Raw genomic sequence first — 57,043 nt, 5'->3', positions numbered from 1 at the left:
GGTGAAGAACGATGAGGCGTCCGAGGCGGCCCGCCTCGAACTTCAGGCCGCGCTGGAGAAGAAGCGGCTGACCAGCCGTCCGCGGTCCCGGGGCCGACGAGCCGCATGAGAGCGCCGGCCCGCACCCTGCCGATCCGGATGCCGCCACTGCCCGGCGAGGCCCTGGACTCCTGGCTGGAAGCGATGGCCAGACGGATGGACACCATGCTCGGTGATGTCCTGCTGCACTTCGGTTTCCCGGTCCGGCAACGCGCCGGAAACCAGTTCCGGGGCATCCCGACGGACTGGACGATCACCCTCGACGAGCGGTTGACCGCTGCCGTCGCGCACGCCACCGGCACGGCCCCGGAGGCGATCACTGCCCTGACTCTGGCGCACTATGACGGACGAGCCCTGCAGCTGAGTCCCGGAGGCCGGGCCGTGTCACGGCATGTCCTATGGGGACGCGGACGGGGATCCCGGTTCTGCCCCGACTGCCTCCACTCCAGCGGTGGACGCTGGCAATTGTCCTGGAGGCTCGGTTTTTCCTTCGCCTGCACCCGGCACCGCCGACTGCTGGGGGACCGTTGCCCGCACTGCGGGCGGGTTCCACGGCAGCGGCCCTGCTCCGGCCGGTCTGTCCCCCGACCTGAACTCTGCGGCAATCCGCCGATCCGCCCCGGCGGTCCGGTTTCGGCGGGCTGCGGCGCCGATCTGCCCCGCGCGTCGACGCTTCTCCTGCCTCTTGGCCATCCGGTTCTCGCAGCGCAAGACCGGGTGATGGAGATCATCGAAATGGAAGCGGCTGCCTTCGGTCCCTACCGGGCCGATCCTCAGCCGGCAATGGCGGTGCTGGCCGACATCCGGGCCCTGGGCATCCGTGTCCTGAGCGACCTTCCCGCCGCCGTCCTGCGGGAACAGATACCGGCCGACATCGCAGAAGCGCACCTCGCCACCGAGCAGGTCTCTCCGAACACCGAACAGGCGGCGGACCGTCCGGGGTTCATGGCCCCACCCCGAGCCGCGGATGCCGCCGTCGCGGTCACTATGGCCCTGGGCATCTTGGAACAGCCAGGAATCCATCCGGCCGGTGAGGCCCTGCGCGGTCTTCTGGAAGAAGTACGCGAGGAACTAAGGCAGGTCTCGGCGACCAGCATCGACGACTGGGGCCGCGGCATCAGCCCAGTGCTGCAGTCCATGCACCTGGCCGCCCTCGCCGCTTCCCTCCGCCCCAGCGAGCACCTCCGCTACCGCACCACGACCGAGACTCCCCGCCGACCGGCAAGGACCACCCGGGACATCGAGCAGAGAGCCAGGAAGATCCCCACGATGTTCTGGCCGTCCTGGACGGTCCGGCTCACACCGCCCGAAGGAATCCATGCACGGACCCTGACCCCCGTCCTCGCCGCCCTGCTGCTGATCCCCGACAGCCGCACCTCCCTGGACCAGGCCCCCGGGCTGGTTGGCGACGTCGTCGACGGCATTGAGATCTCACGCCTCCTCCAGGAACTCGACGACCTTCCGCAATGGCCGGACATCGTTACCGCCCTGGACCGGCTCGCCGACCACCTCGACGCCGACGACACACCCATCGACTACGGCCGGCGCCGACTCCTGGACTACACCGGCCTGTTTCCCCGCGACCGCTGGCTGGAGATCTGCCGCCGCACCGGAACACCGCCGGGGACAGGCCGACGCGAACGCATCGCCCGCAGCCAACTCTCCCGGCGCCTCAGCGGCTTGCCCGCTGAGTCCGTCCCCGACGATCTGGGCGGACTCGACAGCGCAGAGTTCCGGGCGACGTCCTTGTGCTTCACCGCGCTTCAGACCCCCGAACTCGCACACGCCCTCCAGCAGGAAGCCCTCAACTTCCTGGCTTCACACCACATCCACGACGAGCCCGTGACCTGGCAACCTCCCACCGCCCTGTTGGCCGGACTCTCCCTTCCCGGACCCGACCCGGCGCACGTCGACCTACCCCGCCTGCACCAGATCGTCCGAGGACGCAAGCACCCCGTTCAGCACGCCGCCCAGGCCCTGGGCACGACCGTCGAGGCCATCCGGCATGTCCTCGACGAACACCCAGCCCCCGCATCCCCGCTGACGAAGAACACCGCCAGAGCCACTGGCCGCATCCGGCAGCAAGCCCGGCAAGCCGTCCCGGCAGAGCGCTTCACTCAGCTCTACCTCGACGAACACCGGTCCCTCCAGCAGATCACCAGCCTCACGGGCTTTTCTCGCAGAGTGCTGACCGATCTCGTCCATGAGTACGGCATCCCGCTCTGCGACGGCCCGCAGGACTACAAGCGTCGCGGCGCCATCGAACGGCACTGGCTCATCGAGCAGTACGTCCACCGCCGCCGAACTCTGCCTGACCTCGCCCGCGAAACCGGCATGAGCACCGCGAACATGGCCCGCTGGGCCCACACCCACAACATCCCCCTCCGGCCACGCGGCGGAGCCAGCCACCACACCGCCCTCCGCACCGCCGACGAAGCCGACGCTCTCCCCGCCATCCTCCGCAAAGCCCTCACCGGTTCATTCGCACGGCAGCGGCTTTCGCGGTTCCTGGCAGCCCGGTCCTATCCCACCCTCACCGAAGCAGCCCGAGACCTCGGCATCCACCAATCCACCCTAGTGATCCAGATCAACCGCCTCGAAGCGGACCTCGGACAACCCCTCTTCGGACGAGCCGAACGCGGCACGGCCATGAAACTGACCCGATTCGGGAAACGCGTTGCCGCAGCCGCCCAGAAGATCCCGGCTGAAGGCAAGCGCAGGGCCAGGAGATGATCGCTTCATGACTGAGATCGTTCTGATGTCCGACCCGAAGGTCGCAGCCGTGCCTGTCCAGGAGTGCGGTGAACGGCTCGTGGATGTGCGACGAGGCAGCCCCCTGCTGGTCGACGAGCGCAAGTGGCAGGACTCCGCTGGCGCCTTCGCACACCTGCGGGAAGGAGTGCTCGATCGGCTCCTCAAAGCACAGGCACAGCTGCCTCAAGGGATGCGGTTGCTGTTCGTCGAGGGGTATCGCCCGCCGTCCCTTCAACGTCACTACTTCGACGAGTACGCAGCCCAACTGCGAGCCGGGCACCCGGAGTGGGCTGCTGAGCAAGTCCGGTCAGCAGCCAGCCGCTACGTGTCCCCGCCCGAGATTGCACCGCACAGCGCCGGGGCAGCTGTCGACCTGACGCTCGCTGACGACGATGGGCGCGAGCTTGACATGGGCACTCGCATGAACGCCTCCCCGGAGGAGAGCGCGGGCGCTTGTTACACGCAGGCCGACAACATCAGCGACGAGGCTCGCTCCTATCGGGACATCCTGAGTACTGCGCTAACCGCTGCTGGCCTGGTCAACTACCCCACAGAGTGGTGGCACTGGTCATACGGAGACCGCTACTGGGCCTTGCAGACAGGAGCGGCAGTCGCCCACTACGGACCCAGGGAACTCGACTGACCGCAGACCTCACGAAGGCCCCGAACCATAAGTAGTCGCCCTGGGTGCAGGCCAAAGACCTCGGCCTGCACCCGAGGAAATGACACGTTTCCTGAGACGAACTCGCCATGACATGACGTGAGACAGCTTCAAGAGCCGCAGGTCATAGCGATGCTCTATGACGCGAATCGCGAGATCCTACAGGCCCTCTCGGGTCTCCTCTCGTGCGCTCTGCCCTTCTGGCTGTTTCCGCGTCCGTTCCGTACGGAAAACCCATTGCCCCCGCCGTGGCGGGTTGTTGGCGTCACGCCGCTACCGTCACACCGCGCGGGATGCGTGTGCTCACGGAACAGGGAGGTTGACGAATACGGCCGCCGTCGGCCCGCTTCAGGAGGATGGATCCGGACCGCCGCCAGCGGTGACCCGTGGGGGCCGGTGAGACCACCGGCGGACGTCTCCTCCCGGACTCTCCGCGGTGCACGATCCCCTGATATCGGTTGTTCCTCGGGCAGCGCACTGGCGCGCTGGGGACGCCGGCCCGCTACCGGCCTGCGGGACAGGAGAGAGGCGAGGCGGGTCCCGGGTGGCTGTGACCGGCGCCGGGCCGGGGCGGCATGCGGTTTGACCTTCATGTTGCCTGAAGCTCGACAATCGCGGTCATGGATGACACCGGGGAACTGTTGAGCATCGGCGCGTTCGGCCGGCGGGTGGGGCTGGCGCCGAGCGCGCTGCGGTTCTACGACGACTGCGGGGTGCTGCGCCCGGCACGAGTGGATGCGGCGACGGGGTACCGGCGCTACGCCGGCGGGCAGATCGCCCGGGCGGTGCGGCTGCGGCAACTGCGTGCGGCGGGGCTGCCGTTGACGGACGTCGAGGTCGTGCTGGACGGACCCGACGATGCGGCCCGGGGCGTACTGTGGGCTCACCTGGAGCGCACCCGGCGGGCGGCGGACGAGGCGCGGGCGGTGGTCGAGAGGTTCCTCCAGGAGGCGCCCGGGGAGCCGGTGGATCGCGGTGACCGGGTGCGGGCCCGGGTCGGCGGTCCCGAACTCGCCAGTGCGGTGCGGCAGGTGGTGCCCGCGGCGGCGGCCGGCGCAGCGCGGGAGCAGTTCCCGGTGCTGGGCTGCCTGCTGCTCGAACTCGCCGATGGTGAGGCGCGGTTGGTGGCCACGGATCGCTACCGGATGGCGGTGCGGGTGCTGCGGCCGGAGGTCTTCGAAGGGGGCGCGCGGCGGGTACTGATCACCGCGGAGGCGGCACAGAGGCTGGCCGAGTGGGCCGTGCGTCAGGTGGCCGTCGAGATGGAGTGCGGCCCCGGGGCGGACACGCGGGCTGCGGTGTCGCTCCGGATGCGGAGCGGCGGGGAGCGCGGGGACATCGCGCAGTGGGCCCATGGCTGCGGGACGAACGGGGTGGCGGATCCCGGGGAGTTTCCGGACTACCGGCTGATGGTGGCAGGACTTGAGGCCGGACGGCACCGGCTCGTCGTGGACCGGGCCGGGCTGCGGGACGCGGTGGCCGGTCGGAGCGGAGTGGTGTCGCTGACATCCGGCATGGGCGCGGCGGACACCGACGTTGGCGTGCAGTCCGAGGGGGCACAGGTGCTGGAGGTGGCGGGCGGCGACCGGGAGCCCGTGCGGCTGCGAGTGGTCCGCACGGGGCCGGGGATGCGGATTGCCTTCGATTCGGCGATGTTCGTGCCGGTCCTGGAGGCCGGAGTGGGGCCCGATGTGCTGCTGGAGATCGCTGCGGCGGACCGGCCCGTCGTGGTCCGTTCCGCGGATCAGGGGAGTTTCACGACGTTGGTGATGCCGGTACGTGCAGGTACCCGTGGCTGATGGCCGGTGGGAACGGCGGCAGGCGGGGCGGGATGGCTGATGGGCGATGAGGGGAGTGGGCGCATGGATCCGGAGCTGCAGGTGGTGCGGTTGTGCGTAGCGGGTATGCAGGCCGAGGCGGAGGGGCGTCCCGAGGCGGCGCTCGGACTGTTCCAGCGAGCCTGGGGCAGCGCCCGCGACGACTATGAGGCGTGCATCGCGGCGCACTATCTCGCGCGGCATCAGAACTCGCCCGAGGAGACGCTCCGCTGGAACCAGGAGTGTCTGGACCGCGCCGATCTGGTGGGGGACGAGCGGGTGCGGGGCTTCTACCCGTCGCTGTACGTGAACATGGGGGAGGCGCACCGAGAACTCGGTCAACTGGCCTCGGCTCATGCGTATTTCGCCCGTGCCGCGGAGCGGGTGGCCGATGCGCCGCAGGGGGAGTACGGCGACTGGAACCGATTCGCGATCGCGGACGGCTTGCGGGAGACGTCGGCTGCGGCGGCAGCCGACGGGGACCGGGAGGCCGCAGGGCGGTGGGGCCTCGACGACGGCGTCGAGGAGCCGGTCCGGGAGCTGTTCTCACGGTGGTGTGCGCGCGGCGATCTCAAGGCACTGGGGCTGACGCTCCCGGCGTACCTGGGCTATCTCGGGACCGACGAGGACCGGGTGCGACTGCGGAGCGCGCTGCACATGGTGCATGCGGCACGCTGGCTCCCCGAGGAGGAACAGACCGCGCTTGGAGAGGTGATCGGGGCGGTCGCGCTGGGGTGTTGAGACCGGGGCGACTGTCTCGCGTGACACAGTCACGTGGTGATCAGGCTCCGGTTTCACGTGAAACGGCGGCTGTTCCGCCAACCCGCGGTTTCACGTGAAACATGGGAGCGCCGGCTGAGGTGGCGCTTCATGTGACACACAGGCGCCAGTGGCTGGGCCTTCGTTTCACGCGAAACCCGGAGGCGCGGGGCCTGGTGGTCGGGGCAGGATGGCCGCGCGGTGAGCAGTGGCTCACCGGTGAACAGGGCCGACTAGCCGGTTCGGCAGGTGGATCGTCTCGTTGAGGAGCGTCATGACCGTCGTGGAGTCCGCGGAGCCCAAGGAGCCCAAGGAGCCCAAGGAGCCCAAGGAGCCCAAGGAGCCCGAGGCGGGTGAGGACGGGGTGCGGGAGGCGGTGCCGCGTGCGGCGCTGTCCGTCGATTCGGCCGATGCGTATGGGGAGTTGATGCCGCAGACCCGACGGGCGTTGGTGCGCAGGCTGGCGGTGGCGCAGGCCGAGGGGCGGGCGCCGTCGATGATGGGCGCGGTAGTGCGGGGCGGGCGAGCGGTATGGGTGGGGGCCCGGAGCTCGGTGGACGGTGAGGTGCCGCACGGCGATGTGCAGTACCGGATCGGTTCGCTGACCAAGACCTTTGTGGCTGTGATGGTCCTCCGGCTACGGGACGAGGGCCTGCTCCGACTGGAGGACCCGATCGGTACGTACTTGTCGGACGTCCCCGTGCCGGAGGTGACGATCGCCCAACTGCTCGCGCACAGCTCGGGGTTGGCGGCGGAGGCGCGTGGCCCGTGGTGGGAGCGGACCTCGGGGGAGCTGCGGCCCGAACGGGCCGATCTCTTCGGTGAACGACCGCAGCGGCTGGTCGCCGGGCGGCGGCACCACTACTCCAACCTCGGCTATGCGCTGCTCGGCGCGCTTGTCGAGCAGCTGCGGGACGGGCGGTCATGGGGCGAGGTGCTACGGCGCGAGGTGCTGGAGCCGCTGGGCATGGCCCGTACGACGCTACGGCCGGAGACGCCGCATGCGGGCGGCTGGGCGGTGCATCCGTGGGCCGATGTGATGCTGCCGGAGCCCGCGGAGGAGACGGGACTGATGGGGCCGGCAGGGCAGTTGTGGTCCACCATGGAGGATCTGTGCCGATGGGCGGCCTTCCTGCTGCGGGGCGACGACCGGGTGCTGAGTGAGTCCGGTGTCGCCGAGATGCGGATCCCGGCGGTGCCGCCGGAGGGGGCGGGCTGGGAGGCGGGCTACGGTCTGGGGCTGCAACTGGTGCGGGTGAGCGGGCAGCCGACGGGAGGCGGACGCCGACTGGCCGGGCACACCGGGTCGATGCCGGGGTTCCTGGCGGCGCTGTGGATCGACCCCGAGGAGGACGTGGCGGGGATCGTCCTGGCGAACTGCACCTCGGGGGTCGCGATCAGTGCGGTAGCGGCCGACCTTATGGAGATCACGGCGGAGCACGAGCCGCGGATCCCGGAGCCATGGCGCCCGCTGTCCGGCCCGGTGGACGAGGAGCTGCTGGCGGTGACCGGCCCCTGGTACTGGGGCGCGAACCCGTTCGCCCTGCGGCTGAGGGAAGGGCGCGGACTGGAGCTGGTGACGCTGTCCGGGGCCGGGCGCACGTCGCGCTTCCGGCCGGAGCCGGACGGAACCTGGACTGGCCTGGATGGCTACTACGCGGGCGAGACGCTGCGGGTGGTGCGCGCGGAGGACGGTTCGGTCAGCCATCTCGATCTGGGGACCTTCGTCTTCACCCGAGGTCCGTACGCGCCTGCGGAACCGGTTCCGGGTGGGGTGGACCCGGAGGGCTGGCGAGGGCTCTGAGCGGCCGGGGACGAGCGGGGCGGGCGCTGCGGTGCGTCGGCCCGCGGGCCGACGCAGGTCCGTAGACCAACGGGGGGCGCCCGGGGCCCGTACGGCGGGGTCGTCCGGGCCGGACGTACAGTCGAGCGAGATGCCAGGAGTCGCGGCACCGCGCGGCTCGCTACCGCTGGAAGGCCACTGTGACTGCCGTGACTGCCACCTCCGACGCACCGGTTCTGCTCGACCTGCCGCCGCTCGATGCGGCCCGCTTCGCGCGGATCGAGGACAAGGTTGCCGCGCTGATGCGAACCCGCTGCGATGTCGTGGCGACGCAGGGCGAGGCGCTGCTGCCCCTGGAGGCATGCATCCGCTCGGCGGTCCGGCCCGGCAGCACCGCGCTCAACATCATCACCGGCCCCTACGGCGAGACGTTCGGAGGTTGGCTGCGCTCCTGCGGCGCCGAGGTGGTCACCATCACCGCGCCCTTCAGCGGTGCGGTAGCGCCTGAGCAGGTGGCGGAGGCGCTGCGGGCGCACCCCGAGATCGACTTTGTGAGCCTGGTGCACGCCGAGGCGGCGACCGGCAACACCAACCCCGTTGCCGAGATCGGTGCGGTGGTGCGGGAGCACGGGGCGCTGCTGATGCTCGATGCGGTTGCGTCGGTGGGCGCCGAGCCGCTGCTCACCGACGAGTGGGGTGTGGATCTGTGTGTCATCGGTGGGCAGAAGGCGCTCGCCGGTCCGGCCGGTGTCTCGGTGGTGTCGGTCAGCGCCCGTGCCTGGGAGCGCATCGCGGCCAATGAGCAGGCCCCCCGGCGTTCGTATCTCTCCCTGCTGGACTGGAAGGAGCGTTGGATCGACGGCGGGCGCACCGCCCTTCCACATGCCCCGGCGCAGCTGGAGATGCTCGCGCTGGAACAGGCCGTGGACCGTATCGAGGCCGAGGGGCTGGACGCAGTCATCACCCGGCACCGTGCGGCAGCGGCGGCGGTCCGTGCGGGTGTGGCGGTGCTGGGTGGTCCGGTGCCGTATGTGATCCGGCACGAGGACGCGGCGCCGGCCGCCACGACGCTCCGCGCGCCGGCGGGTGTGGACGCCCGTGAGGTGGTGTCCGCGGCGCTTGCCGCCGACGGCTCGGTTCCGGTGCAGGCCGCAGCGGGTGCACTGGCCGAAGAGATGATCCGGGTGAACCACTACGGCCGTGCCGCGGACCGCGCGGTGGTGCTCGCCTCGCTGTCGGCGCTGGCCACCGGTCTGCGCGCGCTGGGTGTCGACGTCGACGAGCACGCGGCTGATGCTGCGGCCGGTGCGGCGTGGGATGAGGCCCTCGTAGCGTCCTGATACGCGCCCGCCAGGCGGCCGGCCTGGAGAGCGCATGAGCCGGGAGCGCAGGAGCCACACCACAGAGCTCATTTCACAAGGCTCGGGGTGGGGTCGTGTTTCACGTGAAACACGACCCCACCCCTTTGCCGTAGCGCTTTTCTCCGGCCTTGGATTCGTCACCCATTCGGGCCTCAACTTCCCTATTCTGGCTGCCTGTTGGTGTTGGTGTTGGCGAGGGGGGAGGGGGTGGAGCACCCGCCGTCTGCCGGACGTGCTTCGCGTCCTGTCGCGGACTGTTCTCGTGAGGCGCCGGACGGCCCCATGCGCCACGCCGCAGCCGTCTTCGTATCGCGCTGTACGCGCGCCGGATTCGACGCCGGCTCCTCAAGGCCACCACTGCTCCGGCATATCCGACGCCGCCTCATCTAGCCCGATGCGTCTCCGCGTCGCGTTCCGGCTCGTGAGTCACGGTCTCCACCCTCCGCGCCGCCGGCATCGGCCACACCCGCAAGTGTGGCGATGCGCACGCATGTTTTAAGGCTCTCGTAGAATCGGAACGATCAGCCCGGTTAAATACCGGGTCTGGAACGCGGTGGAGTCGGACGGTTTCGGGAGACGTGCGGATGTCGGACGGCGGGGCGGTGCCCTCGCGTGCGGATGCCCGGCGCAATCGGGCGCTGGTCCTTCAGGCGGCGCGATCGGCGTTCGAGGAGCGGGGGTTGCGGGTTCCGCTGGGGGAGATCGCGCGTCGTGCCGGAGTCGGAGCGGGGACCGTGTACCGCCATTTCCCGTCCAAGGAAGCCCTGTTCAGGGCGTCGGTCAGGGACCGGATGCGGCTTTTTGCCGATACCGCAACGGACTTGGCCGAGGTCGACGATCCCGGCGGGGTGTTCTTCCGCTTCCTGGCGTCGGTCGTCCGGCTGGCGGCCCGCAACCGGGCGCTGTGCGATGCGCTGGAGGCGGCCGGCGAGGACGGGCCGGAGCCGTTGGGCGAGGCGTCGCGGGGGCCCGAGCGGGACTTCGTGGCGGCGCTGGGCGTCCTGCTGGTCAGGGCCCAAGAGGCGGGCGCCGTAAGGGCCGATGTGCAGCTGGAGGACGTCCGCGTCTTGCTGGTCGGGTGTACGGCGATGGAGCGACGGCGGGCCGGGGTGAGGGGCCCGGCGGACGGCGGAGCGGGTTCGGGAGCGGCGTCGGCGGGCCGGATGACGGCGCTGGTGCTCGACGGCCTGCGCGCCGTCCCGACCGTAACGGAACTGCCGCCTGCGCCGACGGTGCGTAACGAAACCGGAGGCGGGGCCGGGAGCGCGACGGGGAGAGGGAACGGGGACAGGGACAAAGCGCGGAACGCCTCCCGGGGTACGGCTCGGTGTCAGGTGTGCGGCGAGGCGATCGCGGCAGCGCGTACCGGCCGGCCTGCGCGGTACTGCGGAGGTGCCTGCCGGCAGAAGGCCCACCGTGCGCGTGGGCGGGCGCGGGGCGGTACCTCGTAGGAGGAGCACCGCACAACGGCCGAGCCGGCCCGTTCCCGCTGCGCCGGCCCCGCTCCCGCGCGGTGCCCGGCCCGGGTCAGAGCTGGAGCTTGAAGCCCAGGTGGGACGCCTCGAAGCCGAGGCGCTCGTAGAAGCGGTGGGCGTCGACGCGTGTGGCGTCGGAGGTGAGCTGGACGAGCAGGCAGCCGAGGGAGCGGGATTCGGCGATCGCCCACTCGATGAGCTGGGTGCCGAGGCCGCTGCCGCGCTCGTCGGCGTGGATCCGTACCGCCTCGATGATCGAGCGGGTGGCGCCGCGCCGGGAGATGCCGGGGATCACCGTGAGCTGCAGGGTGCCGATCGTACGGCCGTCCCGGACCGCGACGACCAGGTGCTGATGCGGGTCGGCGGCCACCGTCGCGAACGCGGCGCGGTACGGGGCCATGTCGTCCGGTGATTCGCGGCCGGCGCCCAGGGGGTCGTCGGCGAGCATGGCGACGATGGCGGGCAGGTCGGCCTCGGTGGCCCGGCGTATCTCGATATCGCTCATGGGCGCGACCTTATGCCGAGCCCGCGTCACGGCCGAGGGCCGGGCCCGCCGGGCGTCACGCCGGCGGTGCCAGCTCCTCGACGGCGGTCACCAGCGGTGCCAGCTCGGGCCGCTTGGCGGCGTCCTTGAGGGCCTCGCGCAGCGCGGTGTCGTGCGCGGGCCGGGCCTCCGTGAGGAGGCGCAGGCCGTCGGGGGTGACGTCGGTGTAGATGCCGCGCCGGTCGTCCGGGCACAGATAGCGGGAGAGCAGCCCGCGCTCTTCGAGCCGGGTCACCAGGCGGGTGGTGGCGCTCTGGCTGAGGACGACCGAGTCGGCGACCTGGTGCATCCGGAGGTGGCCGCCCGGCCCGTCGTGCTGCTCGCTGAGCACGTTGAGGACCGAGAACTCCCGGACGCTGAGGTGGTACTGGGCCTGGAGGGCGCGCTCTATGTGCGTCTCGATACGGCCGTGCAGGGCGGAGAGCGCGCACCAGCCCTGAGCGAGGCTCCCGGCAGCAGTCGCCCGGGCCTGTGCCGTCTCCCGCGTCCGCTGCGTCATCGAAGACCTCCTCGTGCGTCGTACGAACCAGGATAGGGCACACCTGAAATATACCGCGCTTGCAATTAGTCCGCGTCTGCAATTATTGTGGACGCTTGTAAAGGACGGACGCAATCAACAGACGTACGCACCAGTCGGAGGGATCCGCCATGCCTCTCGCTCTCCTGGCACTCGCCATCGGAGCCTTCGGGATCGGGACGACCGAGTTCGCGGTCATGGGACTGCTGCCCGACATGGCAGCCGGGTTCGGTGTCTCCATCCCGCTCGCCGGTTACGCGACCACGGTCTATGCCCTCGGGGTGGTGGCCGGCGCGCCGCTGATGACCGTCCTCGGCACCCGCTTCACCCGCAAGCAGATGCTGATGCTGCTGATGGGCCTCTTCATCGTGGGCAACGCGCTCACCGGCCTCGCGCCCACCTTCGAGCTGGTGCTCGCCGGGCGGGTCGTCTCCGCGTTCGCCCATGGCGCGTTCTTCGGTATCGGTGCTCTCGTGGCCGCCGATCTCGTCGCGCCGGACAAGCGGGCCACCGCGATCTCGCTGATGTTCAGCGGTCTGACCGTCGCCACTGTCGTGGGCGTGCCGGTCGGCACCCTGCTCAGCCAGCAGTTCGGCTGGCGCACCACCTTCTACGCGATCGCCGCGTTCGGCGTGCTCGCGCTGCTCGGCATCGTCAGGCTCGTCCCGGCACAGCGGGCGAAGGCGGCGGCCCGGATAGGCAGCGAACTCGCGGCCTTCCGCAATCCGCAGGTCGGGCTGGCCATGCTGATGACGATCCTGGGCTTCGGCGGCGTCTTCGCGGCGGTCACCTACCTCGCCTCGATGATGACGGAGGTCACCGGCTTCGCGGCGTCCTCCGTCGTCTGGCTGACCGCCGTCTTCGGCCTCGGCATGGTCGGTGGAAACCTGTTCTCCGGACGGTTCACCGACCGCGCCATGATGCCGATGCTGTACGCGTCGCTGACCGGTCTGGCGCTGGTCCTGGCCGCGTTCACGTTCACCGCGCACAACAAGGTCGCCGCCACCGCCACCGTCGCGCTCATAGGTTTCTTCGGCTTCGCGACCGTACCGCCGCTGCAGAAGCGGGTGCTGGACCAGGCGGCTGCCGCGCCCACGCTTGCCTCGGCCGGCAATATCGCGGCCTTCAACTTCGGTAACGCGCTGGCCGCTTGGCTCGGCGGGCTGGTCCTCTCGGCCGGGCTCGGCTTCACCTCGGTCAACTGGGTCGGCGCGCTGATGGCCGTCGCGGCGCTCGGTGTGGCGGTGCTGGCCTCGGTCCTGGAGCGCCGGCAGACGGGCCGCGGCCAGGTGGTGGCGGGCGGTCCGGCCGCGGTCTCCGACGAGGCGATACCGGCGGTGCGGAGCTGAGCCCCCTGGGGCCGCCGCCCGGGAGAACGGCGGCCCCGTGAGGTGGGGGGGGCTGCCGCACCGTATGGCGCTCGCTCGCCCCGGCACCGGGTGGTGCTCACCCGTCCTGGCATGGGGGCTCACCCGCCCGAGGCGCTCACCCGGTCCGGGCGCCCGTGGCGTTCCCGGGCCGCGGCCGACTGCGCCGCGCGCAGCCGGCGGCCCCGTTGGGTCGGCCCCCACGGCTTGAGGACGGAGATCGCGGTCATGAAGAGGTATGCGGCGGTGGCGACCGCCGGCGCCACGAGGAGGTTGACGTCGGGCGCCGGGTGGCCGGCGGCGGCCTGGGCCGCGAGGTGGTCGATACCGGGGCGGAGCGCGAAGACCGACAGCCCTGTGGTCAGCACGGTGAGCCAGAACTTGACGGCGACCCAGCGGTGGCGGATCAGCCCCCAGTGGGTGCCCAGCGACAGCACCAGTCCGCTGACCAGCGAGAGCAGGGCCACGGGGACGATGAGCCAGTCCGCGAAGATCTTCATCGCGCGGTAGGCGACCGCGGCTGTTTCCGGGGAGCCGGTCGTGAAGCCGGTGAGGCTGAGTGCGAGGAGTCCGGCGGTCAGCCCCAGCCAGCTGACGGACACGGCGACGTGGACGACGAGGAGGGCCCGGCGGGCAGGGCGGCTGAGCTGCATACCGCCCACGGTGGCGGTCGGTGCCCGGCCGGACATCTGACGGCGGGAGTATCCGCCCGTACGCGGGCTTGAGTACGGGCAGACGGCGGCGGCACCGCCCCGTTCCCGGCGTCTGCGCCGTGCGGGCGTCCCATCGGCCCGCCCCTGGCGCTGGTCCGCAGCCCGACCGGGCACACGACGCTCGCCCGGGATGAATTCGGACGACTCAGGGGAGGTCTGAGCAACCTATTTAAAATCAGGGCAACTTCTGGCAAATTCCGGCAATTTTGGGGGACTCCGGGCGGTGCTCTCTCCCGCACGGCGCAGCGCGGCACCTCGCCGCGTCGCCGGCGCACCAGGGGGAGAACCGCGGCCGCCGTACCACCCCGCCGGTGCCCGTGCAGACCCCAGGGCCTTGCCGTCCCCTGACCCATGGGGCAGAGCCTAGGCTCCGCCCCATGAGCAAGCTGCATCTGTTCGACATGGACGGGACCCTGCTCCACGGGTCCGCGGCGGCCGTGGAGATCTCCGGCCAGCTGGGGCTGGACCGGGAGATCGCCGAGCTGGAGCGCCGGTTCGCCGCGGGTGAGCTGACGCCGGCGCGCTTCGCGCAGCTGGCATGCGATCTCTGGGCCGCCGAGCTGACCGAGGCTCAGGTGGCGGCGGCCTTCGAGGGCGCGCCGTGGCTGACCGGAATCCGGGAGGTCTGGGCGGATATCCGGGCACGCGGCGAACGGTGCGCCGTGATTTCCCTCTCGCCGGGATTCTTCGTGGAACGGCTGCTGGCATGGGGCGCGGACACCGCACACGGCTCCCGCTGGCCCTCCGTGCCGATCCGGCAGCCGCTGGAACCGGCCGGCATCCTCTCGCCGTCCGCGAAGGTACGGATCGCTGACGAACTGTGTGTGCGGTACGGGCTGAGCCGGGCCGACTGCGTGGCGTACGGCGACTCCATGTCGGATGCCGAACTCTTCGCGGTGGTACCGGAGTCGGTCGCGGTGAATGCGGATCACCATGTCAGCGGCCTGGCGTCGTATGCGTACACGGGACGTGATCTTCGGGAGGCATACGAACTGGTGCGTACTCGCGAGTAATTCACTGCTTTCCGCGACGGATTCGTCCGCTTGGTACGCGGAAAATGCTGTCTGTGGGGAGGATCACTGTTATTGGTGGAGCCGCACGGAGTGTTCCCAGATCAGGGCTTGTGGATTCAACTACTGCCGGTATGGTCGAGTCCGGCTTGGCGGGGTGAGGTTCTCCGTGGCCGCGCGAACGGCAGGCAAAGCTCGTCAGCCTAGCGGCTCCGCGGTCCGTGACACCCGGACTTCCGACTATTTGTCCGATGCGGTCGACCAGGGTGGCATCCTGACGGGACGGCATCTGCGCTACTTGCCATAGGGAAGTGAGATTTGTCCGCTTTGGAGGATTTTGCCGGGATCGCTTGAGTCGATTAAGAATTCCGGGGCAGGGCGGGGGAATTCCGACAGTTCCGATCAACGGAACTGCAAACACCACCGAATGACGTTCGAGGCGAGGCAGACCATGGACGCTCCGACCACCACGTCGGCCGATAGCGGCTCTTCTGGCGGGAGCAGTGGCGATTGGGGTTGGTTCACTCCGGCGTCGAGGAAATCCGCCGCGGAGAAGCCGCCGCGACAAAACGCCTGGGACGGGCAGCAATCGGCCCAGGGCAAGCGGAATGACGGGGACGAGCAGGATGACCGGGGCGAACGCTCCCAAGCGGAACGGATGCCCGCGCGTCCGGTCAATCCGATACGCCCGGTAGGTACCGCCGCGGAGCGGGTGCGTGAGCCGGAGCCGCAACGGGTGCCACAGCAGGGACCGGCACCGCAGCGGGAAACGGGCCGTCAGGCCGGCTCCCCCGCGTACGCCGAGCGGTCCGCCGTTCCGCATGCCGAGCAGGCCGCCCCCGCCTCCTCCCCCGCGTCCGCGTATGCCGCTCCGCGCCGCGAGGCCGAGCCGGAGCCCGTGCACGAGCCGGTGCGGAACCCCTTCGACGGGTTCGGCGCCACCGATCCCCGCGCCGCTCGGACGGCGTCGGCCCCGCCGCCCCCGGCAGCCGCCCCGCCGCCCTCCGCTGCCCCGCCGGCTGCCGCCGTCCCTCCGGCTGCCGCCGTCCCTCCGGCTCCTGCCACCCCGCTGACCCCCACGGCCCCTCCGGCCCCGCCCGCTCCGGAGCCCACCCTCAGCGCCGTGACAGCCTCCGCCTCCAGCAAGGCGCCGGCCTCTCCCGACGCGATCCTCATCCGCCGCACCATGGCCGAGATCGAGCCGGTCGCCGACAAGGTCACCTCGTACTTCTACGCGCTGCTGTTCGTCCAGCACCCCGATACGCGGGCGCTGTTCCCCGCCGCGATGGACACCCAGCGCGACCGGCTCTTCAAGGCGCTGCTCACCGCGGCCCAGCACGTCGACGACGCCGCGGTGCTCACCGACTACCTCTCCCACCTCGGCCGCGGGCACCGCAAATACGGGACCGTGCCCGACCACTACCCGGCGGTCGGTGAATGCCTGCTGGCCGCGCTCTCCCGTTACGCGACGTCCAGTTGGAGCCCGGAGGCCCAGGCCGCGTGGGTGCGGGCGTACACCGCGATCTCGCAGATCATGATCGACGCGGCGGCCGAGAACGAGGCCGTCGCGCCCGCCTGGTGGCAGGCCGAGGTCGTCTCGCACGAGCTGCGCACGCCCGACACCGCGGTGGTGACGGTGCGGCCGGACCAGCCGTACCCCTTCCGGGCCGGTCAGTACACCAGCCTGGAGACGCCGTGGTGGCCGCGGGTCTGGCGGCACTACTCCTTCGCCTCCGCGCCGCGTTCGGACGGGCTGCTGTCGTTCCATGTGAAGGCGGTGCCGGCCGGCTGGGTCTCCAACGCGATGGTGCACCGCGCCCGGCCCGGCGACGTGCTCCGGCTCGGCGCCCCGGCCGGTTCGATGACCGTCGACCACACCCACCGCAACGGCCTGCTGTGCGTCGGTGGCGGCACCGGCATCGCGCCCATCAAGGCACTGGTCGAGGATGTCGCGGAACACGGCGTCCGGCGCCCCGTGGACGTCTTCTACGGCGCCCGCAGCGACCACGACCTCTACGACATCGACACCATGCTGCGGCTGGCGGAGACCCACCCGTGGTTGTCGGTCCGCCCGGTCGTCGCCATCGGGCCCGGGACGCGGGGCGGGCCCGGCACCATTACGGGGCAACTCCCGGATGCCGTACGGCGATACGGGCCGTACCGGGAATATGACGCGTATCTGTCCGGTCCGCCGGGGCTGATACGTAGTGGGGTGGACGCTCTGGTGGGGGTCGGTGTTCCGTCCGACCGCATACGGCACGACTCCATCGAAGAGCTGGTATCGACAGGAGACTGAGGTCTTGGCAGTAGACGGTGAATACGGCCGGGCAGGGGAGGGACGGGGCGCCCTCGGGCAGGAGGGGCGCCCCGGAAGCGATGGCGAGCACCTGGTGCAGCAGAGACTCGGCACGACCGAGCGTGCCGACCGGTTCTACAACGACCAGGTTCTCGACCATCTCAACGGCCGTATGCGGGAGTTCGTCGCGAGACAGGAGATGTTCTTCCTCGCCACCGCCGACCGCCACGGCGAATGCGACGCGACCTTCCGGGCCGGTCCGCCCGGCTTCGTGCAGGTGCTGGACCAGCGGCTGCTGGCGTACCCGGAGTACCGCGGCAACGGCGTCATGGCGTCCGTCGGCAACATCTCCGAGAACCCGCGCCTGGGCATCCTGATGATCGACTTCACCCGGGACCGCATAGGGCTGCACGTCAACGGCCGGGCGCGGGTGGTGCTGGACGAGGAGATGCGGGCCGCCCACCCCGAGCTGCCGGTCGACCCGGTTCCCGGCCGGCGGGCGCAGCTGTGGGTCGCGGTCGAGGTCGAAGAGGCGTACATCCACTGCGCCAAGCACATTCCCCATCTGCAGAAGGTCCCGGCGCAGGCGCGCGGCGCGCGGGCCTGGGGCACCGACGACGTCAGGCGCAAGGGCGGTGACTTCTTCGGTGCCGCCGCCGAGGCGGCAGAACGCCCGCCGTTCCGGCGCCCGAAGCACAAGCACGAGCAGCTGCGGGGCGGCCTGCACGAGGACCTGGCGGAGCCGGAGCCCAGGGACGCCCCGGTGTACCGACGCCTGGGTATCGTGCCCCGCACCGCTTCCCCGATCGCCCGGGACAGCGTGGCGGCGGCGCTGACCGGGGAGTTCGTCGACCGGGTCGCGCGGGTGCTGGCACGTGCCCAGCCGCGCCGTCCCGCCGAGGATTCCGCGGAGTTCCGCGGCTGGTTCGACCCGCGCGACGTCTGAGCCGGGGCGCGAGCGGCCGCGCCCGGTGGCCGCTCAGCCCAGATCAGGGGCGTGCATCGCGCGCACGCCCTCGATGTTGCCGTCGAGGTAGTGCCGCAGCGAGAGCGGTACGACCTCGACGGACGCGATCCCGACGCGGGTGAAGGGCACCCGCACGATCTCGTACTCCCCGCACGGCTCCTCGACCTCGGGGCCGTGCCGGCGCGAGAGGTCCATCGAGTCGAGCCGGCAGACGAAGAAGTGCTGCACCTTGACGCCGTCGACACCGCCGTCGCTGAAGTGCTCGACGGTGTCGACGAAGACCGGCACCACATCCGTGATCTTGGCGCCCAGTTCCTCGTCCAGTTCGCGGTGGAGGGCGTCGATGACGGTGGCGTCCTCGGGCTCCACACCGCCGCCGGGAGTGATCCAGTACGGGGCCCGGCCCGGCTTGGTGCGTTTGATCAGTACGAGATCCGCTCCGTCGAGCAGAATCGCGCGGGCGGTGCGTTTGACGACTGGCCGTACGGTCATAGGGGACAGATGCCGCAGTCGCCGCCTGGTGAAACCCGTGCCCCACCACGCACGTCACCAGTCGACCGCCGTGCGCAGCAGCCACTCGTGTGCCCGCGCGATGTGCGGCAGCCCCAGCGTCCCGGTCCGTACGGCGAGAAAGTACGTGCGCAGCGGGGGCACCGGCGGTTCGAGGAGAGCGACCACGGCACCGCTGTCCAGCGCCTCGGTGCACAGGTAGCGGGGCAGCACGGCCAGCCCCGCGCCCGCCGCGACGCAGGTCAGCACGGCTCGCAGATCGGCGGCGATGACCGCTGCCGAGGCGGCGGGCCTGGCGTCGAAGACCGCGGACCAGTAGCGGGCGATCAGCGGCAGGCTCTCGTGGACCTCGACGAGCGGTACGGGATCCAGCACGCGTACGCCGCGGTCCTGGAGCACGCCGGGGCCGCCGACCTGGGCCGCCCAACGGGGCGCGGCGACCAGCACATGTTCCTCGTCGCACAGCGGGGTGGCGGTGAGCAGCCCGCCGCGCGGCCGGGTGGTGGTGACGGTCAGGTCGTGGTGGCCGGCGGCCAGGCCGTTGAGCAGCTCGTCGGCGGCCCCGAAGGCGGTGCGTATGGACAGACCCTGGGCGATGAGCGGGGTCAGTGCGGGCAGTGCGCGCTCGGCGGTGAACTCCGGGGGGCCGCCGAGATGCAGGGTGCGGGTGGCGGAGTCCTGGTCCAGTCCGGCTTCGGTGATCTCGGTCAGTGCGTCGAGGTGGGGTGCGACCTTGTGGGCGAGTTCGTCGCCGACGGTGGTGGGGGTGACCCCGCGGGCGTAGCGGCGGAAGAGCGGGCGGCCCAACTGGCGTTCCAGCGTCCGTATTTGGCTGGTCACGGCGGGCTGGGACAGGCCGAGCAGCGCCGCGGCACGGGTGAACGAGCCGGCCCGGTGCACGGTGACGAAGGTACGCAGCAGCGCCAGATCCATCGCGTACCTCCTGTGCCCCTAGGAAGCCTGGTCGCGCGCCAACTATAAATTTGTCGATAGGGATGTGTCGCTAGCGTGATTGGACACTGACGCTCAGTCAACTAGCCTTGTTGAAGCGGTTCGTTTCACGTGAAACAACGGGTCCGTGCAACATCCGGGCCGGTGTAGGCGGACCGCCGGCCGGCAGGGTGACGAGGGGGGATACCCTGCCGGCCCTTCGTGCGCCGCTGCCCCTGCCGGGGCGTCGCCGGTCGCGGTCTCAGGCGACCGGCCGGACATGGTGATCCGGATTGGCCGCGTCCAGCGCCCGGAGGACGTCCGCGACCAGATCCTCCGGCTCCTCGACGCCGACCGAGAAGCGGATGAAGCCCTCCGGCACGTCATCGCCGCCCCAGCGCCCGCGCCGCTCGGCGGTGGACCGTACGCCGCCGAAGCTCGTCGCGTCGTCCACCAGCGTCAGCGCGGCCAGGAACCGCTCCGCATACGCCTGGTCCGGCAGCGTGAAGGAGACCACGCAGCCGAAGCGGCCGGAGTGCATCTGCCGGATGGCGAGCGGATGGGACGGGTCGGAGGGCAGTCCGGGGTGCCGTAGGCCGGTGACCTCGGGGCGCTCGGCCAGCGCCATGGCGAGCGCCAGCGCGCCGGTCGCCTGCTGGCGGACGCGCAGTGCCAGGGTGGCCAGCGAGCGGTGTGCGAGCCAGCTCTCCATGGGGCCGGGGATCGCGCCGACGGTCTTGCGCCACAGCCGTACGCTGTCGGCCAGTGCGGCGTCGTGGGTGCTGGCGTACCCCAGCAGGACATCGCCGTGTCCGGTCAGTGCCTTGGTGCCGCTGGCGACCGAGAAGTCGGCGCCGAGGTCCAGCGGGCGCTGGCCGAGCGGAGTGGCGAGGGTGTTGTCGACGGCGACCAGGGCGCCGCGGGCGTGCGCCGCGTCGGCCAGCCGCCGGATGTCGCAGACGTCGAGACCGGGGTTGGAGGGGGATTCGATCCACAGCAGGCGGGCGCCGTCGAGGAGGCCGAGCTGGGCGTCGTCCGCGGTGGGGGCCGTGCGCACCTCGATGCCGTAGCTCTCCAGACGGGTGCGGACGGCCGGCAGCAGCTGATAGCCGTCGCTGGGCAGCACCACCGCGTCGCCGGAACGCAGTTGGGAGAAGAGGACGGCGGTGATCGCGGCCATGCCGGAGGCGAAGGCGACGGTGTGCGCGGGCCGGTCCGGCGATTCCAGTTCGCCGATGGCGGCTTCCAGCCGGGTCCAGGTCGGGTTGGCGTCGCGGCCGTAGGTGTAGGGGCCGGCGGCGTCGCCGGGGAGGTGGTAGTGCGCCGCGAAGACCGGCCCGGGGAGGGGCGGTTCGTAGGCTGCCGACTCGGGGAGCCCGGCCCGTACGGCGCGGGTGCCGTCGCCCGTCATGCGCTCTCCTTCTGGTGGTGGGGCGGGTGCGGCCGGGGCTCGGCGGGGCCGGGCGCGCCGGAGGTGACCTCGGCGCGGACCGCCTCCAGGAGCCCGTCGCAGGCCGTTTCGATCATGTCCAGGCACTCCTCGAAGTCCTCGGAGCCGCCGTAGTACGGGTCGGGTACGTCGAGGTCGGCGCCGGGCCCCGAGCTGGTGCCGTACGAGCGCAGCAGGCGGATCTTCGCGGCGTCCCGGGCGGTGGGGGCCAGCCGGCGCAGTTCGCGCAGATGGCCCGAGTCGAGCGCGATCACCAGGTCGAGGCGGGCGAACCAGGAGGCGCGGAACTGCCGGGCGGTGTGGGCGTACGGATAGCCGCCCGCGCGCAGTACGGCGACCGTGCGCGGGTCGGCTCCGTGGCCTTCGTGCCAGCCGCCGGTACCGGCGCTGTCGATCTCTACCAGGGCGTCGAGCCCGTCCTCCCCGATCCGGGCGCGGAAGACCGACTCGGCCATCGGCGAGCGGCAGATGTTGCCGGTGCAGACGAAACAGACGCGATAGGGGGTGGACAAGTGTCAGTCCTTGTCGGGGAGGATCACGTGCATCGCCCAGGCGACGATGGAGACGATCACGCCGCCGACCAGGGCCGTCCAGAATCCGTCGACATGGAAGGCCAGGTGCGCCTTGCCTGCGAGCCAGGAGGTCAGCAGCAGCATCAGCGCGTTCACGACGAGCGTGATCAGGCCGAGGGTGAGGATGAACAGGGGGAAGGACAGCAGCTTCACCACGGGCTTGACCAGGAAGTTGACCAGCCCGAAGATCAGCGCGACGAGGACGAGTGTCAGCACCTTGCGGCCGGTGTTCTCACCGGTGAGCGTGATGCCCTTGAGCAGCCAGATGGCCACGGCCAGTGCCGCGGCGTTGGCGATCGTCTTGACCAGAAAATGCTTCATGGTGAGATCGTCGCAGACGACTCTGAATCAGCGAGGGGTGCGAACGGCATGAAGGCTTTCCGACTGGATGAACTCGAAGCAGAGCGGGTCGCGAACGACGGCGCATATCTGCAGTTCCTCCGGGAACGCAACATGTCGGTCGGCCTGTACGCGCTGGATGCCGGCAGTACCGATCCGCAGCAGCCGCATGCGCAGGACGAGGTGTACCTCGTGGTCAGCGGCCGTGGGGCGATCACCGTGGGCACGGAGACGGAACCGGTGGCGCGCGGCAGTGTGGTCTATGTCCCGGCCGGGGTACCCCACAAGTTCCATCACATCAGCGAGGACCTCCGGGTCATGGTGGTCTTCTCTCCGCCCGAGAGCTGAGGGGCGGACCCCGGAACCCGTAGGGGTCGGGTCAGGGATGAGCCGGGGCTGTCAGGCCCCCGCGGCGGCCCCCGGCGCCCTAGCATCGTTGGTGTAAGGCCGGAAGACCGGCAGACGCGCAGGGCGCGGACGGTGCCATCGGCGCGGCAGGCAGTGACCGACATCAGCGAGACAGACAGAAAGCAGGGCAGAGCAGTGGCTGGTAAGGGGATATTCGCAGGGCTTCCGTGGTGGGTCACCTGGGTCGTGGTGCCCGTCATCCTGATCGTGGTCTTCGGCGGGCTGCTCGCCACCGCTCTCGGCTTCCTGGTCAGCCTGCTGTTCAAGGTCCTGATCGCGGCGGCCCTGATCGCCGGCGTCATCTACCTCGTGCGGAGGTTCACCGGATCCTCGTCGTCCTCCTCGAAGAGCGACTGGTAAGGCCGGGTCCTACTGACCGACACTGTCCGGCCCGCACCGTCCGATGACGCCCTGCCCCGCCTCGGGGGCAGGGCGTCCGGCGTTTCGGAGGGGTGCCAGCCGGAACATCCGGTTCCGGTTCGACACTCCCGCCCCCCGCTGTCGAACGCGGTTCGGATACCTGCCTGTTGATCCCCCTTCGTACGGGGGGAGTTCAGGGCATTGGGGCTGTTCGCCCGGTGTGTGGGCCCGGCCCTCTCGCGTCATCGCCGGATGCCGGTCGTCCCGGTCGGGTTAACTCCCCCGGCTTTCCGCTCGCGCCCCGATCCGCGCGGCTAAAGTGCGAGCGCGGGCGTCTTCCGGATGCTGACGTTCCGGAAAGTACCGAGTGGGCGAGGACGAGCCGGGCGTCGCCGATGACGCCCCGGGAGACGTGCGTGGTCGCGGGAGCGGGTCCCGGGACCGGGGCCATGGGCACCTGGCGTTCGTACCTGGGGGATGGCGTTGGCGATCGTGAACGGCGAATCCGGCTCTCACCCCACCCTGATCGGATCGGTGCAGCGGGCGCTGCGGCTGCTGGAGGCGGTTGCCGCGCATCCCGACGGGGCGCCCGCCAAGCAACTCGCCCGAGAGGCCGGACTCCCGCTGCCGACGACCTACCACCTGCTGCGGACCCTGACCCACGAGGGTTATCTGCGGCGGGAGAACGGCGTTTTCGTCGTCGGCGAGGGCGCCGAGTGCATCGGCCGGGCCGGAGCCAGGCGGCGCCAGCGTCGCCAACTCTCCGAGGTGCTGGCCATGGCGGGCCGGGAACTGGGCGCCGCCGTCTACTTCGCCGTCTACCGCGAAGGCGAGGTGGAGGTGGTGGCGATGACCGACGATCCGCGGCGGCCACCGGTCGACGAGTGGGTCGACTTCCGCACCAGCGCCCATGCCCATGCGATCGGGCAGTGCCTGCTGGCGCAGCTCGACGAGGCGTCCAGGAAGGAGCATCTGGCGCGTTATCCCGTGCGGTCGATAACGCCCTTCTCCCTGCGATCCGAGGGCGAGCTGCTGCAGCGGTTGGCTACGGTGCGTCGCGGCCAGGTCGCGTACGAACGTCAGGAATATGCCATGGGCACGGTGTGCTCGGCGATTCCGATCCGGGTCGGCTCGGCCGCGGCGACGCTGGCGGTCTCCCTCCCCGTGACGGAACTGCATCGATTGCGGTCGGTTACGGATCGACTACGGAAAATGGCGGAGGAGGTACTAACGACACTCGCCTTCTCTATCAGTATCTGAAAACTCACTCCTTGTGATCTGCCTGTGGGTGGCCGACTATGGCGTCCATACGGCTTCCGGGGATGATTCCCGGCCATCTCCGATCAAGTGCGGGGCAGTGGTTGATGAGCGACACGGTTCAGGCAGAAGTGATCATGAGCTTTCTCGTCTCGGAGGAGCTCGCCTTTCGGATCCCGGTGGAGCTGGACTTCGACAGCGCCGATCCGTATGCGGTCCGGCTCACCTTCGACCTTCCCGGCGATGCGCCGGTGACCTGGGCGTTCGGGCGTGAGCTGCTGCTGGACGGGCTGGGCCGCCCGTCCGGTGAGGGCGACGTACGGATCGAGCCGTCCTCCCCCGAGCACCTCAGCGATGTCTACATCAGCCTGCAAGTCGGCCCCGAGCGGGCCCTGTTCCGAGCCAGCGCGCCGCCGCTGATCGCCTTCCTGGACCGTACGGACCGGCTCGTCCCGCTCGGCAAGGAAGAGGTCTGCGACACCCTGGAAGCCGCGCTGGACCGGATCCTCGCGGAGGCGCCGGCCGGCTGATCCCGCGGTCCTGCCCGGTCCGCCCACCGCCGCCGGCAGGACCGGCACCCCGGCCGCTCCCCGCCCGCCACCGAACCGCCCGCAGCCGCCCGCCACTTCACCCGAATCCGTCTGCCCGCCACCGTCACCGCTTGCGGCGCCGCCCGTGCGCCGCGCGCCGCCCGCCCCGTGCCCCGGCGGGCGGCGCCGGCGTGCCGTCGTCCGGCCCCGGACGGTCCGCCGCGACCACCATCGCCGCGAGCAGCGTGGTCACCGGTACCGACGCGACCAGCCCGATGCTGCCCACGAGCGTCCGGATGATCTCTTCCGCGACCACCTCGCTCGTGGCGACCGTACCGACACTGCTCTGTGCGATCGAGAACAGCAAAAGCAACGGCAGCGCGGCGCCCGCGTACGCCATGACGAGGGTGTTCACGACGGACGCGATGTGATCCCGGCCGATCCGCATCGCCGCGCCGTACAGCTTGCGCCAACCCGCCGACGGATCCGCGTCCTTGAGCTCCCAGACCGCCGCCGTCTGCGTCACCGTCACATCGTCGAGTACCCCCAGCGACCCGATGATGATCCCCGCCAGCAGCAGGCCGCGGATCTCGATGTTCGGGTACAGGCCGTGCACCAATCCGGTCGTGTCGTCCGTATTGCCGGTGAGCAGCGCCCAGTTGATGAACACCGAGCCGAGCAGCCCGATCAGCAGCAGCGAGGCGAGGGTGCCGAGCACCGCCACGGACGTACGGGCGGTCAGCCCGTGGCACATGTAGAGCGCGATCAGCATGATCGCGCTGCCGCCGATCACCGCCACCAGCAGCGGATCGGAGCCCTGGAGGACCGCCGGGAGGATGAACAGGGTGAGCACGGCGAAGCTGGCGGCCAGTGCCACCAGCGCGAGCACCCCGCGCAGCCGCCCGACGATCACCACCGCGGCGGCGAAGATCGCGGCCAGCATCCACATCGGCAGGGTTCGGTCGACATCGGTCACCGAGTACTGGAGTTCCTTCGGCGCCTTGGGGGAGTAGGCGACGACCACGTTCTGACCGGTGGTGTAGTGCCGCAGGGCGTCCGGTGTCACGACCGTCTGGAAGGTCCGGCCGGCGTTCGGCCCCGTGGTGACCTTGATCGTGTCCTGTTCGCAGGGCTTGCCGTTCGCCGCTCCCCCGGCCGCCGGCTGCCCCGTGGGCGAGGTCGGCTGCTGCTCGGCGTGCACCTTCGCGCAGTCCACCTCCTCGACCCTGATCACTCTGGCCTGCTCGGTGGGCTGGTCGAAGCCCACACCGGACGGCTTGTGCGGTGGTGCGCCACCCGGCCACAGCACGATCAGGCCGACCGCCACCGCGGCGGCGAACGGGATCAGCACCGCGGCGATGACCTTGCGCAGGTGCCGGGAGACGGGTGCCGCAGGCCCATGGCTGTGGGAGTGCGAGTGGGCGGCGGCGTGGTGCCGGTGCTCGGGAGGGCTCACCGCCAGATCATCGCAAGAAGCGATGGGGCCCCCTGTTCACACTGCCGCATCGGCCGCTACCGTGGTGCCACCTTTGCAATCGCGGGAGCTCGGAGCACCGGGCTGAGAGGGCGCTGACCTCCGTCCCAGCGGCGTTTCACGTGAAACGCCGGCGGACGGAAGCCGCTGCGTCGACCGCCGAACCTGTTACCGGGTAATGCCGGCGTAGGGAGTTGGGTCGATATGACTCTGCAGGATGCACGCACGCCCGAAAGCGCCTCCAGCAACGGAGAAAAGCCGCAGATCGGCTGGCACAAGGGCTATGTCTCCGGATCGCGTCCGGACCTCCGGGTCCCGGTCCGGCGGGTGCACCTCACCAACGGCAAGGACGTGACGCTCTACGACACGTCAGGGCCGTACACCGATCCCCACATCGATACCGATGTCCGCCGCGGTCTGGCGCCGCTGCGGGAGAACTGGATCATCGCCCGCGGCGACACCGAGGAGTACGCGGGCCGCCCGCTGCGCCCCGAGGACGACGGCATCAAGCACACCTCGCCGCGCGGTGGCCTCAAGAACCTCGACGCGGTCTTCCCGGGCCGGCCGCGCCAGCCGCGCCGGGGCCGGGACGGCGCCGCGGTGACCCAGCTCGCCTACGCCCGGCGCGGCGAGATCACCGCGGAGATGGAGTACGTCGCCCTCCGCGAGAACGTCACGCCCGAGTTCGTACGGGACGAGATCGCGGCCGGCCGCGCGGTGCTGCCGGCCAACATCAACCACCCGGAGATCGAGCCGATGATCATCGGCAAGAACTTCCTGGTGAAGGTGAACGCCAACATCGGCAATTCCGCGGTCACTTCCTCCATCGAGGAGGAGGTGGAGAAGATGACCTGGGCCACCCGCTGGGGCGCCGACACGGTCATGGACCTCTCCACCGGCCGCAACATCCACACCACCCGCGAGTGGGTGCTGCGCAACTCCCCCGTTCCCATCGGCACCGTGCCCCTCTACCAGGCGCTGGAGAAGGTCGACGGCAAGGCCGAGGAACTGACCTGGGAGATCTACAAGGACACCGTCATCGAGCAGGCCGAACAGGGCGTCGACTACATGACGGTGCACGCCGGTGTGCTGCTCCGGTACGTCCCGCTCACGGCCCGTCGCAAGACCGGCATCGTCTCCCGCGGCGGCTCGATCATGGCCGCCTGGTGCCTGGCGCATCACAAGGAGTCGTTCCTCTACACGCACTTCGAGGAGCTCTGCGAGATCCTCGCCGCCTACGACGTCACCTACTCCCTCGGTGACGGTCTGCGCCCCGGCTCCATCGCGGACGCCAACGACGAGGCGCAGTTCGCGGAGCTGCGGACGCTCGGCGAGCTGAACACCATCGCCAAGCGGCACGGCGTCCAGACGATGATCGAGGGCCCGGGACACGTCCCGATGCACAAGATCAAGGAGAACATCGACCTCCAGCAGGAGATCTGCGAGGAGGCGCCGTTCTACACGCTCGGCCCGCTCACCACCGACATCGCGCCCGCCTACGACCACATCACCTCCGGCATCGGCGCCGCGATGATCGCCTGGTGGGGCACCGCGATGCTCTGCTACGTCACGCCCAAGGAGCACCTGGGCCTCCCGGACCGCGACGACGTCAAGACCGGCGTCATCACGTACAAGATCGCGGCCCATGCGGCGGACCTCGCCAAGGGACACCCGGGCGCTCAGGATTGGGACGACGCCCTCTCCGACGCCCGCTTCGAGTTCCGCTGGGAGGACCAGTTCAACCTGGCCCTCGACCCCGACACCGCGCGAGACTTCCACGACGCGACGCTGCCCGCGGAGCCGGCGAAGACGGCTCACTTCTGCTCGATGTGCGGGCCGAAGTTCTGCTCGATGAAGATCAGCCGAAGCATCACCGAGCAGTTCGGCGGTGACGAGGGCTCGACCCCCGAGGAGATCGAGGCGGGGATGCTGGAGAAGTCCAAGGAGTTCGCCGCGGCCGGCAACCGTGTCTACCTGCCGTTGGCCGACTCCTGAGGTGGGGAGTGGCGGGCCTTCACCCGTGATCACGGGTGCCGGACTGCTGCCCAAGAGTGAGCGGTCGCAAGGGCTCAGCGCCTCCGGACGAAGCCGGAGGCGCTGAGCCCTGTACGTGCTTCGGCCACGGTCACCTCAAGGGGAGGCGCGAGGGGGGTAAAGTTCCCTGGTTGCCTGAACGCTGGAAAGGTGCGGTTTTTCATGTTTCGCGCCGCCCGCACAGCGCTCACCGCCTGCGGGATCGCGGCGGCCCTGGCCTTCGCGCCGTCGGCGGCGGCCACCCCCTCGGCGCCGTCGGAGACCGCACCGTCGGCCGCGCTGTGGGTCGGTAGGGGTGCGCCTGGCCAGGAGGTCGAGGCGTCATGGCTGGACGAGTGGCGTGACAGCGACGAAGAGACGGTGAAGGTGACGTCAGCCGCCTTCGAGGCGCCGGTGACGCTCACGTTCTCCGGTCGTCAGTACACGGGCGTGGCGCGCCTGCGCGCCGATGCCGGACCGGGCCAGGCGCGGGCTCGTGTGATCAGCCACGGCGGAAAAGCCGTCACCAAGGCGCACTTCTGGATCAATGACTCGTCCGTCGGCGACGCCTCGGCCTCCGTCCCGTGGGCTGTCGCCGGGGCCGGCGTGGGCGTCGGAGCGATCGCGGCCGTGATGCTGACGGTGCGGCGGCGACGCCGCATCTGACCTGCGCGGCTCGGCGGAGGCCAACCCCCGTACCGTTGCCGCCTCTTGGTCGACGGCGTGATGTCAGCCGTATCGGGGTGGTCCGCGGCGGCCGGCAACCGGGCCTGTCCGCCGATCGCGGATCGATCCGGGTGAACAACGTGAACAGCGCGAATGCCGTGAACACGGTGAACGTCGCAGACCGGCCCGAAATCGCTTGCACGGGAGGCGCCTTCGGGCCGGTGGCGCTGCGGCGGACGACCGCTACTCCGGCTGGTGATCCGGCCCGCCGTAGTCCGGGCTGGTGAAGTCCGGGCTGGAGTAGCGGGGACGGGACCGGGAGGAGCCGGTGTCGGGGCTGGTGAAGTCGGGGCGGGTGTAGCCGAGGGTGGGGATGCGGCGCTGCGGCGCCGGGGCCGGGTCGGGAACGTAGCGGACCGGGTCGTCGGAGGGGTCGGCCGACGGGTCCGCAAGGGCCTCGCGCAGAAAGGGCAGCAGACCGCGCTCCAGGAGGGCGTGCCGCCAGGCGTCGTGGGCGCCGTCCAGGGCGGCCACCAGCTCGTCGTCTCTGACGGCGCGGGAGGACGCGCCGTTGCGCAGCGCGGTGACGACCAGCCCGCCCATCGCGACCAGCGCGCCGGCGGCGGTCAGCGCGGCGAAGATCCAGCCGACGCTGATCAGCGGTTGGGCGACGGCCTGGTCGGGGCTGACGGCGCGCAGCACGTAGCCGATGAGGAGGAAGAGGACGGCCGCGATACCGGCGAGGACCGGAACGAGGACGGTGGCCATCGCGGCAAGTCCGACGCCGGCCGATTCGGTGGCCTCGCCGCCGTCCGCGGTGGCCGGTCCGGTGCGCTCGTCAGAGGTCTGGTCCGCTGACGTGCGGGGCGCGCCGGTGCCGTATGCGGTGGGTGCCGGGGCGCGCAGTTCGGTACGCAGCTGCACGAAACGTTGGTATTCGGCCGTGGCGCAGGCGGCGATGGCGGTGGTCGCGCTGAGCGCCATCGTGCGCAACTGCTCGGTGTTCAGATGACTTCCCGTGACGGTGGTGAGGTCGTCCGGGCGGTATTCCGCGGTACGCAGCGCCTCATCAAGGATCCGCGCGAATTCCGCGCGGTCCTCGTTCAGCAGGTGCGGAGCGCTGTTCATGTGGATCCCCCGATGCTCCGTAGGGCCGTACGGGCCGGCCGGGGCCGGGCGGTGGGCGGAAACGGAGGAGAGCCTGCTACGGATAGACCGATGGTAGAGCGCCTCCGGCGCGAGGTGACAGAGAGTTTGCGGAATTTGAGTAATGCCACGACCGGATCCCGCCCTCCAGGCCGTCCGTCGGCCTGGCGTAGACCTGCCCGGAGAACGCTCAGCCAGTCAGCGGGAGTTGCACGACCAGCAGCTTTCCGGCCATCGTGATACCGCCGTCCATCGCGATGGCCAGGCCGTCGGCGTAGACATGCGGGCCGTTGACCGCGATCCCGTCGCCCTCGCCGTCCTCCGCGCCGACCTCACCCAGCAGATACGGGATCGGGCTGTGGCCGTGCACGACGCGGCTGCCGCCGTAGGCGTCGAGCAGTTCGCGGACGGCCTGCGAGCCGGTCTCGTCGCGGAAGGCGAACCGCTTGGTGAACTTGCGGAAGAGATCCCAGACTTCATCGGCGTCGCTGCGCGTCAGGACCTCGTGGACGGTGTCGTTGACCGCCTCGATGGAGCCGCCGTAGTCGAGGTACGCGGTGGTGTCGGAGTGCACGAGCAGATGCCCGTCCTCCTCCATCACGGCGTCCAGGCGGGCCATCCACTGGAGGTGGTGGTCCTCCAGACGGTCCATGTCGGTCTTCTGGCCGCCGTTCAGGAGCCAGGCCGCCTGGAAGGACGCGGTGCCCGCGCCGGACTGGACGGGGGTGTCGCCGAACCGCTTGGCGCCCAGCAGCAGCAGCTCGTGGTTGCCCATCAGGGCCTTGCAGTAGCCGCCGGCCGCCGCGGCCTGGGCGGAGAGCTGCATGACCAGGTCGATGACGCCGATCCCGTCCGGGCCGCGGTCGGTGAAGTCGCCGAGGAACCAGAGCCGGGCGTTGCCCGCCGCCCAGTCGCCGTTGGCGTCGATCAGCCCTTCGGCGGCCAGCGCCTCGCGCAACTCGTCGTAGTAGCCGTGCACGTCGCCGACGACGTAGAGCGGGCCCATGCCGCCGGGCATGTCGGGAGCGGCCGCGGGCTCGGGGACCGGCAGCACCACCGGGTGGTCGATGAGGGTGTCCGTACGGCCGATGACCGGGAGGTCGCGGGCGGTAGGGGTGTAGTCCTCGGGCAGCTGGACCGGAGGCGCCGCGACCGGGGGGCCCGCGGGCAGCTGCAGCGGCGGACCGGCCGGCGGTACGACGGGCGTGCCGGACGGTGCTCCGGGCGGCGGAACGGACGCCGGAGGTTGTGCCCCCATGGTCCACACCATGGGTCCCTGCCTGGCCCCCTGAGTCATCGACCCCTCCACCGTTGCGCCGCCGTGCACCTCTCGGACCTTTGCCTGGTCGACGGCGATCCGCGGTGTCGTGCGCCCATCATAGGAACGCCGCTCGAGGGTTGTGACGCACCCGGGGGTGATCAATCCTGTCAAGACCGGCGTTCGCGGCGGATTTCTCCCGTGATCGCCCTGTTTTTTCCTCGCCGGAGAGGGCGCCCGGGGCTTGCCCGTACGCCCGGTCCTTCATACCTGGGAGCACGCTCAGTCGCCGGCCGGGCCGCGCGGCGGGCTGACGGTGGTGCGCGGGCACCGCCGCTGGGAGGACGTCCGCACGATCAGGTCCGTCGGTATCACCTGTTCGACGGGGCGGCCGTTGTCGAGTCCCTCGATGGCGTCGATCAGGATCTGGACGACGGCGGTGCCGATCCGGCGCGGCTTGAGCGAGAGCGTGGTGATCGGCGGCTCGGTGGTGGCGTAGACGGTGGACTCGCTGCAGCAGACCAGCAGCAGATCGTCGGGTACGCGCAGGCCGTAGCGCCGGGCCGCGGCGAGCAGATCGGTGCCGTTGGGGTCGAAGAGCCCGTAGACCGCGTCCGGGCGGTCCGGGCGGGCCAGCAGCCGGTCCGCGGCGACGGCGCCGGCGCACGGGTCGTGCGCGGGATACGACTCGTACACGGGGTCCTGGCCGACCCGCTCGCACCAGTTCAGGTACGCGGTGGTCGACAGCCGGGTGTAGGTGTCGGTGGTGGTGCCCGTGAGCAGGCCGATGCGGCGGGCGCCGGCGTCGGCGAGGTGGTCGAGCAGGCTGAGAACGGCCGTTTCGTGGTCGTTGTCGACCCAGCCGGTGACCGGGAGGGCGCCCCCGGGACGGCCGTCGGAGACGACCGGGATGCCGTGCCGGACGAGCTCGGTGACGACCGGGTCGCCGTCGGCCGGGTCGATGACCACGGTGCCGTCGAGGGCGACGTTCGACCACACGTCGTGGCGGGAGGTCGCGGGGAGGATGACCAGCGCATAGCCGCGGGCCAGCGCGGCGGAGGTGGCGGCTCTGGCCATCTCGGCGAAGTACGCGAACTCGGTGAAGGTGAAAGGTTCATCCCCGTATGTCGTCACGGTCAGGCCGATGAGGCCCGACTTGCCGGTACGGAGCGTGCGGGCGGCTGCGGACGGGCGGTAGCCCAGCCGGTCGGCCACCTCGCGGACATGGCTACGGGTGGCATCCGGAAGCCGGCCCTTGCCGTTGAGCGCGTCGGAGACAGTCGTGATCGATACACCGGCTGCGGCGGCCACATCCCGGATACCCGCCCGCCCCAGTCGGCGACCGGTCGACCGGCCCACCTGGTGCTTCCCTGCTGCTGTCATGGCGAGCCGATAGTAGGGCTCGCTACGGCCATTAGCGGGTGACCACAGACAGCCCTGAGAAGGCACGTTTCTGCATGGTGATATGCCGTCAACATCCTTGGAAACTAAAGGAGTTGGCGCTCTTCCTGGTCGTTCGACGGGAGATCTGATGGCTCTGCCTGTCGATGGGACCAGGTCTCGAAGAGGTCTCAAGTCACCTTGACGAGGGATGCGCGCCACGGAGTGAGCCACCGGCGCACAGCTTCACGAGTGGCGCGCCCCTGGGGGCGCACGCCGGACGCCCGGCGCGGCCGGGTCCGGGGAGGCTCTCCTTTTTGGGGCTGCCGCCCGGCGGGGCAATCCTCATAAGGTGTGCAGTATTGGAGACGAGCGGGACGGTTTTTGAGGAGGACCTGCGGTGAGCGAGAAGACCCCGAAGCTGCGTACTGCGCTGGACGGCATCCCCACGTACAAGCCGGGCCGGCCGGCGGCGACCGGCGGGCGGGTGGCGTACAAGCTGTCCTCCAACGAGAACCCCTATCCTCCGTTGCCGGGTGTCATGGAGAGCGCGGTGGCGGCTGCAGGGTCCTTCAACCGCTACCCGGACATGGCGTGTGCCGGACTGATGGCCGAGCTGGCCGAGCGGTTCTCGGTGCCGGTGGAGCACCTGGCGACCGGCACCGGTTCGGTCGGGGTGGCCCAGCAGCTGATCCAGGCGACGGCCGGGCCGGGCGACGAAGTGATCTACCCCTGGCGGTCGTTCGAGGCGTACCCGATCATCACCCAGATCTCCGGGGCGGCCTCCGTCAAGGTGCCGCTGACCCCCGGTGAGGGCCACGACCTGGAGGCGATGCTGGCGGCGATCACCGACCGGACCCGGCTGATCTTCGTCTGCAACCCCAACAACCCGACCGGCACCGTGGTGCGCCGGGCGGAGCTGGAGTCGTTCCTGGACCGGGTGCCGGGCGATGTCCTGGTCGTGCTGGACGAGGCGTACCGCGAGTTCATCCGCGACGAGGAGGTGCCGGACGGCATCGAGGTCTACCGGGACCGCCCCAACGTCTGCGTGCTGCGGACCTTTTCCAAGGCGTACGGCCTGGCGGGGCTGCGGATCGGCTTCGCGGTGGCGCACGAGCCGGTGGCCGCGGCGCTGCGCAAGACTGCGGTGCCGTTCGGGGTGAGCCAGCTGGCGCAGGACGCGGCGGTGGCCTCGTTGCGCAGCGAGGCGGCGCTGCTGGAGCGGGTCGAGGCGCTGGTCGCCGAGCGGACCCGGGTGTTCGACGGGCTGGTCGGCCAGGGCTGGACGGTTCCCGAGTCGCAGGCGAACTTCGTCTGGCTGCGGCTGGGGGAGCGGACGACCGACTTCGCGGCGGCGTGCGAGCGGGCCGGGGTGGTCGTGCGGCCGTTCCCCGGTGAGGGCGTGCGCGTGACGATCGGCGAGAAGCCGGCGATGGATCTGTTCCTGCGGGCGGCGGAGGAGTTCCGCAAGGAGCTGTGAGCCGGCGGCGGGCACAGCGCCTTCGCCGGCATCGCACCGAGGCCGTGGGTCCGCCGACCCGCGGCCTCCGGTCGTCTGTGCCGGCTGGGTCTGGCGCTCAGGCCCGCTCTACGTGAATGACGTCGCCGTCGCGGACGGTGGCCAGGGCGCGCGGGTCGCCGTCGACGCGGCCCAGCACGTTGCAGGGCGAGGCGAGGCGGCACTCTCCCCCGAACTCTGTTTGGGGGGACCCCCAGCCACGGGATATCGGGGTGGGGCCGTACGGGAGCGCGAGCGCGTTGCCCTCGGTCCAGAAGGCGACGGTGCCGGGGTCGACGACCTGGCGGGCGCCGGCTTCCAGGGCGGGTGTGAGGCCGGTGTCGAAGTAGACCTCTTCGCCCCATGTGTGCGCGGTGGCCTGGAGGGGCAGCGCGGCGATCAGCGTCGCCGCGGTCGGGGTGTCGTCGAGGGTGGCGGTCAGATGCCCGGCGGGCCAGGAGATTCGGATCTTCATGGGGACGAATTCAACAATATGTTGAAGTCCGAGGGAAGGGTGCGTACGTAACCTCGGGATAAGCGTTCACGCGCCATGGAATCGAGCGTGACCGCAGTCACGTACCCCCCTTCCTCAAGGCCGAAAGGCGATAGGAGATAATGCTTGTGAATGTGAACGCGTTCACAAGCTCGGTCCCAGTATGTACCGCTTTATGTGACGCAAAAGGGACATTGCCGTGGTGTAGCGGCGACGTAAGGAGGCAGCGACGTGGAACTGGCTCTGGCGCCAGAGACTATGGCGCGCTGGCAATTCGGCATCACGACCGTCTACCACTTCCTCTTCGTCCCCCTGACGATCTCCCTCGCCGCTCTGGTGGCCGGACTGGAGACCGCATGGGTGCGAACGGGAAAGCAGCAGTACCTGAAGGCCACCAAGTTCTGGGGCAAGCTGTTCCTGATCAATATCGCGATGGGTGTCGTCACCGGCATCGTCCAGGAGTTCCAGTTCGGCATGAACTGGTCGGACTACTCGCGGTTCGTCGGTGACATCTTCGGTGCCCCGCTCGCCTTCGAAGCCCTCATAGCGTTCTTCTTCGAGTCCACCTTCATCGGGCTGTGGATCTTCGGCTGGGACAAGCTGCCGAAGAAGATCCACTGCTTCTGCATGTGGATGGTCTCGATCGGCACGATGCTGTCCGCGTACTTCATCCTCGCGGCCAACTCCTGGATGCAGCACCCGGTCGGCTACAAGTACAACCACGCCACCGGCCGTGCCGAGCTGACCGACTTCTGGAAGGTGCTGACCCAGGACACCACCCTGGTCGTCGTCTTCCACACCCTCACCGCCGCCTTCCTGACCGGTGCGGCCTTCATGGTGGGCATCTCCGCCTACCACCTGATGCGCAAGAAGCACGTCAAGGTCATGCGGACGTCGCTGCGGCTCGGGCTGGTCACGCTCGTCATCGCCGGACTGCTCACCGCGGTCAGCGGTGACTCGCTCGGCAAGGTGATGTTCAAGCAGCAGCCGATGAAGATGGCGTCCGCCGAGGCGCTGTGGGACACCGCGGCACCCGCGCCGTTCTCGGTCTTCTCGTACGGCGACGTCGCCAAGGGCCACAACAAGGTCGCCATCGAGATACCCGGTCTGCTCTCCTTCCTCGCCCACAGCGACTTCTCGTCGCCGGTCCCCGGCATCAACGACGTCAACAGGTCCGAGCAGCAGAAGTTCGGGCCCGGCGACTACCGGCCCAACATCCCGGTCACGTACTGGGGTTTCCGCTGGATGATCGGCTTCGGCATGACGTCCTTCGCCGTCGGACTGGCCGGGCTCTGGCTCACCCGGAAGAAGTTCTGGCTCGCGCCGTCGCTGCGTACCGGCGACGAGGAACCACCGCACCTCGCCCTCACCAAGCACCGGACACTCGGTGCCCGTCTGTCCAAGTGGTACTGGTCGCTGGCCTTCGTCACCCTCGGCTTCCCGCTCATCGCGAACTCGTGGGGCTGGATCTTCACCGAGATGGGCCGCCAGCCCTGGGTGGTCTACGGCGTGCTGCGCACCCGTGACGCGGTCTCGCCCGGCGTCTCGCAGGGCGAGGTGATCACCTCGCTGATCGTCTTCACCACGCTCTACGCGATCCTCGCCGTGATCGAGATCAAGCTGCTGGTGAAGTACGTCAAGGCCGGCCCCCAGGAGCTCTCCGACTCCGACCTCAACCCGCCCACCAAGATCGGCGGCGACACCTCAGACGCCGACCGGCCGATGGCCTTCTCGTACTAGGAGGCGCTGTGCAACTCCACGACGTCTGGTTCGTCCTCATCGCCGTCCTCTGGACCGGGTACTTCTTCCTCGAAGGCTTCGACTTCGGAATCGGCGTGCTCACCAAGCTCCTCGCCCGCGACCGCAGCGAGAGGCGCGTACTGATCAACACCATCGGGCCGGTCTGGGACGGCAACGAGGTCTGGCTGCTCAGCGCGGGCGGCGCGACCTTCGCGGCCTTCCCCGACTGGTACGCCACCCTCTTCTCCGGGTTCTATCTGCCGCTGCTGCTGATCCTGGTCTGCCTGATCGTGCGCGGCGTCGCGTTCGAGTACCGCGCCAAGCGGCCCGAGGAGCGCTGGCAGCGCAACTGGGAGCATGCGATCTTCTGGACCTCGCTGCTGCCCGCGGTGATGTGGGGCGTGGCGTTCGGCAACATCGTGCACGGCGTGCGGATCGACGCGCACAAGGAGTACGTCGGCAGCGTCCTGGACCTGCTGAACCCGTACGCGATCCTCGGCGGGCTGGTCACGCTGACGCTGTTCACCTTCCACGGTGCGGTGTTCGCGTCGCTGAAGACCGTCGGCGACATCCGGGAACGGGCGCGCAGGATGGCGGGTGTGCTCGGGCTGGTCACGGCGGTGCTCGCGGTCGGCTTCTTGGGCTGGACCCAGGCCGACAAGGGCGACGGCACCAGCCTGATCGCCATGGTGGTCGCGGTGGTCGCGCTGGTCGCGGCGCTCGGGGCCAACAAACTCGGGCGCGAGGGCTGGGCGTTCGCCTTCTCCGGGATCACCATCGCCGCCGCGGTCGCGATGCTGTTCCTGACGCTCTTCCCGAACGTGATGCCGTCCACGTTGAACGAGAGCTGGAACCTCACGGTCAGCAACGCCTCGTCCAGCCCCTACACCCTGAAGATCATGACCTGGTGCGCCGGGATCGCCGCACCGATCGTGGTGCTCTACCAAGCGTGGACCTATTGGGTGTTCCGTAAGCGGATCGGCACCCAACACATCGCCGAAGCCCACTAGCTGAGCCCCGCCCCGCGCGGCGGACCTCAGGAGAACGGAAGGTTTCACGTGAAACCGGTCGACCCACGTCTGCTCCGATACGCCCGTGCCACCCGCGGATTCCTCATCGCGGTGGTGGTGCTCGGGCTTGCCGGAGCGGGCCTGGTCGTCGGCCAAGCCATGCTGATCGCCGAGATCGTGGTCGGCGCCTTCCGTCACGACCTCGAACTCGGCGCTCTGACCACTCCGTTGGCGCTGCTCGCCGCGGTCTCCGTCGGCCGCGGGGTGGTCTCCTGGCTCACCGAGCTGGCCGCGCACCGCGCCAGTGCGGCGGTCAAGTCCGAGCTGCGGATGCGGCTGGTCGAGCGGGCGGCGCTGCTCGGGCCGGGGGCGACGGTGCGGCAGGCGGCGGGCGGTGCGGGCGGCGGCGCGGAGAGCGCCGCGCAGGACGGCACTCTGGAGATGCGTACCGGGGAACTCACCACCCTGGCGACCCGCGGTATCGACGCCCTGGACGACTACTTCTCCCGCTATCTGCCGCAGTTGGGGCTGGCGGTGGTGGTCCCCGTGGCGGTGCTGGCCCGGATCGCCACCGGTGACTGGATCTCCGCGCTGACGATCGTCGTCACCCTGCCGCTGATCCCGCTCTTCATGATCCTCATCGGCTGGGCCACCCAGTCGCGGATGGACCGCCAATGGCGGCTGCTCGCCCGGCTGTCCGGGCACTTCCTCGACGTCGTCGAGGGGCTGCCGACCCTCAAGGTCTTCGGCCGGGCCAAGGCCCAGGCCGCCTCCATCCGCGCCATCACCGGCGAGTACCGCCGGGCGACCCTGCGCACCCTGCGGATCGCCTTCCTCTCGTCGTTCGCCCTGGAACTCCTCGCCACCATCTCCGTGGCGCTGGTCGCGGTCGGCATCGGCATGCGCCTGGTGAACGGCGAACTCGACCTCTACACAGGGCTGATGGTGCTGGTGCTGGCTCCCGAGGCGTATCTGCCGCTGCGGCAGGTGGGTGCGCAGTACCACGCCGCGGCCGAGGGGCTGTCCGCCGCCGAGGAGGTCTTCGCCGTACTGGAGACCCGGCCGCGGACGCCCGGTACCGCGCCCGCGCCCGAGGGCACCGCGCTGACCGTCGAGGGGCTGGTGGTCCGGCACCCCGGTCGCGCCGACGACTCGCTTCCGGCGACCTCGTTCGAGGTCCGGCCCGGGGAGACCGTCGCCCTGGTCGGCCCGTCGGGCGCCGGCAAGTCCACGCTGCTGAGCGTGCTGCTCGGCTTCACCGCACCGTCCGAGGGGCGGGTGCTGGCCGACGGCCAGGACATCGCGGCCCTCGCCCCCGAGAGCTGGCGCGGCCGGATCGCCTGGGTGCCGCAGCACCCGCACCTCTTCGCAGGGACCATCGCCGCGAACGTACGGCTGGCCCGGCCGGACGCGGAGGACGCGGCGGTGCGCACCGCCCTGGAGGACGCGGGCGCGCTGGAGTTCGTCGACGCGCTGCCCGAGGGCCTGGCCACCAGGCTCGGCGAATCCGGCGCCGGGCTCTCCGCCGGGCAACGGCAGCGCCTCGCGCTCGCCCGCGCTTTCCTGGCCGACCGCCCGATCCTGCTGCTGGACGAGCCCACCGCGAACCTGGACGGTGAGACGGAGGAGGCCGTCGTGGCGGCCGTCCGCCGGCTCGCGGCCGGGCGTACGGTCCTGATGGTCGTGCACCGGCCGGCGCTGCTGGCGGTGGCCGACCGGACGGTGCGGATGGCGGGTGCCACGGCTGCTGACGCGGTGGAGACCGCCGCGGCTGCGGACTCCGGCTCCGGTTCGGGTTCCGTTCCGGTCCGGGCGGTGGAGCCCGGGGCCGTGCGTGAGGACGCCCTGCCCGGCTCCGGCGGCGGTTCGGCGCTGCGCCGGCTGCGACGGACGGCCGGCGCCCGCCGGTCGCGCTTCGCGCTCGCACTGCTGCTGGGGAGCCTTGCGCTGGGCAGCGCGGTCGGCCTGATGGCGACCTCCGGGTGGCTGATCTCGCGGGCCTCGCAGCAGCCGCCGGTGCTGTATCTGATGGTGGCGGTGACCGCGACCAGGGCGTTCGGCATCGGGCGCGCGGTCTTCCGGTACGCCGAGCGGCTGGTGGCGCACGACGCGGTGTTCCGGATGCTCGCCGACGTACGGGTGGCGGTCTTCCGGCGGTTGGAGCGGCTGGCCCCGGCCGGCCTCAAGGAGCGGCGCCGCGGCGACCTGCTGTCGCGGCTGGTGGCGGATGTCGACGCGGTGCAGGACTACTTCCTGCGCTGGCTGCTGCCCGTCGGGGCGGCGCTGCTGGTCGGTGCGGGCACGGTCGGGTTCACCGCCTGGCTGCTGCCCGAGGCCGGGGCGATCCTCGCGGCCGGGCTGCTGCTCGCGGGTGCCGGGGTGCCCGCACTGTCGGGTGCGCTGGCCCGCCGGGCGGAGCGCCAACTGGCGCCGGCCCGCGGGGTCCTGTCCACCGGGGTCGTCGATCTGCTCACCGGGACGGCCGAGTTGACGGTGGCCGGCGCCATCGGAGCGCGTACCGAAGCGGTGCGGCGCGCGGACCGGGATCTGACCCGGATCGCGTCCCGTTCGGCGGCGGCGGCCGGGGCCGGCGCGGGCCTTTCGGCGCTGCTGTGCGGGCTGACCGTCGTCGCCGCGGCGGTGGTTGGCGTCCAGGCGGTGCACGCGGGGCGGCTGGAAGGGGTGGCGCTGGCCGTCATCGTGCTCACGCCGCTCGCCGCGTTCGAGGCGGTGGCCGGGCTGCCGCTCGCCGTGCAGTACCGCCGGCGTACCCGGCACGCCGCCGAGCGGGTCTTCGAGGTGCTGGACGCCCCGGCGCCGGTCGGTGAGCCGGCCGTGCCCGCCTCCGCTCCCGACGCCCCCTTCCCGCTGGCCGTACGGGACCTGACCGCGCGTCACGCCGGGCAGGACCGGCCGGCGCTGGACGGTGTCGGGTTCACGCTGCCGGCCGGTCGCCGGCTCGCGGTGGTCGGCCCGTCCGGCTCCGGCAAGACCACCCTCGCGCAGCTGCTGCTGCGCTTCCTGGACCGGGAGTCGGGGACGTACACCCTGGCCGGGACGGACGCCGGAGTGCTGGACGGCGACGCGGTGCGGCGGATGGTCGGGCTGTGCGCGCAGGACGCGCACATCTTCGACAGCTCGCTGCGGGAGAACCTCCGGCTCGCGCGCCGGGACCCGGACCGGGGCCCGGCCGATGACCGGGACCTGTGGGACGCCCTCCGCCGGGCACGGCTGGCGGACTGGGTGCGCGGGCTGCCCGACGGGCTCGACACGATGGTCGGCGAGCACGGCGCCCGGCTGTCCGGTGGCCAGCGGCAGCGGCTGGCCCTGGCCCGTGCGCTGCTCGCGGACTTCCCGGTGCTCGTCCTGGACGAGCCCGCCGAACACCTCGACCTGGCCACCGCCGACGCGTTGACCGCCGATCTGCTGGCCGCTACCGAGGGCCGTACGACGGTCCTGATCACCCACCGGCTCACCGGCCTCGACGCGGTCGACGAGGTCCTGGTCCTGGATCGGGGCCGGGCCGTGCAGCGCGGCGGATATGCGGAGCTGGCCGCGGCCGACGGCCCGTTCCGGCGGATGCTGGAGCGCGAGCGGGCGGTGGACGCGGCATATCCGCAGATGCTGGCGCCGGGCACCCACGGGGCCGCGATGGAGGGTACTGCCCTGGTGCCGGCCCAGTAGGCCACCATGACCGCATAACCGGACTTTCCTCGGAAATGCGACCTTATTAGGCTCGGGGCATGTCAGCCACGGCAGGAACCCCGTCGGACCCCGCGCGCCTGGGGGGCCTCGACGCGAGTCCCGACCCCATGGACGCCGCCACCGAGGCCACCCGCAGCCTCCAGGGGCTGTCGTCCGAGCTGACCGCGCGGGTGCCGCAGCTGCTGGAGGCGATGCGCACGGTCGGCGCGGGGCTGGATCTGCACATCACCCTGGACCGGATCGTGGAGACCGCCGCCGAACTCGCCGACGCGCGCTATGCCGCGATCGGGATCATCGACGACGCCCGCGAGGGGCTGTCGGACTTCGTCACGTACGGCGTGACCGCGGAGCAGCACCGGCGGATCGGTGCGCTGCCCGACGGCCACAAGGGCCTGCTCGGCGCGCTCATCCACGAGCCGCGGGCGCTGCGGCTCGCCGACCTCACCCAGGACTCCCGGTCGGCCGGGTTTCCGCCGGGGCATCCGCCGATGCGCACGTTCCTGGGAGTGCCGATCCGGGTCCAGGGCGAGATCTTCGGCAATCTCTATCTGACCGAGAAGCGCGGGGGGGAGTTCAGCGAAGAGGATCTGCACATGGTGCGGGTGCTCGCCACCGAGGCCGGTATCGCGATCGGCAACGCCCGGCTGTACGCGGCGACCCGGCAGCGGGAGCGGTGGATCGACGGTTCGGTGGCGGTGACCACCGAGCTTCTCGCCGGCAGCGATGTCGACGAAGCGCTCGCGGTGGTCGCCGAGCAGGCCAGAAAGCTCGCGGATTCGGCGGCCGGCATCGTGCTGCTGCCCGATGAGGAGGGCGGCTTGGAGATCGTCGCGGTGTCGGCGGACGACCCCACCGGGATCATGGGCACCCAGATCCCGCCCGACAGCCCGGTGGCCGAGCAACTCCTTGCCGGGGAGCCGGTGTTCGTGGACGACTCGGCCAGCGATCCACGCATGGTCACCGCCATCGCGCCGCGCTTCGGCCCGAGCATGATGCTGCCGCTCAAGAGCGGTGGCCGGGTGCTCGGCACGCTCGCCACACCGCGGGGCCGCGGCGGACGCCCGTTCACCGCCGCCGAGCGGACGCTCGCCACCCAGTTCGCGGCGCAGGCCGCGCTGGCGCTGGTACTGGCCGACGCCCAGCGCGACCGGGAGCGGCTCGCGGTCTACGAGGACCGCGACCGCATCGCCCGTGATCTGCACGACCTCGTCATCCAGCGGCTGTTCGCGACCGGGATGATGCTGGAGACGGCGCAGCGCCGATCCGAAGTGCCGGAGGTGGCGCGGGGCGTCGGCAAGGCCGTCGACGAACTCGACGTGACCATCCAGGAGATCAGGACCGCGATCTTCGCCCTCCAGCAGGGCCCGGCCGAGGCGCCGTCGGGGCTGCGGACCCGGGTGCTGCGCGAGATCGGCACCGCCGCCGTGCCGCTCGGCTTCCAGCCGTCGGCGCATTTCGTCGGCCCGGTCGACGCCCGGGTCGGGGAGCTGACCGGCAAGAATCTGATCGCCGCGCTGCGCGAGGCGCTGTCGAACGCCTTCCGGCATGCGGCGGCATCGCGGATCGAGGTGGTGGTCGACGCGACCGTCACGCTGCCGGACGGCGCAGACGGCGTCCGGCTGACGGTCGCCGACGACGGCGTCGGGATCGCGGAGGGAGGCCGCCGCAGCGGTCTCAAGAACCTCGCCAAACGAGCAGAGTCGCTGGGCGGATCGAGCACCTACGGCCCGGGGCTGGGGGAGGACGGCACCGGGACGATGGTGATGTGGGAGGCGCCGCTCTGAGCGGCGTGCCCGGGACCGAAGGCCGACCCGGCAGCGAGCCGTCGCGCTGTTTCACGTGAAACGGTGCAGCAAGGTGAAACAGCCTGAGCGAGGAGAGCGCCCCCGGCGAGGCCCGCCGTGAAGCGGGCCGTTTCACGTGAAACAGTGCAGCCCGTGAAACGTCGCCGGGCTCGGCGCTGCGGCCCGCCTCAGCCCTGCCGGAGGATCCGCTCGATGACGACTGCGACGCCGTCGTCGTTGTTGGAATCCGTACGGCGTGTGGTCGCGGCCAGCACGTCCGGGTGCGCGTTGGCCATGGCGTACGAGGTGCCGGCCCAGGTGAGCATCTCGATGTCGTTCGGCATGTCCCCGAAGGCGACGACCTCGTCCGGCGAGATCCCGCGCTCGGCGCAGCAGCGGGCGAGGGTGCCGGCCTTGCTGACTCCCAGGCCGCTGATCTCCAGCAGCGCGGTGGGGCTGGACCGGGTGAACGAGGCCAGATGGCCCGCGGCGGTACGGGCCAGGGCGAGAAAGGCGTCGGGGTCCATCTCGGGGTGGTGCGCGAGCAGCTTGAGCACGGGCTGGTCGGCGCCCGTGTCGCCGTCGGCGGCGCCCGCCGCGCCCGGCCCGGCCGGATCGGCGTCGGACGAATACGGGCCGTCGGTGCCGGCGCCGGCTTCCGGCTCCGCGGTCAGTGGCGGGGCGAAGCCCTCGGCGAGGAGCTTCTCCGCCGGGGCGATGGCGGCGGCCGGGTCGAGGAGGAAGGGCGGGTACTGCGGCTCGTAGTGGATGCCGCCGGTGCGCTCCACGGCGAACGAGGTGCCCGGCGCCGCGGCGCGCAGGGCGTGCACGACATCGAGCGCGACGGCGCGGTCCAGCTGGCTGACCTCGACGATCCGGTAGCCGCGGTGGAGATCGACGACGGCCGCGCCGTTCGCACAGATCGCCAGGCCGTGCCCGTGGACGTGGTCGCTGACCACGTCCATCCAGCGGGCCGGGCGCCCGGTGACGAAAAAGACCTCGATGCCGGCCTCTTCCGCGGCGGCGAGTGCGGCGATCGTCCGGTCGGAGACCGTCTTGTCGTCGTGCAGCAGGGTGCCGTCGAGATCGGTGGCGATCAACCGGGTGGGCCGGGGCGTCACGGCCGGCTCGGGCGCGCGGGGTGGCGTGGCGGAGGCGTCAGTCACGGGGCCATCTTCGCGTACCGGTACGCACAGGCGTGCGGTGGGTGGCGCAGATGAGCCGCTGCGGCGGGCGCGGGGGCCGACCGGGGGCAGGCGAGAGCGGCGTTGGCGGGCCGGCCCGGGGCCGCTCCCGAGGCCGGATCCGATCGCTCCGAGACGGCCGTAGGCTCGGAGGTATGCGACTGAGCACTGTGATCCTGCCCGTCCGCCGTTGGTCCGAAGGCGGAAAGGAGGTGTGGCAGCGCGCCGAGGAGCTGGGCTTCCACGCCGCGTACACCTATGACCACCTCTCCTGGCGGAGCTTCCGCGACCAGACCTGGTTCGGCGCCGTCCCGACGCTGACCGCAGCCGCCGCCGCGACCTCCCGGATGCGGCTGGGCACCCTCGTCACCTCGCCGAACTTCCGGCACCCGGTCACCCTCGCCAAGGAACTGATCTCGCTCGACGACATCAGCGACGGCCGGTTCACCCTGGGCATCGGTGCCGGCGGCAACGGCTTCGACGCCACCGCGCTCGGCCACGAGGCGTGGTCCCCGCGCGAACGGGCCGACCGTTTCGCGGAGTTCACGGCACTGCTCGACGAGCTGCTGACCCAGGACGCCGTCTCCTACCGGGGCGAGCACTACTCGGCCGACGAGGCGCGCAACATCCCCGGCTGTGTGCAGCGACCGCGGCTGCCGTTCGCGGTGGCGGCCACCGGGCCGCGCGGACTGCAGCTGGCGGCCCGCCACGGCCAGGCGTGGGTGACGACCGGTGACCCCAAGGTCGCGAACGCGGGCGGTACGCCGGCCGAGTCGCGGGAGGCGATCCGCGGGCAGATCGAGCGCTTGGAGAAGGCGTGCGCCGACCTGGGACGCGACCCCGCCGAACTGCGGAAGATCATGCTGACCGGCTTCTCCCCGGACCGTCCGCTGGAGTCCCTGGACGCCTTCGTGGACTTCGCCGGCAGCCATGCCGAGCTGGGCTTCGACGAGCTGGTCGTCCACTGGCCGATCGCCGATTCCGTCTTCGAGGCCGATACTGCGGTCTTCGAGCGAATCGCCACGGAGGGGCTGGCCCAGCTGGGTGCCCGATAGGGCCATCTCCGATGGGTCAGGGGTGGCGGCCTTGCGGTGACCCGGTCGGTTTCCCCAGGTGTCCGGCCCGGGTTTTACCCCGTATATAGCCTCGAAGAGGGAGAATCGGGACAGCGGCGCAGTGTGCGGTACGTGGCGCGCGGAGGCTGGACGGCGCGCGACGGGGTCGGGACACTGCGCGAAGTGCGGTGCGTTGTGGAGGAGCCATGGCACAGACCCGATTCGCCCCGGACCGCGGGCTGACCTCGCGCATGGTGACGACGATGTTCTTCATCGGACTGCTGTACGTCGTGGTCGTCGGCGCGCTGTGGTGCTGCTCAAGGGCGCCTGGGTGGTGGTGCTGCTGATCTCGGGCGCCATGTTCGTCGCGCAGTTCTGGTACAGCGACCGGATCGCCGCCTTCAGCATGGGTGCGCGCGAGGTCACGCCGGAGCAGGCTCCCGAGCTGCACGGCGCCGTGGACCGGCTGTGCGCGCTGGCCGATATGCCCAAACCACGGGTCGCGATCGCCGAGTCGGATGTGCCGAACGCCTTCGCGACCGGCCGCAATCAGAAGAACTCGATGGTGTGCGCCACGACCGGGCTGCTCAGGCGGCTGGAGCCGGAGGAACTGGAGGGCGTGCTGGCGCATGAGCTCTCCCACGTCGCGCATCGCGATGTGGCGGTGATGACCATCGCCTCGTTCCTCGGCGTACTGGCCGGAATCATCACCCGTGCTGCCCTGTGGAGCGGCGTCGGGCGCAACAACCGGGACCAGAACGCGGCCATCGCCGTGCTGATCGTCACCGCCGTCAGCGTGGTGGTCTACGCCATCAGCTTCCTGCTGACCCGGCTGCTGTCCCGCTACCGCGAACTGTCCGCCGACCGGGCCGCCGCCCTGCTGACCGGCCGCCCCTCGGCGCTGGCCGCGGCGCTGACGAAGGTCACCGGCCAGATCGCCCGGATCCCGACCGAGGACCTGCGCAAGGCCCAGCCGTTCAACGCCTTCTACTTCGCGCCGGCGTTCAACAAGGAGACGTTCAGCCAGCTGCTGTCCTCGCACCCGACGCTGGAGCAGCGGCTCGACCAGCTCGGCCGGATCGCGGCGGAGCTGGGGCGGCCGTGAGCGGCAGGGACGGCCGGCGCGGCGGTGACCGCGCCGCATCACCGGAGCAAGGGATCAAGGAGTAATCCGCGCATGGGATTTCTGGACGCCATCCTCGGCCGCAGCAAGCCGGTACGCCCCGATCTCGACCAGCTCTTCGCGCTGCCGTCCGCCGCCGTCACCCTCCAGGCGGCGGCAGGCTTCGAGCCCACCGGTCTGGGGTCGGTGTGTTTCGCGAGTGTCGAGGGCGGGGCGTTCTCGCGGATCCAGGAGGAGGCGCGGTCCCTCCTGGACGGATCGGTGGAGTTCACCCAGGACTCCTACGGATATACGTGGCTGCTGGTGCGGCACTCCCCGGAGGATGTCGCGGGTCTGGTCAATGATCTCCACGCGGTCAACACGTCCCTGGAGGAGGCGGGTTTCGGCCCGCAGTTGCTGTGCTCGCTGTTGGGTTTCCGCGATGCGCGGCAGCGGTCGCTGGCGCTGGTGTACCTCTACAAGCGCGGCACGTTCTACCCCTTCGCCCCCCAGGCCGGGGGCGGCGAGAAGCGGGACAACCCGCTCGAACTGCAGGTACGGGCGATGCTCGGGGACGATCTGTCGATCGAGCAGGATCTGGCGCGGTGGTTCCCGGTGTGGGGTGCACCCGGTCTCTGAAGGCGCCGCCGACCTGGAGTGCCGCCCTGGAGTCCGCCCTGGACTTCGGTGCCGGACGAGGCTCAGCCGGGGAAGCGGAGGAACTCCGGCGGCACGCGGTCGGTCAGCCAGACCCCGTTGGCGCTGACACGGAAGACGTGGCCCCTCCGGTGCATCGCGGTTGCGTCGACCGTCAACACGACGGCCTTGCCGCGCCGCGCGCCCACCCGGGTCGCGGTCTCCCGGTCCGGCGAGAGGTGCACGGCATGCCGGGACATCGGCCGCAGCCCCTGCTCCCGTATGGCGGCGACGCTGCGGGCCACCGTGCCGTGAAAGAGGTGGTCGGGCGGTACCGCCGGCGGCAGGCCGAGGTCGATGGGCACGGAGTGGCCCTGATTGGCGCGGATCCGGCCGTCCTCCAGGGCGTAGCGCTGCTTGTCGCTGCCGGCGACCACCGCCTCCAACTCCGCCCGGGAGAAGGGAAATCCATGCCGCGCGGCCGCTTCGACGAGCTCCGTCACCGGGACCCACCCCCGCGCGTCGAGGGCGATGCCGATCCGCTCCGGCTCATGGCGCAGATGCTTCGCCAGGTACTTCGAGATGCGTACGGAACGCTGGTGGTTCATGCCTCCAGGATGCTGCGGCGCGGGTGCTGCGGCATCCGAATTCCCCGGCACTGACGGGTCGGCGGGCGGACGGGCGGGCCCGTCGGCGCGGAGCGCGCGTCACTCGCCGCCGGACCGCTCCGGGCTCGCCCCGCCTGCGTCGTCCTGCCGCCCGCCGCCGTTCTGCGGCGACCTGGGATGCCTCCCGCGGGCCAGTTCGCTCGCCTTCCTGGCCTTCGCGCCGGTCACCTCCTCGGCGGCCCAGCGGGCCCACTCCTCCTGGGTCGCCGACATCCGCAGACCGAACTCCAGGGCGATCCGGCCGTAGACGGAGATCATCTCGTCGTCCCAGTCGGAAACCTCGTCGATCTGCTCGTACGCGGCGTGCGCACGGGCGGCTGACTCGGCCTGGGTGAGGAGATAGGCGCGCGCTTCGAGTGGCGTGAGGAGGCCGAGGAAGAAGACGCGCAGCAGACCGTCGTGGCGCTGCGGGCCGCTGGGCGCGATGTCCGTGAGCCAGTGGCGCAGTTCGGCCAGGCCGTCCTCGGTGATCGCGTATTCCTTGCGACCCCGCGGGCCGTGGGCCGTCACCTCGACGAGGCCGGCGGTCGTGAGCTTGTTGAGCTCGCCGTACACCTGGCTCTGGGTCGCCGGCCAGACGCTGGTGAGCGAGGCGTTGAACAGCTTCATCAGGTCGTAGCCGCTCGCCGGCGATTCGGACAGCAGGCCCAGAACGGCATGTCTCAAGCTCATGGTCAACACTTTACCTTCCACTTTCGACATGTCAAAGATGGACTTTCCATCTTCGACATGTCAGAGTTGGAATGTGGCTGGGGGTGGAGCCGTCCAGGGTCCCGATCGCATGCTGCGGTCGCCGCCCGGCCTTGGTGCTGTGTGCCGTCGCCGACCCGCCGTGAGCGGGCGCGAGCAAAGAGGGGGGAATCATGAACTATCTGCGGGGCTTCATCCCGTGGCTTGTCTTCGCGGGGGTGTCCTCCGTGGGCTGGCAGTGGGGCGCACTCGCCGGTCTGGCCGCCTCGGCGGTGCTGCTCATAGCGGACCGTGCCGCGGGACTGTCGCTCGAAGCGCGACTGCTGGATTACGGCACGATCGTGTACTTCGCGGGCCTCGCCGTGCTGGCCTTCGTCCGCCCCGACAGCGGCCTCAAGGTGTACAGCAGTGCGCTGTCGGTGGGCTGGCTGGCTCTCATCGCCTGGGTGTCGATCGCCGTCCGGCGTCCCTTCACGCTGGCGATCGCGCGCCGGATGGCCCCGCCCGAGGTCTGGCGGATGCCCCTGTTCCACCGCATCAATGTCGTGCTCACCGCCGCCTGGGCGCTGTCCTTCACCGTCACCGCGATCGCCCAGGTCGTCATCGCCGCCTACGGCATGAGCGCGGTCTTCTCGATCCTCGTCCAGATCGCCGCATTCGTTCTTCCCGTCCGCTTCACCGCCACCTATCCGGAACGGGCCCGGGCCCGTTTCCGGCAGCAGGCCGGCGCGCAGCTCGACACCCAGGGGGGCCTGGCCTCATGAGCACCACATCACCGGCAGCGGTATCCGAATCCTCCGCTCCCGCACCGCACCTGGCCGGAAACTTCGCCCCGGTCATGGACGAACTGACCGCCTACGACCTCCCGGTCACCGGCGCCATCCCGCCGGAACTCACCGGCTGGTATCTGCGCAACGGCCCCAACCCGAGGGACGCGGCCAGCCCGCACTGGTTCTTCGGCGACGGCATGGTCCACGGCGTGCGTCTGGAAGGCGGCCGGGCCGTCTCCTACCGCAATCGCTGGGTCCGCACCTCGACCTTCACCGACGGCATCCGGGTCAGGGACGCACAGGGGCGCCGGAATCCGGCGGCGGGTGTGGCCAACACCCATGTCGTCCGGCATGCCGGACGCACCCTGGCACTGGTCGAGTCGTCCTTTCCGTACGAGATCGACTGCCGTCCCGGCCATGAGCTGGAGAGCGTGGGTCCGCATGACTTCGGCGGCCGGCTCACCACCGCCATGACCGCCCACCCCAAGACCTGCCCTACCACCGGTGAGCTGCACTTCTTCGGCTACGGCCACGCGGCACCGCCCTACCTGACCTATCACCGGGCCGACGCACAAGGGCAGTTGGTGGTCAGCCGCCCCGTCGACGTCCCGGCGGCGACGATGATGCACGACTTCCATCTGACGGCCCGCCATGTCGTCTTCATGGACCTCCCGGTCGTCCATGACCGCGACCGCCCCGGTATGCCCTACAGCTGGGATCCGGAGTACGGCGCTCGGCTGGGCGTACTGCGCCGCGACGATCCGTACGGGCAGGTCCACTGGCTGTCCATCGACCCCTGCTACGTCTTCCACTCCCTCAATGCCCATGACGACGGCGAGCAGCGGATAGTCCTCTACGTCTCGCGCTACGCCGCGCTCGACGGGCGCGCCGCCCCGCCCTGCCTGTGGCGCTGGACGATCGATCTCGCCTCCGGAACGGTGGCCGAGGAACAACTCGACGACCAAGCCGGCGAGTTCCCCCGTATCGACGACCGCCTGGCCGGACAGCCCGTCCGCTTCGGCCATGTGTCAGCAGGCGAGTCGCCCGGCACGGGACCGATACCGGGCGCCCTGCTCCGCTACGACCTGGAGACGGGAGCGGTCGTCCGCCATGACTTCCGCCCGGGACGCACCCCGGGAGAGGCGGCCTTCGCCCCCGCGGACGACCGGCCGGGCGGTCCGGGCTGGCTGATCACCTACGTCTATGACGTGACCACCGATACCAGCGATCTCGTCATCCTCGACGCGGAGGACATATCCGCCGACCCTGTCGCCACGGTCCGTCTTCCGCGGCGTGTTCCGTACGGATTCCACGGCAACTGGCTCCCGGATACGGCTGGTTGAGGCAACCCGGAGGGGTGGCCGGGGAGGGGCGCCCGGCTCGGTCTTTGACAACTGCAGAGAGAAGCAGAAGAGAAAGGGCCGGGAGAGTCCGCGGAGAGCCGCTGAGGAGGGGCTGCGAGAGGGGCCGGCGAGACGCGAACCGTGGGACAGGTCGGTGGTGAGTGGTCAGCGGTCAGTGTGCGGGTCGTCGGCCGGGGCATGGGGAGCTTCGGTGCCCGGGGTGCCGGTGTCACTGCCCCGGGTAACGGGCGCCGCGGCATCCGGAGTCTCGCTGACGGCTCGGGCCTCGCGGGCGGCCGAGGCCAGGGCGTCCATGGTGCGCGCCTGCACCTCGCGGTGTGCGGCGGCGACGATGAAGGCGGCCGTGTTCTCCGGGCCCACCAAGCTCCGTACGGCCTGGACGGCCTCGGCGGGGAGGACGACCGTCTCGGAGCCCGGCGCGGAACGGGGGGCAGCGCCGGGCCCGAAGGCGGACTCCGGCTCGGGGGCCATTGCGGGCTCACGGTCGGGAGCCGACCCGGTGGCGGCATGAGGCACGGGAGCGGCATCCGGTCCAGCGTCGGCGGCCACTGCAGGGACGTGGGACGGCCGGGGAACATACGGGCTCTCGGACGCGCAGCCCACCCGCCCCGTCACCTTCCCGCGCCCGGACCCCACCTCTTCTTCCATCCCTTCCTCTTCCCCGCCGGTCTCCCGGCCGCTGAGCGGGAGTGCCTCCGCGAGGTGGTGCCGGAGGTACCGGGCGGCCAGGGTGCGCATGGCACGGGCGAGTTCGGCGTCGATGGTCTGCTGGGCCAGAGGGCGCAGACGGCGTACGAGCGCGGCGGCCTCCGCCGCTTCGGCCTCGGTGGGGGGATGGTCCAGGAACGGCTGGAAGACGTGCTCGGTGGTGAAGTCCAGGAAACGGGAGGCGATGTGCTCGACCTGTCCGCGCACCTCTCGCAGATGACCGGAGATCGCCAGGAGCGGGACACCCGCGGAGTGCAGTTCGGCGGCGACGGCGAGTTCCTGCGGACTGGGGACGAGGAACGTGTCGTCCTGGCCGGGGACGCGTTCCAGGACGCCCAGGTCGACGGCCTCGGCCACCGCCTTCTCGTGGGAGGTGCCACCGAAGGCGGAGTCCAGTTCGGCACGGGTGATGCGGGCGGCCTTCTCGTCGGTCCACGGCCCGTCGATCTCGGCGACCAGGCCCAGGACTCCACCGAGGCCGCGCCCCGTGTCCCAGGCTTCGAGGAGTTCCTTGATGCTGGCGAGGGTGTAGCCGCGGTCGAGCAGATCGGAGATCTGGCGCAGCCGGGCCAGGTGGGGGTCACCGTAGACATTGGCCCGGCCGCGGCGTTCCGGGCGCGGGAGCAGCCCCCGGTCCTGGTAGGCGCGGATGGTGCGGACCGTGGCGCCGCTGAGGTGGGCCAGGTCCTCGATGCGGTACTCGGCCGACGGTGGCTGCTCGGTCACTGCGGTGCTCCTTACGGGACGGCCCCCTCGGGGATGTGGCCGCGTGACAAGGTAGCCGCCGTACGGGCGGCTGCCCTACGGGGTGGGCGCGCTCCGGCCGACCGCCCTGCGAGGCGGCCGTCGGGCCGTGGTGCGAGGCGACCGCCGTACGGCAGGACTGCCGCGCCCGGCAGCCGCCTTGGGGCGGTCGTCCGGCGCGTCGGCTGCCGGGACGTCCGGGGGACTGCCGTGTTCACGGGCCGCCGACGGGTGAGGTGTCCATCGGCCGGCCAGGCGCCGCGGGAGGGCCGGCCGGGGGCGGGCGTCCGGGTGTTACGAGAGCGCCGCGCGGCCCACCGCGCCCGCCGCGGCGCGGGCCGCCGGGGAGGAGGCGAGGTAGGAGACGGCTGTGCGGAGCGAGCCTTCCTGGGAGGGATGGTACGACCGCCGCAGGTAGCGGGGTATCGCCGTGCCAAGTTCGCGCCAGCTGGGCAGCAGGCCCTTGTGGACGGCGCGGTTGTGCTCGCGCAGCGAATAGCGGGAGCGGACGGCGAGTTGCGGGTCGTGCCGCAGGAGGTAGGACGCGCCCCAGGTCCAGAGGTAGATCAGGACGGGGGCCGTCACGGACATGCCCAGGACGCGGCGGGCATAGCGGGCGGGTTCCTCACCGCCGGTGTGCTGGTACATGTCGAAGGCGACCGCGCGGTGTTCGACCTCCTCGGCGCCGTGCCAGCGCAGTAGGTCGAGCATCACCGGGTCGGGCCCGGCGCGGTCCAGGCCGTCGGCGTCCAGGACCCAGTTGCCGAGCACCGCGGTGAACTGCTCGATCGCGGCGATCAGCGAGAGCCGGAAGCGCAGCCACTCCGCCTCGGGGACCGGTAGTCCGAAGGGCGGCTTGTCACCGAGGAGGTAGGCGAAGAGGAAGTCGACGTGCCGGGTGTAGGGCGCGGTGTCGAGACCCTGATGGGCCAGGTGCTCCAGGACGTAGGAGTGCTGGACGCTGTGGGTGGCCTCCTGGCCCATGAACCCCTTGACGTCCTGGAGGAGTTGCTCGTCCCGGACCAGCGGGAGGGCTTCCTTGAAGACCTTGACGAACCACCGCTCGCCCGCCGGCAGCAGCAGATGCAGCACGTTGATGACGTGGGTGGCGGTGGGTTCGTCGGGTATCCAGTGCAGCGGTGTCCGGCGCCAGTCGAACGCGACCCGGCGTGGCGCGATGGTGCGGTGCTCCTGGGGACGTGGCGTGCTCATGCGCGGCTCCTGACGTGCGCGTGCTCCTGGTCTTGGTGGGGCGCGCCGCAGGCCGCGGGGTCGTCAGCCGGCGGCGCGCCGTGTGACGGGGCTTCGGACGGGTGGGCCGGAGCGGTTACACCGGCGGCTCGATGCGGGCGAGGGCGCGCAGCGCGCGCGGGGTGAAGCGGGACATCAGGTGGGCGCCGCGCGCCTCGGGGGTGACCGGCACCACGGCTTGGTTGCGGACCACCGCGCGCAGGATCGCGTCGGCGACCTTCTCGGGCGGGTAGTTGCGGAGGCCGTACATCCGTGCGGCCTTGGCCTGGCGGCGCTTCTCCTCGTCGGCGGAGACGCCGGTGAAGCGGGCGGTGCTGGTGATGGAGGTGTTGACGAGCCCGGGGCAGATGGCGGAGACGCCGATGCCCCGGCCGGCCAGCTCGGCGCGCAGACACTCGCTGAGCATGAGGACGGCCGCCTTGGAGGCGCTGTAGGCCGGCAGTATCCGGGACGGCTGGAAGGCGGCGGCCGAGGCGGTGTTGACGATGTGGCCGCCCTGTCCGCGGTCCGCCATCCGCTTGCCGAAGATCCGGCAGCCGTGGATGACACCCCACAGATTGACGTCCAGGACCTTCTTCCAGTCCTCGGTGCTGGTCTCCATGAAGGAGCCGGACAGGCCGATGCCGGCGTTGTTGACCAGGACGTCCACGGTGCCGTATTCGGCGTCGACCTTGTCGGCGAGCTTCTCCATCGCCGCCTCGTCCGCGACGTCGACGACCTCGCCCCATGCCTGCGGGGCACCGATCAGCCGCGCCATCTCGGCGGTGCGGGCGGCGCCCTCCGCGTCCCGGTCGACGGCGATGATCCGCGCGCCGGCCTCCGCGAACGCGAATGCCGTGGCTCGGCCGATGCCGCTGGCCGCGCCGGTCACCAGCACCAGCTGGCCGCCGAACCGATCGGCGTACGGGCCGGCGGCCACGACCTTCTTCGCCGGATCGCCTTCTTCCTTGGCGGTGATGAACTCGCCGATCCAGGAGATGAGTTGGTCGGGACGGGTGCGCGGCACCCAGTGCTTGGCCGGGAGGGTACGGCGGACGAGGTCGGGCGCCCACTGCTCCAGGTCGTCGTTCAGCCGCTGGGAGAGGAACGCGTCGCCGGTCGGGGTGATGAGCTGGACCGGGCAGTGCGCATAGGCGTCGGCGCGCGGGCGGCGCAGCCGGGCGCGGACGTTGTCGCGGTAGAGCCAGGCGCCGTGGGCAGCGTCGGTGGGCAGCGAAGCCGTCGGGTAGCCGCCGTCCGGCACCTTCTCCACCCTCTGGAGGATGGTCGGCCAGCGCTTGCCGAGCGGGCCTTTCCAGGCCAGTTCGGGGAGGACCGGGGTGTGCAGCATGTAGACATACCAGGACTTGGCGCCCTGGTTGAGCAGCTGGGCGGCCCGCCGGGGGGTGGGGCGCGCCATCCGCTTCTTGATCCAGTGGCCGAAGTGGTCCAGGGACGGCCCGGACATGGAGGTGAAGGAGGCGATCCGGCCCTCCGTGCGCCGTACGGTGGCGAACTCCCATGCCTGTACGGAGCCCCAGTCGTGGCCGACGAGGTGGACCGGGCGGCCGGGGCTGACGGCGTCCGCGACGGCCAGGAAGTCATCCGTCAGCTTCTCCAGGGTGAAGCCGCCGCGGAGCGGCTGCGGTGCGGTAGAGCGACCGCAGCCCCGGACGTCGTAGAGCACCACGTGGAAGCGCTCCGCCAGTCCGCGGGCGACCTCGGACCAGACCTCCTTGCTGTCCGGATAGCCGTGTACCAGCACCACCGTGGGCCGGCCCGGATCCCCGAGCTCGGCCACGCACAGCTCGATGCCGCCGGTCCGCACCCGGCGCTCCCTGGCCCCCTGGAGGCAGGCCCCGGCCACCGGCGGCCGCCCCCGCCCCGGCTGCCGGTCCTGACGCCCGTCCTGTCCACGTCCCGTGTTCACGCGGCCTTCTCCTCCTGCCAGCGCCGCACATGCGGCAGATCGTCGTCCAGCCAAAAGGCGCTTTCCTGCGGGTCCTTGGAGTCCGTGACGACCAGGATCTCCTCGAACTTGGCGCCGGTGCCCCGGAATCCGAGGTGTGGTTCGACCGCCCAGAGCCCCGGCTGCGGCGGGTGGTCGGAGAAGGTGTACGGGCTCCACAGAGGGGACCAGCCGTCGCGGTGCCCGTGCAGCGCGTCGGAGGCCAGGCCCTTGAGGGACTGGGTGCCGAACCCGAAGAGCGTCGGTGACCAGCGGCGCTGCTCGACCCGGTCGATCTTGTGCGCGATGACGCCGAAGGGGTAGGCGCGGTGGCGGTTGGCGTATCCCTGGCGCACCATCAAGCGGTCGACGTCCTCGTAGATCTCCTTGAGGGGGCGCCGTTCGCGGACCTCGCGCAGGATCAGGTCCCGGTGCGCTTCGAGGTCGGCGAGCAGCCGGTCGTGCACGGGGTTGAGACCGAGGCAGCCGGAGTAGCCGATGTCAGCGGTGAAGCCCTTGTGGACCGGTGCCATGTCGAGGATGAAGGGCATCCCCGGCTCCAGCTCGCGGTTGGTGGGGAAGAACTGCAGCGGAATGCGGAAGTTGACGAACGCGGTGCGGTCGCCGAACCACGCGAAGGGCAGATGGAACCAGTCCCGCACCCCGTGCTCGCGCAGCCACTCGCGCTGCATCCGCGCCGCCGCGCGCTCGGTGACCCCGGGTTTGAGCTGGGCGGCCACGGCTTCCGCGCAGGCGTAGGCGAGCCGCTGCACCTCCCGGAATCCCCTGAGTTCGGCGGTGCGATCTCCGGTTGCTGCTGAGGTCGCTGAGGTGACTGAGGCCATCGCCAACCGTCCGTCCGTAAGCGGTGCATCGCGGTACGTGCCCGTAACTTGACACTGATGAATGTGACAATGACCGGCGGCTGCGTCAAGGGGTGTGCGGTCGACGAGGTGCAGCACACGGCGATCCGGCCGGCGCCGCGGCCGACCGGAGGCGGTTGCTCCGGTGCTGCTCCGGTGCCGCGTACCCGCGACACCGGCCGCGGGTACCCGACCCCCTGGCCTCCGGAGCGGCTGAAAGCAGGAGACCCCTACGGGCATGTAGTACCGGAGGGGTATGCGGATACCACCGCCTGGGTTGACGACGGGTGTGGAGGGCGCCACTAGCGTCGAATGCGTGACAGTGATCGTGACCGAAAGCCTGAGCAAGCGGTACCCGCGGGTGACCGCCTTGGACCGGCTCTCCGTTGACATCGCCCCCGGCGTGACCGGCCTGGTGGGTGCCAACGGCGCCGGAAAGTCCACCCTGATCAAGATCCTTCTCGGTCTGGCCCCGGCCACCGAGGGGACCGCCCACGTCCTCGGCCTGGACGTCACCAAGGACGGCGGCACCATCCGTGAGCGGGTCGGCTACATGCCCGAGCACGACTGCCTGCCGCCGGACGTCTCGGCCACCGAATTCGTCGTGCACATGGCGCGGATGTCCGGCCTGCCGCCGACCGCCGCCCGCGAGCGCACCGCCGACACCCTGCGCCACGTCGGGCTGTACGAGGAGCGCTACCGCCCCATCGGCGGCTATTCGACGGGCATGAAGCAGCGGGTGAAGCTGGCCCAGGCACTGGTCCACGATCCGCAGCTCGTATTCCTGGACGAGCCCACCAACGGCCTGGACCCGGTCGGGCGGGACGAGATGCTCGGCCTGATCCGGCGCGTCCACACCGACTTCGGCATCTCCGTCCTGGTCACCTCCCACCTCCTCGGTGAGCTGGAGCGCACCTGCGATCACGTCGTCGTGATCGACGGCGGCAAGCTGCTGCGGTCCTCCTCCACGGACGAGTTCACCAAGGCCACCGCCTCGCTGGCCGTCGAGGTCACGGACACCGACGCGCATCCCGACGGCACCGAGGCGCTGCGCGCGGCCCTGGCCGCCGCGGGCGCCGTGGTGTCCACCGGCGGCCCGGGCACCGAGGGCTTCGCCTCCCCCGGGCATGTGCTGTTCGTCGAGGCGGCCGGCGAGCAGACCTACGACCTGGTGCGCGACACCGTCGCCGGGCTGGGACTCGGCCTGGTGCGGATGGAGCAGCGGCGGCACCAGATCGCCGAGGTCTTCCGGGACGCGGACGCCCGGACCGGCGCGCAAGCGGAGGGAAACGGGCCGGTGGAGCGGGACGCGGAGCGCCCCGCCGCCGTGGGCGGAGGTAACGGAGCATGAGTACGGAAACCACGCCCGGTGGGGCCTACATCCACAACATCGGCTACCGCCATTACGACGGCCCCCGTCTGGGCCGCGCGTATGCCCGGCGGTCACTGTTCTCGCAGAGTCTGCGCGGTGCGTACGGCCTCGGACGGTCCGCGA

At 70.9% G+C, this 57,043-nt stretch carries 49 protein-coding genes and 3 pseudogenes (2 of these 52 running past the window's edge); 32 read left to right on the top strand and 20 right to left on the bottom strand.

Features of this window, described 5'->3' with window-relative positions:
• From GR130_RS41240 to GR130_RS39370, 10 genes and pseudogenes are all read left to right on the top strand, one after another.
• Positions 1–109: the 3' end of a hypothetical protein gene (locus GR130_RS41240; RefSeq protein ID WP_236573878.1), read on the top strand. 425 nt of this gene lie to the left of the window's left edge; the window shows 109 of its 534 coding nt (coding positions 426–534); the start codon falls outside the window, past its left edge; the stop codon is at positions 107–109.
• Positions 106–546: pseudogene (locus GR130_RS41235) on the top strand (TniQ family protein); the annotation flags it as partial. The gene GR130_RS41240 and the pseudogene GR130_RS41235, both read left to right, overlap by 4 nt.
• Positions 547–759: 213 nt before the next feature.
• The gene (locus GR130_RS39400) at positions 760–2,772 is read left to right on the top strand and encodes a helix-turn-helix domain-containing protein (RefSeq protein WP_236574087.1); all 2,013 of its coding nucleotides are present in this window, start codon (positions 760–762) and stop codon (positions 2,770–2,772) included.
• Between the two features lie 7 nt (positions 2,773–2,779).
• A complete protein-coding gene (locus tag GR130_RS39395) occupies positions 2,780–3,436 on the top strand; it encodes a M15 family metallopeptidase (RefSeq protein WP_159509501.1) in 657 nt (218 codons plus the stop codon).
• Between the two features lie 638 nt (positions 3,437–4,074).
• The gene (locus GR130_RS39390) at positions 4,075–5,253 is read left to right on the top strand and encodes a MerR family transcriptional regulator (RefSeq protein WP_159509499.1); all 1,179 of its coding nucleotides are present in this window, start codon (positions 4,075–4,077) and stop codon (positions 5,251–5,253) included.
• A 63-nt stretch (positions 5,254–5,316) separates the two neighbouring features.
• Positions 5,317–6,012 (top strand): hypothetical protein, encoded by a 696-nt coding sequence (locus tag GR130_RS39385; RefSeq protein WP_159509497.1) that lies wholly within the window; start codon positions 5,317–5,319, stop codon positions 6,010–6,012.
• Positions 6,013–6,457: 445 nt separating this feature from the next.
• Positions 6,458–7,834 (top strand): serine hydrolase domain-containing protein, encoded by a 1,377-nt coding sequence (locus GR130_RS39380; protein ID WP_236574086.1) that lies wholly within the window; start codon positions 6,458–6,460, stop codon positions 7,832–7,834.
• A gap of 179 nt (positions 7,835–8,013) precedes the next feature.
• Positions 8,014–9,153, top strand: coding sequence for a pyridoxal-phosphate-dependent aminotransferase family protein (locus GR130_RS39375; protein WP_159509493.1), 1,140 nt, complete (start codon positions 8,014–8,016; stop codon positions 9,151–9,153).
• Positions 9,154–9,758: 605 nt separating this feature from the next.
• Positions 9,759–9,938, top strand: a pseudogene (locus GR130_RS41230) (helix-turn-helix domain-containing protein); the annotation flags it as partial.
• 57 nt (positions 9,939–9,995) lie between these two features.
• On the top strand, positions 9,996–10,625 hold the full coding sequence (locus GR130_RS39370) for an SbtR family transcriptional regulator (RefSeq protein WP_236574091.1): 630 nt from the start codon (positions 9,996–9,998) through the stop codon (positions 10,623–10,625).
• A 76-nt stretch (positions 10,626–10,701) separates the two neighbouring features.
• Here the strand turns inward: GR130_RS39370 and GR130_RS39365 are convergent, their stop codons facing one another.
• The gene (locus tag GR130_RS39365) at positions 10,702–11,154 is read right to left on the bottom strand and encodes a GNAT family N-acetyltransferase (RefSeq protein ID WP_159509489.1); all 453 of its coding nucleotides are present in this window, start codon (positions 11,152–11,154) and stop codon (positions 10,702–10,704) included.
• 55 nt (positions 11,155–11,209) lie between these two features.
• Positions 11,210–11,692, bottom strand: coding sequence for a MarR family winged helix-turn-helix transcriptional regulator (locus GR130_RS39360; RefSeq protein ID WP_159509487.1), 483 nt, complete (start codon positions 11,690–11,692; stop codon positions 11,210–11,212).
• Between the two features lie 149 nt (positions 11,693–11,841).
• On the opposite strand from GR130_RS39360, the gene GR130_RS39355 reads away from it, so the two are divergent.
• Positions 11,842–13,059 carry an MFS transporter gene (locus GR130_RS39355; protein WP_159509485.1) on the top strand — a complete coding sequence of 406 codons (1,218 nt, stop codon included), beginning with the start codon at positions 11,842–11,844 and terminating at the stop codon, positions 13,057–13,059.
• Between the two features lie 119 nt (positions 13,060–13,178).
• On the opposite strand, the gene GR130_RS39350 is transcribed toward GR130_RS39355, so the two are convergent.
• A complete protein-coding gene (locus GR130_RS39350; protein ID WP_159509483.1) occupies positions 13,179–13,730 on the bottom strand; it encodes a DUF2269 domain-containing protein in 552 nt (183 codons plus the stop codon).
• A 437-nt stretch (positions 13,731–14,167) separates the two neighbouring features.
• Between GR130_RS39350 and GR130_RS39345 the strand changes: the two genes are divergently transcribed.
• The 3 genes from GR130_RS39345 to GR130_RS39335 all read left to right on the top strand — a co-directional run bounded on the left by GR130_RS39345 (position 14,168) and on the right by GR130_RS39335 (position 18,042).
• Entirely contained in the window at positions 14,168–14,803 is a 636-nt protein-coding gene (locus GR130_RS39345) for an HAD family hydrolase (RefSeq protein ID WP_159509481.1), read from the top strand.
• A 1,120-nt stretch (positions 14,804–15,923) separates the two neighbouring features.
• Positions 15,924–17,096: a globin domain-containing protein gene (locus GR130_RS42165; protein WP_443043745.1), complete on the top strand. Its 1,173-nt coding sequence runs from the start codon at positions 15,924–15,926 to the stop codon at positions 17,094–17,096.
• Between the two features lie 94 nt (positions 17,097–17,190).
• Positions 17,191–18,042 carry a pyridoxamine 5'-phosphate oxidase family protein gene (locus GR130_RS39335; protein WP_159510531.1) on the top strand — a complete coding sequence of 284 codons (852 nt, stop codon included), beginning with the start codon at positions 17,191–17,193 and terminating at the stop codon, positions 18,040–18,042.
• 33 nt (positions 18,043–18,075) lie between these two features.
• On the opposite strand, the gene GR130_RS39330 is transcribed toward GR130_RS39335, so the two are convergent.
• The 5 genes from GR130_RS39330 to GR130_RS39310 form a co-directional block, all read right to left on the bottom strand.
• Positions 18,076–18,555: an NUDIX domain-containing protein gene (locus GR130_RS39330; RefSeq protein ID WP_159509479.1), complete on the bottom strand. Its 480-nt coding sequence runs from the start codon at positions 18,553–18,555 to the stop codon at positions 18,076–18,078.
• Positions 18,556–18,609: 54 nt separating this feature from the next.
• Positions 18,610–19,506 (bottom strand): LysR family transcriptional regulator, encoded by an 897-nt coding sequence (locus GR130_RS39325; RefSeq protein WP_159509477.1) that lies wholly within the window; start codon positions 19,504–19,506, stop codon positions 18,610–18,612.
• 259 nt (positions 19,507–19,765) lie between these two features.
• Positions 19,766–20,914, bottom strand: a complete 1,149-nt coding sequence (locus GR130_RS39320; protein ID WP_159509475.1) for a cystathionine gamma-lyase — start codon at positions 20,912–20,914, stop codon at positions 19,766–19,768.
• Positions 20,911–21,465, bottom strand: a complete 555-nt coding sequence (locus tag GR130_RS39315) for a low molecular weight protein-tyrosine-phosphatase (RefSeq protein WP_159509473.1) — start codon at positions 21,463–21,465, stop codon at positions 20,911–20,913. The genes GR130_RS39320 and GR130_RS39315 overlap by 4 nt, the downstream gene beginning before the upstream one ends.
• Before the next feature lie 3 nt (positions 21,466–21,468).
• Positions 21,469–21,846 carry a phage holin family protein gene (locus tag GR130_RS39310; RefSeq protein WP_159509471.1) on the bottom strand — a complete coding sequence of 126 codons (378 nt, stop codon included), beginning with the start codon at positions 21,844–21,846 and terminating at the stop codon, positions 21,469–21,471.
• Between the two features lie 48 nt (positions 21,847–21,894).
• On the opposite strand from GR130_RS39310, the gene GR130_RS39305 reads away from it, so the two are divergent.
• From GR130_RS39305 to GR130_RS39290, 4 genes are all read left to right on the top strand, one after another.
• Positions 21,895–22,212 carry a cupin domain-containing protein gene (locus tag GR130_RS39305; RefSeq protein WP_159509469.1) on the top strand — a complete coding sequence of 106 codons (318 nt, stop codon included), beginning with the start codon at positions 21,895–21,897 and terminating at the stop codon, positions 22,210–22,212.
• 195 nt (positions 22,213–22,407) lie between these two features.
• Complete coding sequence (locus tag GR130_RS39300) at positions 22,408–22,632, top strand: DUF5326 family protein (RefSeq protein WP_159509467.1); 225 nt, start codon at positions 22,408–22,410, stop codon at positions 22,630–22,632.
• 477 nt (positions 22,633–23,109) lie between these two features.
• Positions 23,110–23,892, top strand: coding sequence for an IclR family transcriptional regulator (locus tag GR130_RS39295; protein ID WP_159509465.1), 783 nt, complete (start codon positions 23,110–23,112; stop codon positions 23,890–23,892).
• A 104-nt stretch (positions 23,893–23,996) separates the two neighbouring features.
• The gene (locus GR130_RS39290) at positions 23,997–24,419 is read left to right on the top strand and encodes an SsgA family sporulation/cell division regulator (RefSeq protein WP_201305126.1); all 423 of its coding nucleotides are present in this window, start codon (positions 23,997–23,999) and stop codon (positions 24,417–24,419) included.
• Between the two features lie 124 nt (positions 24,420–24,543).
• Here GR130_RS39290 and GR130_RS39285 read toward each other — a convergent pair whose 3' ends face one another.
• The gene (locus tag GR130_RS39285) at positions 24,544–25,875 is read right to left on the bottom strand and encodes a YibE/F family protein (RefSeq protein WP_159509463.1); all 1,332 of its coding nucleotides are present in this window, start codon (positions 25,873–25,875) and stop codon (positions 24,544–24,546) included.
• A gap of 222 nt (positions 25,876–26,097) precedes the next feature.
• Between GR130_RS39285 and thiC the strand changes: the two genes are divergently transcribed.
• Entirely contained in the window at positions 26,098–27,888 is a 1,791-nt protein-coding gene (gene thiC, locus GR130_RS39280) for a phosphomethylpyrimidine synthase ThiC (RefSeq protein WP_159509461.1), read from the top strand.
• A 201-nt stretch (positions 27,889–28,089) separates the two neighbouring features.
• Positions 28,090–28,572: a hypothetical protein gene (locus GR130_RS39275; protein WP_159509459.1), complete on the top strand. Its 483-nt coding sequence runs from the start codon at positions 28,090–28,092 to the stop codon at positions 28,570–28,572.
• A gap of 243 nt (positions 28,573–28,815) precedes the next feature.
• Here GR130_RS39275 and GR130_RS39270 read toward each other — a convergent pair whose 3' ends face one another.
• The 3 genes from GR130_RS39270 to GR130_RS39260 form a co-directional block, all read right to left on the bottom strand.
• Complete coding sequence (locus GR130_RS39270) at positions 28,816–29,700, bottom strand: hypothetical protein (protein ID WP_201305125.1); 885 nt, start codon at positions 29,698–29,700, stop codon at positions 28,816–28,818.
• A 208-nt stretch (positions 29,701–29,908) separates the two neighbouring features.
• On the bottom strand, positions 29,909–30,976 hold the full coding sequence (locus GR130_RS39265; RefSeq protein ID WP_236573877.1) for a metallophosphoesterase: 1,068 nt from the start codon (positions 30,974–30,976) through the stop codon (positions 29,909–29,911).
• A 282-nt stretch (positions 30,977–31,258) separates the two neighbouring features.
• Positions 31,259–32,359 carry a LacI family DNA-binding transcriptional regulator gene (locus GR130_RS39260; protein WP_159509455.1) on the bottom strand — a complete coding sequence of 367 codons (1,101 nt, stop codon included), beginning with the start codon at positions 32,357–32,359 and terminating at the stop codon, positions 31,259–31,261.
• A gap of 397 nt (positions 32,360–32,756) precedes the next feature.
• Between GR130_RS39260 and hisC the strand changes: the two genes are divergently transcribed.
• Positions 32,757–33,836, top strand: coding sequence for a histidinol-phosphate transaminase (gene hisC / locus GR130_RS39255; protein WP_159509453.1), 1,080 nt, complete (start codon positions 32,757–32,759; stop codon positions 33,834–33,836).
• Between the two features lie 97 nt (positions 33,837–33,933).
• Here the strand turns inward: hisC and GR130_RS39250 are convergent, their stop codons facing one another.
• Positions 33,934–34,329 (bottom strand): cyclophilin-like fold protein, encoded by a 396-nt coding sequence (locus tag GR130_RS39250; RefSeq protein WP_159509451.1) that lies wholly within the window; start codon positions 34,327–34,329, stop codon positions 33,934–33,936.
• A gap of 249 nt (positions 34,330–34,578) precedes the next feature.
• On the opposite strand from GR130_RS39250, the gene GR130_RS39245 reads away from it, so the two are divergent.
• The 4 genes from GR130_RS39245 (at position 34,579) to GR130_RS39230 (ending at position 42,586) form a co-directional block, all read left to right on the top strand.
• Positions 34,579–36,087, top strand: a complete 1,509-nt coding sequence (locus GR130_RS39245; protein WP_159509449.1) for a cytochrome ubiquinol oxidase subunit I — start codon at positions 34,579–34,581, stop codon at positions 36,085–36,087.
• An 8-nt stretch (positions 36,088–36,095) separates the two neighbouring features.
• Positions 36,096–37,097, top strand: a complete 1,002-nt coding sequence (gene cydB / locus GR130_RS39240) for a cytochrome d ubiquinol oxidase subunit II (RefSeq protein ID WP_159509447.1) — start codon at positions 36,096–36,098, stop codon at positions 37,095–37,097.
• A 48-nt stretch (positions 37,098–37,145) separates the two neighbouring features.
• Positions 37,146–40,781 (top strand): thiol reductant ABC exporter subunit CydD, encoded by a 3,636-nt coding sequence (gene cydD, locus GR130_RS39235; protein WP_159509445.1) that lies wholly within the window; start codon positions 37,146–37,148, stop codon positions 40,779–40,781.
• A gap of 128 nt (positions 40,782–40,909) precedes the next feature.
• A complete protein-coding gene (locus tag GR130_RS39230; RefSeq protein WP_159510528.1) occupies positions 40,910–42,586 on the top strand; it encodes a sensor histidine kinase in 1,677 nt (558 codons plus the stop codon).
• 188 nt (positions 42,587–42,774) lie between these two features.
• On the opposite strand, the gene GR130_RS39225 is transcribed toward GR130_RS39230, so the two are convergent.
• Positions 42,775–43,752, bottom strand: a complete 978-nt coding sequence (locus tag GR130_RS39225; RefSeq protein ID WP_159509443.1) for an HAD-IIB family hydrolase — start codon at positions 43,750–43,752, stop codon at positions 42,775–42,777.
• 173 nt (positions 43,753–43,925) lie between these two features.
• Between GR130_RS39225 and GR130_RS39220 the strand changes: the two genes are divergently transcribed.
• The 3 genes and pseudogenes from GR130_RS39220 (at position 43,926) to pspAB (ending at position 46,566) form a co-directional block, all read left to right on the top strand.
• Positions 43,926–44,825 (top strand): LLM class flavin-dependent oxidoreductase, encoded by a 900-nt coding sequence (locus tag GR130_RS39220; protein WP_201305124.1) that lies wholly within the window; start codon positions 43,926–43,928, stop codon positions 44,823–44,825.
• 206 nt (positions 44,826–45,031) lie between these two features.
• A pseudogene (htpX, locus tag GR130_RS39215) lies at positions 45,032–45,930 on the top strand (zinc metalloprotease HtpX).
• A gap of 72 nt (positions 45,931–46,002) precedes the next feature.
• Positions 46,003–46,566, top strand: coding sequence for a PspA-associated protein PspAB (gene pspAB, locus GR130_RS39210; RefSeq protein ID WP_159509441.1), 564 nt, complete (start codon positions 46,003–46,005; stop codon positions 46,564–46,566).
• 62 nt (positions 46,567–46,628) lie between these two features.
• On the opposite strand, the gene GR130_RS39205 is transcribed toward pspAB, so the two are convergent.
• A complete protein-coding gene (locus GR130_RS39205; RefSeq protein WP_159509439.1) occupies positions 46,629–47,171 on the bottom strand; it encodes an RNA 2'-phosphotransferase in 543 nt (180 codons plus the stop codon).
• A gap of 99 nt (positions 47,172–47,270) precedes the next feature.
• Entirely contained in the window at positions 47,271–47,903 is a 633-nt protein-coding gene (locus GR130_RS39200) for a PadR family transcriptional regulator (RefSeq protein ID WP_159509437.1), read from the bottom strand.
• A 191-nt stretch (positions 47,904–48,094) separates the two neighbouring features.
• Here GR130_RS39200 and GR130_RS39195 point away from each other — a divergent pair, with 191 nt between their 5' ends.
• Entirely contained in the window at positions 48,095–48,685 is a 591-nt protein-coding gene (locus GR130_RS39195; protein WP_159509435.1) for a hypothetical protein, read from the top strand.
• Positions 48,682–50,034: a carotenoid oxygenase family protein gene (locus GR130_RS39190; protein WP_159509433.1), complete on the top strand. Its 1,353-nt coding sequence runs from the start codon at positions 48,682–48,684 to the stop codon at positions 50,032–50,034. The genes GR130_RS39195 and GR130_RS39190 overlap by 4 nt, the downstream gene beginning before the upstream one ends.
• A 165-nt stretch (positions 50,035–50,199) precedes the next feature.
• Here the strand turns inward: GR130_RS39190 and GR130_RS39185 are convergent, their stop codons facing one another.
• The 4 genes from GR130_RS39185 to GR130_RS39170 form a co-directional block, all read right to left on the bottom strand.
• The gene (locus GR130_RS39185) at positions 50,200–51,489 is read right to left on the bottom strand and encodes a MerR family transcriptional regulator (protein ID WP_159509431.1); all 1,290 of its coding nucleotides are present in this window, start codon (positions 51,487–51,489) and stop codon (positions 50,200–50,202) included.
• 312 nt (positions 51,490–51,801) lie between these two features.
• The gene (locus GR130_RS39180; RefSeq protein WP_159509429.1) at positions 51,802–52,719 is read right to left on the bottom strand and encodes a metal-dependent hydrolase; all 918 of its coding nucleotides are present in this window, start codon (positions 52,717–52,719) and stop codon (positions 51,802–51,804) included.
• 115 nt (positions 52,720–52,834) lie between these two features.
• Positions 52,835–54,604 (bottom strand): SDR family oxidoreductase, encoded by a 1,770-nt coding sequence (locus GR130_RS39175; protein ID WP_159510526.1) that lies wholly within the window; start codon positions 54,602–54,604, stop codon positions 52,835–52,837.
• A gap of 59 nt (positions 54,605–54,663) precedes the next feature.
• A complete protein-coding gene (locus GR130_RS39170; protein ID WP_159509427.1) occupies positions 54,664–55,530 on the bottom strand; it encodes a M24 family metallopeptidase in 867 nt (288 codons plus the stop codon).
• Positions 55,531–55,804: 274 nt separating this feature from the next.
• Here GR130_RS39170 and GR130_RS39165 point away from each other — a divergent pair, with 274 nt between their 5' ends.
• Positions 55,805–56,899, top strand: coding sequence for an ABC transporter ATP-binding protein (locus tag GR130_RS39165; protein WP_159509425.1), 1,095 nt, complete (start codon positions 55,805–55,807; stop codon positions 56,897–56,899).
• Positions 56,896–57,043 carry the beginning of an ABC transporter permease gene (locus GR130_RS39160; protein ID WP_159509423.1) on the top strand. 746 nt of this gene lie beyond the right edge of the window, so the window shows 148 of its 894 coding nt (coding positions 1–148); it begins with the start codon at positions 56,896–56,898; the stop codon falls past the right edge of the window. Before GR130_RS39165 ends, GR130_RS39160 begins: the two co-directional genes overlap by 4 nt.

Source organism: Streptomyces sp. GS7 (genome assembly GCF_009834125.1).
Classification (GTDB): Bacteria; Actinomycetota; Actinomycetes; order Streptomycetales; family Streptomycetaceae; genus Streptomyces.
This window is presented reverse-complemented; position numbering and strand designations above follow the sequence as displayed.

Coding starts and splice junctions, on each gene's coding strand:
- GR130_RS39400 (WP_236574087.1), top strand. CDS start 760: ATGGAGATCATCGAAATGGAAGCGGCTGCCTTCGGTCCCTACCGGGCC.
- GR130_RS39395 (WP_159509501.1), top strand. CDS start 2,780: ATGACTGAGATCGTTCTGATGTCCGACCCGAAGGTCGCAGCCGTGCCT.
- GR130_RS39390 (WP_159509499.1), top strand. CDS start 4,075: ATGGATGACACCGGGGAACTGTTGAGCATCGGCGCGTTCGGCCGGCGG.
- GR130_RS39385 (WP_159509497.1), top strand. CDS start 5,317: ATGGATCCGGAGCTGCAGGTGGTGCGGTTGTGCGTAGCGGGTATGCAG.
- GR130_RS39380 (WP_236574086.1), top strand. CDS start 6,458: ATGCCGCAGACCCGACGGGCGTTGGTGCGCAGGCTGGCGGTGGCGCAG.
- GR130_RS39365 (WP_159509489.1), bottom strand. CDS start 11,154: ATGAGCGATATCGAGATACGCCGGGCCACCGAGGCCGACCTGCCCGCC.
- GR130_RS39360 (WP_159509487.1), bottom strand. CDS start 11,692: ATGACGCAGCGGACGCGGGAGACGGCACAGGCCCGGGCGACTGCTGCC.
- GR130_RS39355 (WP_159509485.1), top strand. CDS start 11,842: ATGCCTCTCGCTCTCCTGGCACTCGCCATCGGAGCCTTCGGGATCGGG.
- GR130_RS39350 (WP_159509483.1), bottom strand. CDS start 13,730: ATGCAGCTCAGCCGCCCTGCCCGCCGGGCCCTCCTCGTCGTCCACGTC.
- GR130_RS39345 (WP_159509481.1), top strand. CDS start 14,168: ATGAGCAAGCTGCATCTGTTCGACATGGACGGGACCCTGCTCCACGGG.
- GR130_RS39330 (WP_159509479.1), bottom strand. CDS start 18,555: ATGACCGTACGGCCAGTCGTCAAACGCACCGCCCGCGCGATTCTGCTC.
- GR130_RS39325 (WP_159509477.1), bottom strand. CDS start 19,506: ATGGATCTGGCGCTGCTGCGTACCTTCGTCACCGTGCACCGGGCCGGC.
- GR130_RS39320 (WP_159509475.1), bottom strand. CDS start 20,914: ATGACGGGCGACGGCACCCGCGCCGTACGGGCCGGGCTCCCCGAGTCG.
- GR130_RS39310 (WP_159509471.1), bottom strand. CDS start 21,846: ATGAAGCATTTTCTGGTCAAGACGATCGCCAACGCCGCGGCACTGGCC.
- GR130_RS39305 (WP_159509469.1), top strand. CDS start 21,895: ATGAAGGCTTTCCGACTGGATGAACTCGAAGCAGAGCGGGTCGCGAAC.
- GR130_RS39295 (WP_159509465.1), top strand. CDS start 23,110: ATGGCGTTGGCGATCGTGAACGGCGAATCCGGCTCTCACCCCACCCTG.
- GR130_RS39290 (WP_201305126.1), top strand. CDS start 23,997: ATGAGCGACACGGTTCAGGCAGAAGTGATCATGAGCTTTCTCGTCTCG.
- thiC (WP_159509461.1), top strand. CDS start 26,098: ATGACTCTGCAGGATGCACGCACGCCCGAAAGCGCCTCCAGCAACGGA.
- GR130_RS39275 (WP_159509459.1), top strand. CDS start 28,090: ATGTTTCGCGCCGCCCGCACAGCGCTCACCGCCTGCGGGATCGCGGCG.
- GR130_RS39270 (WP_201305125.1), bottom strand. CDS start 29,700: ATGAACAGCGCTCCGCACCTGCTGAACGAGGACCGCGCGGAATTCGCG.
- GR130_RS39265 (WP_236573877.1), bottom strand. CDS start 30,976: ATGGGGGCACAACCTCCGGCGTCCGTTCCGCCGCCCGGAGCACCGTCC.
- GR130_RS39260 (WP_159509455.1), bottom strand. CDS start 32,359: ATGACAGCAGCAGGGAAGCACCAGGTGGGCCGGTCGACCGGTCGCCGA.
- GR130_RS39250 (WP_159509451.1), bottom strand. CDS start 34,329: ATGAAGATCCGAATCTCCTGGCCCGCCGGGCATCTGACCGCCACCCTC.
- GR130_RS39230 (WP_159510528.1), top strand. CDS start 40,910: ATGGACGCCGCCACCGAGGCCACCCGCAGCCTCCAGGGGCTGTCGTCC.
- GR130_RS39220 (WP_201305124.1), top strand. CDS start 43,926: ATGCGACTGAGCACTGTGATCCTGCCCGTCCGCCGTTGGTCCGAAGGC.
- pspAB (WP_159509441.1), top strand. CDS start 46,003: ATGGGATTTCTGGACGCCATCCTCGGCCGCAGCAAGCCGGTACGCCCC.
- GR130_RS39205 (WP_159509439.1), bottom strand. CDS start 47,171: ATGAACCACCAGCGTTCCGTACGCATCTCGAAGTACCTGGCGAAGCAT.
- GR130_RS39200 (WP_159509437.1), bottom strand. CDS start 47,903: ATGAGCTTGAGACATGCCGTTCTGGGCCTGCTGTCCGAATCGCCGGCG.
- GR130_RS39195 (WP_159509435.1), top strand. CDS start 48,095: ATGAACTATCTGCGGGGCTTCATCCCGTGGCTTGTCTTCGCGGGGGTG.
- GR130_RS39190 (WP_159509433.1), top strand. CDS start 48,682: ATGAGCACCACATCACCGGCAGCGGTATCCGAATCCTCCGCTCCCGCA.
- GR130_RS39180 (WP_159509429.1), bottom strand. CDS start 52,719: ATGAGCACGCCACGTCCCCAGGAGCACCGCACCATCGCGCCACGCCGG.
- GR130_RS39170 (WP_159509427.1), bottom strand. CDS start 55,530: ATGGCCTCAGTCACCTCAGCGACCTCAGCAGCAACCGGAGATCGCACC.
- GR130_RS39165 (WP_159509425.1), top strand. CDS start 55,805: ATGCGGATACCACCGCCTGGGTTGACGACGGGTGTGGAGGGCGCCACT.